This is a genomic window from Gemmatimonadetes bacterium SCN 70-22, from assembly GCA_001724275.1.
Taxonomy (GTDB): domain Bacteria; phylum Gemmatimonadota; class Gemmatimonadetes; order Gemmatimonadales; family Gemmatimonadaceae; genus SCN-70-22.
In genome coordinates, this window is the sequence record MEDZ01000026.1 from 1 (window position 1) to 46,212 (window position 46,212).

Here is a 46,212-nt window from a genome sequence, read left to right on the forward strand (position 1 = left end):
ACCCGAACACCGCGGCCGCCACCGGTTGGCCGACCCCGCCAGCCGCTCCACCTCCGCCTCCACGGAAACCCCCGCCGGGCGCCCCCATGCCGCCGCCACCCCCGAAGCGTCCAATGACGTCAGGATGGTCACCGCGAGGATCCCGCACCCCTCCCCCGCCCCCGCCACCGCCGAACGCATCATCTCCACCCCCCCCGAGGCGTGGACGGTCAGGAGCGACGCCCCCAACCGCGACGCCGAGCGCGCCGCCCCGCGCACCGTGTTGGGGATGTCGTGCAGCTTGAGGTCCAGGAACACCTCGTGCCCGAGCTCGCGAAGCGCGCGCACCACGTCGGGCCCCGCGGCGGTGAACAGCTCGCTCCCCACCTTGTAGAAATTGCAGCTGTCGCCCAGGCGTCCCACGATCGCCAGCGCCTCCGCGGCACTGGCGACGTCGAGGGCAACGATCGGGGTTGCGTTCATGCCGGCCACTCCACGCTTCCGGTTACCTCCGCCAACGATCGCACCCCCTCGCGGCGGCACCATGCCTCCAGCCCGCGCACCATGCGCACCGGCTGCCGGGGGTCCCGCAGCCCGGCGGTCCCCATCGCGACCGCCGTCGCCCCCGCCATCAGGTACTGCAGCGCATCCTCGGCGGTCGTGATCCCCCCCACCCCGATGATGGGCGCCTTCGTCGCCTTCCAGACCTTCCACGTCGCGAGGACCCCCACGGGGAGGAGTCCGGGACCGCTCACCCCCCCGGTCCCGAACCCGAGCGCCGGTCGCCGGCGCGCGACGTCGATCACGAGTCCGGGGAGGGTGTTCACGAGCGTCACGCCGGTGGCCCCGTGGTCGAGCGCCACGCGCGCCGCCGCGGTGATGTCCACCAGCGTGGGGGACAGCTTCACGAAGATCGGGGCCGCCGTCGCCGCGCGCGCGCGCCGCACGACCTCGGCCAGCGCCGACGGATCGGCCCCGAACTCCATCCCCCCGGCCTTCACGTTCGGACAGCTCACGTTCAGTTCGTAGCCGGCCTTGCCCGGGACATCGTCGAGCCGCTCGATGACGCGCGCGAAGTCGTCGACCGCATTCCCGACGACGTTGACCAGGACGCGCGCCCGCGTCAGCGACCGCTCGAGCCACGGCAGGTGAACGCGTCGCACCTCCTCCACCCCGGGATTCGCCAGGCCGATGGCGTTGATCATGCCACCGGGAAACTCGGCCACCCGCGGCGCCGGGGCCCCCTTCCGTACGTCCAGGCTCACCGCCTTGGTCACGATGCCGCCGAGCGAGTCCAGCGGGGTGACCTCGGACAGCTCCTCGCCGTAGGCCGCCGTCCCCGCCGCCAGCAGGACGGGGTTCTGCAGCGCGATCCCCCCCAGGGTAACGCTCAGCGAGGAGCGGTCGCCGGCACTCATCGCGACGCGCCCCCGGCGCGACGCGTCGCGTAGCGCTCCAGGTAGTCCATGGCCGCATCGGCGATGGCGCTGGCCAGCTGGCGCTGACCGGAGTCGCCCGACATGTAGGCCGCCTCCGACGCATTGGTCCCGAAGCCGATCTCCACCAGGACCGAGGGCATGAAGGCGCCGACCAGGACCACGAAGCCGGCTTGCTTCACCCCACGGTCGGTCCCCGGATGCACCCGCCGCAATGCCCCTTGCACCGTCTCGGCGAGGTCGCTCGACTCGCGCAGGAACTCGTTCTGCTTCATGTCGTTCAGGATGAAGCTCAGCGCGTCGCCGTCGCCGGCCTCCGCCTCGACCTCGTACTTCCTCGCCTCGTTCTCCAGGTCGGCTACCCGGCGCTCGTCGTCGGTCTTGGCCTCGGACAGGAAGTAGGTCTCGAAGCCGCGTGCCCCGCCCGGGTTGCGCCACCGAGGGTTGGCCGCGTTGACGTGGATCGATATGAAGAGCTCCCCTCCGGCGCGGTTGGCGATGCGACCCCGGTCGGAGAGCGCGATGAGCGTGTCGGCATTGCGCGTCATCACGACTTCCGCCCCCCGGCGGCGGAGCTCATCACGAAGGTGTCGTGCGACCGAGAGGGTGATGTCCGCCTCGTACACCGGGCGCCGGGAGCCAAGGGGGCCTCGCATGCCGCGATCACGCCCCCCATGCCCGGCGTCCACGACGACCACGGGACGACGCGCTCGCGCGGCACGCGCCGGTGATGGCGATGCGATCGGGCGTTGCGAGGCCGGGGCGCTGGCCGGCGGCGGCGCCTTGGCCGCGACACGCCCGTTGCCCTCGTCGCGCGCCCGCGCGCCGGCGACCGGCGTGAAGCGACGGATCTCGGCCAGCGCCGGGTCGTAGAGGAAGCCCGTGGCGACGCGCGGCAGGAGGTCGGTGAGGAGCGAGAGGGGAAGGTACAGCCGCCCCTCGAGCACGGCGGGGGGCGACCCGAGGGGATGCGTGACGCCGCGCACCCTCGCGAAGGCGAGTCCCGGCGTCAGCTGGATCTCGACACCGCCCAGCACCAATCGGTAGCGCTCGGCGGAATCGCGCAGGAGGACCGCGCCTAACGGCGAGAGCGCCTCGTCGCCGCGCACCATCGCCCCGAGGCGGGTCGAGACGACGGGGATGCTTCCCGTACGCTCTCCCGCGCGCACCGTGATGACGGCCGGAAGGGCGGGCGCCTGCTGCAGCAGGGCGACGGCGGCGAGGAGCGCGATCATCGGCGGCGCATCGCGCGGGCGATCTCGCGGTCGGCGTCGCGCTTCCGCGAGTCTTCTCGCTTGTCGTGCAGCTTCTTCCCCTTGCCGAGGGCGATGCGAACCTTGGCGCGCCCGCGCACGAAGTAGAGCTCCAGCGGGACCAGGGTGAGCCCCTCGCGCTCGACCGCGCCGATGAGGCGGCGGATCTCGCGCTTGTGCAGGAGGAGCTTTCGCAGCCGCGTGGGGTCGTGGTTGACGTACCCCCCGCGCTCATACGGCGAGATGTTGACGTTGAGGAGGTAGACCTCGCCGTCGCGCACGATCCCGTACGCGTCGGAGATGTTGGCCTTCCCGTTCCGCAGCGACTTGACCTCTGTCCCGGTCAGCACCAACCCCGCCTCCCACGTCTCGAGGATGTGGTAGTTGTGGCGTGCGTCGCGGTTTCGCGCGACGACGACGAGGTCGGGCGCTTCGGTCTTCTCGGCCATCTCGCGTGTGGAATGCTCCGGTCCTTTCACCCGTCGCCCGAACGCCGGGTTCCCTGCGGGCCGTCAGGGCCAACGACACAAGCTAATCGGTGAGCGCCCGTCGCGCGGCCCGAGTCGCGATGTAAGACGATACGGCGCGTTGACTTGGACCCCTGACGCCGATAGCTTCCCCCTCCCGCGCAGCAGAAGCGATGCGAACTGCGACGGGACATGCGTTCGTGGCGGAACTGGTAGACGCGCCGGTCTCAGAAGCCGGTGGGTAACACCCATGGGAGTTCGAGTCTCCCCGAGCGCACCTGCACACAACGAGATCGGCGCGGCTCCCTGCGGGGCCGCGCCGATCTGCGTACTGGAGGGAGAGACCGAGCCGACTCAGCGCCCGAGCGCGGACGGGGGGACATCCTCGGGAAGCGAGGGGGTGCCGACCGCCTTTCTGAGCTCCGCGTTGGCCTCACCGACGAAGCGCGCCATGATGTCTCCGGCCCTGGCGATGATGTCGTCGCTGGCACGGGGCGCACCGGCGATGATCAGGAGTGCGCGGCCGAGTCGCGCCCCTGCCCCTTCACTCGGCGTGCGCGCGGCGAGCACTTCGCGGTAGGTGGTGAGGCGATCGTTGAACTGCCGCTCTGCGACCCTGAGCATCGCCGGCGCGATGTTTCGGTCGGCCTGCAGCGCGGCGGCAAGCTCTCGGGCAACGAGCGAGCCGGTGCGGTCGTCGAGGGCGTCACGCTGGGCGACGACGAGCCCCAGCGCGCGCCGGGCGTAGCGCAGCTCCCAGGCCGCACGGTCTTCGTCCCCACCACAGACGGAATGCGCCATCCACGCCACGTCGTCGGCGTCGGGCTCGGCCATGAGCGCCGCGATGTACGCGGCCAGCCCGCGCTTCAGGCGCCGCTCGCTCCGCCACTCGTCGAAAAGGCGCGGCGACATCGCGGCGCTCCCGGTCGCTAGTCCTGCAGGACCGGGAGGCCGACGCGCGCCCTGACCTCGGATTCGTCGAGGAGCAGGTCGGACAGGCGGACGCTCTCGAGCGCGTCGTCGATGCGCTGCTGCAGCATCATCCAGACGGGACGGATGCTGCAGTTCTGCGACTCGGAACAGCGTTCCTCGGCCACGGGATGCGAGACGCAGTGGAGGTCGAAGGTGCCGTGCTCCGATGCCGAGATGACCTCGCGGACCGTGACTTCTTCGGGGTCGCGGGCAAGCACATACCCCCCCTTGGCGCCCCGGGTGCTGCTGACGATCCCCGCACGACGCAACCGAAGCAGGATCTGCTCGACGTAGTCGGCAGGGAGGCGCTCACGCGCCGCGAGGTCGCGACCAGTGACGGGGCCTTCGCCAAGACGTCGCGAGAGGTGTAGGGCACAGATGAGGCCGTATTCCGCCCAGGTGGTGATGCGCATGGGCGAAATATAGAAGCTGAGCGGACGGGAAAACGAGACGACGAGAAAAAAACTCCCCGTTTCCCGCACCGCTCGGGGGCGGGGCGTTGCGGCGGCTTGACGCCTATCCCGATGCCGCGGGGCCGTGGTCGCCGCCGGGGACCCCGATCTCGGTCATCTTCCTCAGGTCCAGCACCTCGTCGACCTCCTGCGGCGGGAGGATCTCCTCGCGCCTGACCAGGTCGCGAATGAGGACCCCCTCCTTGACCGAGCGCTTGCTCAAGTCGGCGGCGGCGGCGTAGCCGATCCGCGGGGCAAGGGCGGTGGCCAGGGCAGCGGAGCGCTCCACCCAGTACGCGCACATCTCGCGGCGCGCCTCGATCCCCTTCACGCACCGCTCGGCCAGGACCCTGGCCGCATTCGTGAGGATCTGCTGGGAGAGCAGGACGTTGTGCGCGATGACGGGCATCATGACGTTCAGCTCGAGTTGCCCGTGCTCCGCGGCGATGGCAACGGTGGTGTCGCACCCCATTACCTGGAAGCAGACCTGGTTCACCATCTCCGGGATCGATGGGTTCACCTTTCCCGGCATGATCGACGAGCCGGGCTGCACCGCTGGGAGCACGATCTCGTCGATCCCGGTGCGCGGCCCCATCACCATGAGGCGCAGGTCGCTGGCGATCTTGGAGAGGTCGATGGCGAGGACGCGCAGGGACGCCGAGACGGCAGCCACGTCGCCCATGCTCTGCATGAGCTGGATTCGGTCGCGCCCCTCGCGCAACTCGAGCCCGGTGATCTCCCGGAGGTGACGCACCATCAGCGCGGGATACTGCGACTCGACGGTCACCCCCGTTCCCACGGCGCTTCCGCCGATGCCCAGGTCGCGCAGGTACTCCGCCGCCTCCACCACGCGGCGGACGCCGCGGTCAATGGAGCCGGCGTAGGCGGCGAATTCCTGGCCAAGGCGAATGGGCATCGCATCCTGCAAGTGCGTGCGCCCCGCCTTGACGATGTCGTCGAACTCGCGCCCCTTTTCGGCCAGCGCATCACGGAGCCCGTGGAACGCCGCGACCAGCGGTGCCAGTTGCGACAGGGCCGCCAGGCGGATGTTGGTCGGAATGGTGTCGTTGGTACTCTGCGCCATGTTGACGTGGTCGTTGGGGTGTACGGGCGCGTACTCGCCGCGCCGCCCCCCGAGCAACTCGTTGGCCCGATTGGCCAGGACCTCGTTGGCGTTCATGTTGTGGCTCGTCCCCGCCCCGGCCTGATAGGGATCGACGACGAAATCGCCGCGGTGCTCACCGGCCAGCACCTCGTCGGCGGCGGCGATGATGGCCTCGGCGCGACGGGGGTCGAGGCGCCCCGTTTCCATGTGGGTCAGCGCGGCCGCCTTCTTGATCCACACCTGCGCCACGACGAACGGCTCGAGGGGACGGAGCCCGCTGATGGGGAAGTTCTGCACCGCGCGCAGCGTCTGGATGCCGTAGAGCGCGTCGGAGGGGACTTCCAGGGTGCCTAACGGATCCTTCTCGGTTCTGGTCGGGGACATGCGACCCTCATGGCGGAGGGTGAATGGCGGCGAGGCGGCGACCGGTGGCGGGCGCCGCCCCGCGAGCCCTTATGGTGTCGGCGTCGGGACGACGAAGGTCGAGATGATCTCCATGGCCCCGTCGGTGACCGGGATGATGGACGTACGGAGGCGGGTGAGGACCACCGCGCGGTCGACATTGCTGGTTGCCGACCACGCCTGGTGCTGTCGCAACGGAATGGAATCGACGCCGTCGTCGGTGTAGGCGCAGCGAATCTCCTGCGTCTTGGCCCCCGTTCCCGACGGCGTGTACTGCAGCGAGACGATCAGGGCGCTGTTGCCGTCGGTCGCCGCCGTCCACTTGAGGGGAATCGATGTCGTGGAGGGGGTGATCGGGTCGATGAGGGTGAACGGCTCGGCGCTGCGCCCGCGGATCTCCGAGGCGGGGAAGCCACCAGCCACGCCGGGGACGGTGATGACGACCGAGTCACCGGGGGTGAAGGGGATCGTCGTCCCCGTTCCGAGCGCGTAGGTGAGCGCGCCGCCCGACGTCACGCGCGGGATGGGGGTCGTCGCAGCACCGATCCTGGCCGAGATGCTCTCGCCGGCGTCGAGAAAGGTCACGCCGGAAAAGTTGCTGCTGCTGGGCGGTACGTAGTCACCGACCGCGAAGCACGAGTCGGTGCGGATCCGCGCGTCGGGAATCGAGGTGATGGAGCCGCGAAAGAAGGTGGCGTTCGGGGCCAGGCGATACTCGCCGGCCGTGTTCTTGAGGGCCGCGATGTTGATGAAGCCCCAGCGTTGCTGGGAGGGGGAGAAGCCGACGGAGGTGTCGCACGCCGTGACGAGGGCGACCCCGGCCACGAGGACGCCGAGGGTACGCGAGACGTAGCGGGACGGACGGGAGATGGGCATCAGGGAGACGGTGGTGGTGGCGGGCGTCAGCGACGCGTGGAATCGTGCTGAGGTGTGACACCCGGGGCGTCGGGAGTTCCCGACACTCTCGCCGAGAAAAGGGGGACGAGGGCGAGCGCCGCCGCGCCGAGCATCCCGGCGCCGAGGAGGGCCACACTGACGGCGTGGAGGCGTCCGAAGGCGACCCGGCGGGCATCGGTGATGGCCACGCCCTCGAGGTCGGGGCCGAGGGCGGCGCGGAGGCGCTGGATGCGCGGCGCCACGCCGAGCTGCGCGCCTAACGAGCTGGCCAGGAGGACGAGGGCCGCCAGGCGGCGCCACCCGGCGCTCGTGGGGAGCATGCAGGCACCGACCACCGCGCCGCTCCAGAAGAGGACCGGGAGGACGCGGCCCACCAGCAGCCCGGCGAGGGCGCGCGACGGGAGGACGGCAAAGGCGGCGGGGGCGACGACGACCGCGAAGAGGAGCGCGGCGCCCAGCCAGAACCAGGGGAGGAACGCGAGGCGAGGCACGGGCGCGCCGGGTCAGCGCCGCAGCGGGCGCGCCAGCCCGGTGAGGAACGGGTTCGAGGCGGCCTCCGCACCGATGCTGGTCTCGGGGCCATGCCCCGGGTAGACGACCGTCTCGGCCGGGAGGGTGAGCAGGCGCTCCAGCGTGCGCTGGAAGGCGACGCCGTCGGACAGGGGGAGGTCGGTGCGCCCGACCGAGCCGGCGAAGAGGACATCGCCACCGAAGGCGACGCCGTGCCCGTGGATGACGACGTGTCCGGGGGCATGCCCCGGCATGTGCCAGACGTCGAAGCGCAGCGAACCTAACGACAGCTGGTCGCCCTCGTGCAGCTCGCGGTCGGGGACGGGGCCCAGCTCGAAGGGGAGACCGTACATCGCCGCCGCCCGGGGGGCGTACGCGTAGACCGGGCGGTCGTCCGGGTGCATGTAGATGGGGACGTCCCAGGCCCGGGTGACGGCGGCGATCCCCCCGATGTGATCGAGGTGGGCGTGCGTGAGCCAGATGGCCTCGAGGGTGAGTCCCGCGGCGCGGATCGCGTCGACCAGCAGGTCGCCCTCGTCGCCGGGGTCGACCAGGACGGCCCGCTGCGACGCCTCGTCGGAGACGAGGTAGCAATTCTCCTGGAAGGCCCCGACGACGAACGCCCGAATCCTCACGCGCTCGCCTCCCCTGCCGGGGCCAGCGCCCCCGCCGCGTCCTTGAGGTGCGTGAGGTACTTCTCGGCCGCCACCGCGGCGGTGGTCGCGTCTCCCACCGCCGTGGTGACCTGCCTCGTCAGCTGCACGCGCACGTCGCCGGCGGCGAACAGCCCCGGAATCGTGGTCTGCATGTGCCAGTCGGTGATGACGTACCCGGTGGCATCGTGGTCCACGTGGTCCGCGATGATCGTGGTGTTCGGCTTGAACCCGATGAAGACGAACATCCCGGTCACGGGGAGCGTGCGCGCCTCGCCGCTCACCACGTCGCGGATCGAGAGATGACTGACCAGCCCCTTGTCGTCGGCGTGCACCTCGTCCACCACCGTGTTCCAGACGACCTCGATCTTCGGGTTCTCGAAGACGCGCTTCTGCACGATCTTCGAGGCGCGGAACGCATCGCGCCGGTGGACCAGGTAGACCTTCTCGGCGAAGCGCGTCAGATAGTCGGCCTCCTCGCACGCCGCGTCGCCACCTCCGACCACCGCGATCGTGTGTCCCTTGAAGAAGGCGCCGTCACAGACCGCGCAATACGACACTCCCTTTCCGGCGTACTCGTTCTCGCCCGGGATGCCGAGCTTGATCGGGGTGCCGCCGGCTGTGACGATCACGGCCGGCGAGCGGTACACCTCGCCGTCGTCGCAGGTGGTCTCGAATGTCCCGTCGTCGAGGCGCTTGATGCGCTCGACGTTGCGCGTGTGGAACTCGGCGCCGAACTTCGCCGCGTGCGCGGCAAACTTCTGCGCCAGGTCCCACCCCTCGACGTGCTCGAACCCGGGGTAGTCCTCGATCATCTCCGTGTTGAGGAGCTCCCCTCCCGGTGCGCCACGCTCGAGGATCACCGTCTTGAGCATCGAGCGCCCGGCGTACAGCCCGGCCGTCATGCCGGCTGGTCCTGCCCCGACGATCACGACTTCGTAGTTGTGCGTGCCCACGTGCATCTCCCGGTGAGTAAGGCGCGGACGGTGCCGCGCCGGCTGCCGTAATCTCGCGCCGGGGCGCGCGTGGTGGAACCGGCGCGCCCCGCGCCGCTCCCCCACATGTCCGGGAGCTACGCCGGGCGTTCCCTTCGCCAGCGCCGGCGCGACCGGTCAGCGGCGGACGTGCCGTCCCCCATCGACGACCAGGACCTCGCCCGTGACGAAGGTGGCATCGAGGAAGTATTCGAGGGCGTGCACGACGTCCTCCGGTCCCCCCAGCCGGCGCAGCGGCGTGGTGGAGGCCAACCGTTCGGCCGAGGCATCTTCCCACCCCTCGGGGAGGAGCACGACACCGGGGGCGATCGCGTTGACGCGGATGTTGGGGGCGAGCGCCCGCGCGAGGGCGCGCGTCATCTGCACCACGGCCGCCTTCGACATCCCGTGCGGGATGTAGCCGCGCCACGTCTCGAAGGCGGCGAGGTCGGCGATGTTCACGATGAGGCCCCCCTCCCGCATGACGGCGGCGGCCGCCTGCGCGGCCAGGAAGGGGGCACGCACGTTCAGCGAGAAGATCTCGTCCCACTGCGCGGCGGTGACGCTCCCGACCGGGGTGCGCAGCATGTTGGCCGCCGAATTGACGAGCACGTCCAGGCGCCCGCAGCTCGCGACGACGTCGCGCACCAGCGCCTCGGGGGCGTCCGCGGTGGCGAGGTCGGCGACGAAGGCGCGCGCCGTCCCGCCGGCGCGCTCGATCTCGCGCACGAGGGCATCGGCCTCGGCGGTCGACCGGCGATGGTGGATGGCGACGTGGTAGCCACGCCGGGCGAGGGCGCGCGTGAACGCCGCGCCGAGCCGGCGCGCGCCACCGGTCACCAGCGCCACGCGCTCGCCCGTCGCGGCGCCCTTCCCGTCAGGCAACGACGACACCGGCACGCCGGGCCTCGACGCGCGCGTCCTGTCGCTCCAGCCACGCGAGCGGGACGGGGAGGGCGCCGATCGCGCGCGACCCCGTCGTGGCGCCATGCGAGTCCGAGCCGCCGGACGGGACGAGGTCCAGGTGGTCGGCCACGGCGAGGAGGCGCTTGCGGTCTTCCGCCGAGTGGCTGGGATGGAGGACCTCCACCCCGTCGAGCCCCATCGCCTTGAGGGCGGTGAGACGGGTCAACGATCCTTCGCCCCCCGGATGAGCGAGGACGGCGATCCCGCCGCACGCGTGGACCATCCCGATGGCGTCGCGCAGCGAGAGGCGACGCTTGTCGAGATAGGCTGGACGCCCGACGGCGAGGTAGCGGTCGAAGGCATCGCGGCTGTCGCGGGCATAGCCGTTCTCGACGAGGGCACGGGCGACGTGCGGGCGCCCGATCGCCCCGCCCGCGGCGGCATCGAGGACGTCCTGGAAGGTGATCTTCACGCCGATGGCGTTCAGGCGCTCGACCATCCGGGCGCCACGGTCGCGGCGGGCCTCGCGGTAGGCGAGGAGGTCGTGGTCCATCGCCTCGATATCCGCCAGATGCAAGCCGAGGAGGTGTGTCTCGTCGTTCCCCTGGTAGGCGGACAGCTCGACGCCGGCGATGATGCGCAGGGGGGACCCCTGCGCCGCCTGACGAGCGAGGGGAATGCCAGCCACCGTATCGTGGTCCGTCAGGGCAATGGCGCGGACCCCGGCCGCCAGCGCGGCCGCCACCACCTCGGGCGGCGCCAGCGAGCCGTCGGAAGCGGTGGAGTGCATGTGCAGGTCGACGCGCGGCGCCTGAAGGTCACCGGGCGCGGGCGTCGCCGCAGGGAGGGTCACGTCGTGTAGCCCGCCTCGGGCGACATGACCCCGGGTTGCGACTCCCTGAAGAGCCGCGCGAGGTCGGCCTCGGGCATCTCGGCGAGCGACTGCTCGCGCGAGCGCACCCCGTGCGGCGAGTAGCGGGTCACGCGGACCTCGCGGTCGGCGCCGGTGCCGGCAACGAAGAGGAGGGCGAACTCGTCGCGATCGTACTGCGTCACGTAGCCGGACGGAAAGACCCGCCACGACCTGCCATCGATGGTGATGCTGCGCGTCGGCATGTCCTAGAGCTCCAGTTGATGCAGGAGGAGTTCACGCTCTCCCCCGCGTGTCCCGATGATCGCCCGCGCCTGCTCGAGGAGGGCGGGATCCTTCGCCTCGATGTACTGCACGACCTCTCCCGGCGCGTCCGACCGCTCGAACACCCAGTAGTACACACCGATGGCCTTGAGCGCGCCCTCGCGCGCGCGGGCGCGCGCCAGGAACTCGGCGCGCGCCGCCTCGGGAACGGTGGACCACAGCTCGGCCAGGGCGCGTGCCATGCTCAGAACCCGGTTTCGGGAATCGTCTCCAGCTGCTTCTTGACGAAGGCCATGAACTGGTCGGCGTCGGAGCCATCGACGATCCGGTGGTCGAACGACAGCGCGAAGTAGGCGCAGGTACGGATCGCGATGGTGTCCTCGCCGTCGGGCCCCGTGACCACCTTGGGGCGCTTCTCGATGCTCCCGAGGCAGAGGATGGCGACGGTGGGCTGCGGGATCACCGGGGTCCCCATCACGGAGCCGAAGACGCCGGGGTTCGTGATGGTGAAGGTGGCGTCCTGCACCTCGTCCGGCTTCAGCTTCTTGGCGCGCGCGCGGGTGGCCAGGTCGTTGATGTTGCGGGTGAGCCCAACGAGCGACAGCGAGTCGGCCTGCTTGACGACGGGGACGATGAGCCCCCAATCGAGCGCGACCGCGATGCCGACGTTGTACTGCTTGCGGAAGACGATGTCGGTGCCGCGCACCGCGGCGTTGATCACCGGGAACTTCCGCAGCCCCTGCACCACCGCCTGGGTGATGAACGGGAGGAAGGTGAGCTTCTCGCCGTACTGGGCCTCGAACTCCGCGCGCATGCGGTGGCGCAGCCGCGCCACCCGGGTCAGGTCGACCTCGAAGACGCTGGTGACGTGGGCCGAGGTGTGCTTCGAGTAAACCATGTGTCCGGCGGTGAGGCGCCGGATCTTGGACATGGGTTCGACGACATCTCCCGGCCAGGGGGTCACGACGGGGGGCTCGAAGCCGAAGCCGGCCGGGGCATACATCGACGCCATCGGCGCGGGGGCGATGCCGGACGGCGCCGCCGCAGGGGCGGTCGTCGCGCTCCCCGACTCGATGGCGTGCAGGATGTCCTTCTTCGTCACGCGGCCGGCTATCCCGCTCCCCTGCAGCCCGGCCAGCTGAATGCCGTGCTCCGCGGCGATCTTGCGGACGAGGGGTGAGGACTTGGTGCGAAGGCGCTCCTCGAACGACCCCGGCGCGGCGGCGGGCGCAGCCACTGGCGCGGCGGAGGGCGCCACCGGCGCCGGCGATGGAGCAGCTGCCGGCGTCGCCGTCGCGGCGACCGGCGAAGGCGATGCCGCCGGCGCGCTGGGGGGGGCGGCCGAGAGCGCCGCCGCAGCACTCGCATCGGACTCGAGGCGCGCGACCACCGTCTGGACGGGGACGGTCTGTCCGTCCGTCACGAGGATCTCGACGAGGACGCCGGCCGCCGGCGCCGGGATCTCGGCGTCGACCTTGTCGGTCGAGATCTCGAAGAGCGGCTCATCGCGCTTCACGCTATCGCCGATCTTCTTGAGCCAGCGGGACATCGTCCCCTCGGCGATCGATTCGCCCATCTGGGGCATCACCACGTCGATGCGAGCCAAAGGACCTCCCTTTCGTTTATTTATTTGTCCGCGGCGCCGTTGCGCCATCTCAGATGCGCAGCGCTTTCGCGCCGACGGTGGTTCCCGGCGCCTCCGCGCCGTCCTGCTCACGAAGCGGCTTGGGGCCGCTACACGTTCAACGCTTCCCGGTGAGGCGCCGGAGGACGAGCGCCGGCAGCGTAATCGCGCCGATTACCCCGCCGATGCCCACGTACACGTACCAATCGCACAGGGGGAGCCCCTCGCACGACGGCGCCTTGCGCAGTCCCGCCACGATGCGGCCAAGGAGGACCGCCACCATGCCGCCGCTGAAGAAGCCGATCACAAAGGTAAAGCACCCCAGCCCAAACTTCCGCCCAAAGGCGATCGCCTCATCGTTCGCCTGCGGCGTGTCGGCTCCGCCTCCACCCCCACGCGGTCGCCCCGGCCCCCCCTCTCCCGACTCCGCTCTCCCATCCGCCATCAGTACCTCGCTACCCAGCGCGCGGCGCGGACCACGTCGCTCACCTGGGGGAGGACATAGTCCTCCAGCGCGGGAGCGTACGGGAGCGGAACGTCGTGGGCCGTCACGCGCATCACCGGGGCGTCGAGCCAGGCGAAGCACGTCTCGTTGATGCGCGCCGTGATCTCGCCGGCGATCCCTCCGGTGCGCGTGTCCTCGTGGACCACGAGCACGCGATTGGTCTTCCTCACCGTCGCGACGATCGCGTCGTCGTCGAGCGGGGCGAGCGATCGGAGGTCGATCACCTCGACGGACAGCCCGTCCTCTCGCTCGAGCTGCTCGGCGGCTTCGAGCGCCTTGTGGACCGTCGCGGCATAGGTGATGATCGACAGATCGGTCCCTTCGCGGGCCACTCGCGCCCTGCCGATCGGGACGGCGCCATCTCCTGCCGGGAGTCGCCCCTTGATGCGCCGATAGAGATACTTGTGCTCGAAGAAGAGGACGCAGTCGTCGTCGCGGATGGCGGACTTCATCAGGCCGTAGGCATCCTCGGCGGTGGCCGGATAGACCACCTTGAGCCCTGGCGTGTGGATGAAGCCGGCCTCGGGATTCTGCGAGTGGAAGGGGCCACCACGCACGTATCCACCGGAGGGGCCGCGGACCACCATCGGACAGGGGAGGAAGGCGCGATACCGTGCCGTCGCCACGTAGTTGGTGAGCATGTCGTAGGCGTTGGCGATGAAGTCGATGAACTGCATCTCCACGACCGGACGCATCCCCATGTGGGCGGCGCCGGCGGCGGCGCCCACGATCCCGATCTCCGAGATGGGCGAGTCGATGACCCGCCCCTCCCCGAAGCGGTCGAGCAGCCCGTCGGTGACCTTGAACGCCCCCCCGAAGGCGCCGATGTCCTCGCCGATGCAGAACACGGCCGGGTCACGCTCCATTTCGTCGGCGAGCGCCTGGCGGATCGCCTCGAGGTAGGTGATCTCCGACATCAGCCCCTCCCCTCCCCCGACGCCCCGTTCCACGTCCCCCAGCCCTCGGCGCGCTCGTGCTCGTCCACGGCCGCACGCGCTCCCTCGCGGAACCAGAGCGGAGGCGCCGACGGCGGCTCGGCGTAGACGCCCACGAGTGCGTCGAGCGGCTCGGGGAGCGGCGATGCCTCGGCCACGTCTGTCGCCTCGTCCACCACCGTCCGCACGCGGGCATCGGTGGCGGCGATCTCGTCGTCGCTGAATCCCAACGAGTCGCGCATCACCTGGAGGTAGCGGTCGATCGGGTCGTTGTTGGCGGCCCACCACTCCGCTTCCCCGGCCGGGACGTACGACTGGTTGTCGTGCTCGGCGTGTCCCTTGCGGCGGTAGGTGATCAGTTCCACCAGCGTCACCCCCTCCCCGCGGCGCGCGCGGTCGACCGCGCGCTTCGTCGCATCATAGACGGCGAGGACGTCGTTCCCGTCGGCCTGCTCGCTGTGGATCCCGTACCCGGGGGCCTTGTCGATCATCTGTCGGGCGGCGGTCTGCTTCTCGGTCGGCGTGGAGTACGCGTACTGGTTGCTCTCGACGACGACCACGAGCGGGCACCGCTGCACGGCGGCGAGGTTGATCCCCTCGTGAAATGCCCCGGTGGAGGTGGCGCCGTCGCCGACGTACACCAGCCCCACGCGATCCTCGCCCCGCATCTTGAACGAGAGCGTGACCCCGGCCATCACGGGCACCATGTCCCCGAGCGGCGAGATCTGGCCGATGAAGCCGCGCTCCAGGTCGCCGAAGTGGATGTTGAGCTCGCGCCCGCGTGTCGGCGAGTCGCCCCTGGCCATGTACTGGCGCAGGATCTCGACCGGAGTGGCCCCCTTCACCAGCATCGACCCCATGTTCCGGATCAGGGGGGACATGATGTCCCGGCGCTCGAGGGCGAAGGTGCTCCCGACCGCGTCGGCCTCCTGCCCTAACGAGCGGAAGAGCCCGCCGACGACCTTGGTCTGCCGGTAGAGGGCGACGAGCCGCTCCTCGAGCGTGCGCGTGAGGCGCATCCAGTAATACAGCTCGAGCTTCTGCTCGCGCGTGAGCGCGTCGGACGGGCGCACCCCGCCGCCGGCGGCCGCGGGAGCCACCGTGCGGATCGCCCGTCCCCCTCCCCCGTGCTTTCCCGTTCCCTGCCGAGCGCCCTCAGTCTGTCGTCCCGCCATTCAGTACGACCCCTCGAGCACGTGGCGCGGATCGTCCTGGCGGTGCAGCTGCAGGAAGAACTTCTTCACGTTGCGATCGAGGCGGCTCTCGCCGATCTGGTCCGTCTCGACCTCGACGAACGTGTAGTGCCCCCCCTCGGACCTGGCCGAGAGCCTCATGCGGGCCGTGACCTCGGGGGTGCCCACGACGCCCTGGAAGCCTCGCGAGCGCGGCGCGCTGGCGGTCGTGGCCAGCCCCAGGCCGGCGAAGAAGGCATCGGCCGACTCCATCACCTCGGCCGGGGTAAGGTGCGTGCGGAAGAAATGACGCATCGGTTACTTGTTGCACTCCTGTCCGGGAGGCGCCTCGGCCAGGACCTGCTGCATCCAATCGTTGGCGCGCTGCAGGCGCTGGGTGGAATCGCGCCGGAACTGGAAGCCGATGGCCCACGTCCCGGCATTGACGAACATCAGCGAGGAGTAATAGGTACCGAGCTCCTTGCCGGGCGTGAGCCCGTTGTCGGTGCTCTTGCGATCCTCGTTGGTGGCGAAGATGCGTCCCTCGCCTCCCTCGATCGGCTCCCCGGTCTTGGCATCACGCACGACGATCGTGAACTGCACCTGCTCCAGCGCGCACGGCGGCGTCGGATCGAACGAGATGGCCACCGAGTAGTCCTCGGTGTAGAGGCGGACCTGTGGCCGCTCGCCCGTGGGGCCGCAGGCCGCCACGCCCATCGCGATGATGCCCGCCGCCAGTGCGAGCCGGAGTCGCCGGATCATGACGCGTAGTACTCGAGACCGAGGTGGGTGATCTGCTCCTCACCCATGAGGTGGCGGAGCGTGTTCTTGAGCTTCGTCTGCTGGATGAACAGGTCGTGCTCCGGTTGGAGTCCCGGGGCCGCCATCGGGCTCTTGTAGTAGAACGACAGCCACTCCTGGATGCCCTTCATCCCCGCACGGTGCGCGAAGTCGGAGAGGAGGGCCAGGTCGAGCACGAGCGGCGCCGCGAGGATCGAGTCGCGACAGAGGAAGTTCACCTTGATCTGCATCGGGTAGCCCATCCACCCGACGATGTCGATGTTGTCCCAACCTTCCTTGTTGTCGCCGCGCGGCGGGTAGTAGTTGATCCGCACCACGTGCGAGAAGTCCTTGTACAGCTCGGGGTACGTCTCCGGCTGCAGGATGGTGTGCAGCACCGAGAGCTTCGACTCCTCCTTGGTCTTGAACGACGCGGGGTCGTCGAGCACCTCGCCGTCGCGGTTGCCGAGGATGTTCGTGGAGTACCACCCGGCCAGCCCCAGCATGCGCGCCTTGATGCCGGGGGCGATGACGGTCTTCATCCACGTCTGCCCCGTCTTGAAGTCCTTCCCCGAGATCGGGATCCCCCGCTTGTTGGCGAGGTCGATCAGGGCCGGCGTGTCGACCGCCAGGTTCGGCGCGCCATTGCAGTACGGCACGTCCTCCATGAGGCAGGCCCACGCGTAGAGCATCGACGGCGCGATCGCCTCGTCGTTGCTCTCCATCGCGCGCTCGAACTGTTCGATGGTCGCGTGCTGCGGCCCTGGCTTGATGAACACCTCGGTGGAGGCGCACCAGACGGCGACGACGCGATCCAGGCCGTGCTTCGCCTTGAAGTCGCGGATGTCCTGGCGCAGCTGCTCGGCCAGGTCACGCTTGGTCTTCCCCGTCTTGACGTTGGTGGTGTTGGTCAGCCGGGTGACGTAGCGCGACTCGAAGACGGCCGGCATCGGGACGATCGTCGAGAGGAAGTCCTTGAGCGGCTCGAGGTCCTTGTCGTCGAGCACGCCGGCCTTCTTGGCCGCCGTGTAGGCGTCGTCGGCGATGGGGTCCCAGGCGCCGAACACGATGTCGGAGAGTGGCGTGAGGGGGACGAAGTCCTTGATGAGCGGCGCGCGGTTCTCCGTGCGCTTGCCGAGGCGTACGGTCGCCATCTGGGTGAGCGAGCCGATGGGCTGGCTCAGCCCGCGGCGAACGCTTTCGACCCCGGCCATGAAGGTGGTGGCGACCGCCCCCAGCCCCGGCGTGAGGATGCCGAGCTTGCCGGTGGCGGGGCGAATGTTGACGCGCGGTGAGGATGCGGACGAACCCTGCACGGACGTTTCTCCTGAAAGGACGAATTCAGCGTGCGCCCTGCCCCGCGGGGGCGGGGCGGTGCACGTCGGCGCCGTCGGACGGCGCCGCGGGGGCGGACGTGGACGCATCGGCGTCGAGAGCCGGCGCCTTGGTCACGCGGTAAACAAAGATGATGCGTTGCACCGCCGTGATCCACGCGGTGACCGAGAGGAGCACGCAGATGACGATGAGGACCCATCCGCCGAGGGCGAGCCCGAAGAAGGCCTGCGGAGCCGAGAGGAGGGTGACCCGCTCGGGGCGCTGGAGGATCCCCACCTTGGCGTCGATGCCGAGGCTTTCGGCGCGCGCACGGGTGTAGGAGGTGAGGAAGGTCCCGATGATCCCCATCAGCAGGACGCCCACCATCGGCGTCCCCATGACATGCGGGATGCTCTGGTGGACGTCGTTGCGGGCGAAGAAGATCGTGAGCCCCCCGAGGACGGCCCCGTCGGCGACTCGGTCGAGCGTGGAGTCGTAGAAGGCACCGAAGACGGTGGAGCGTCCGGTGCGACGGGCCACGGTTCCGTCCAGGACGTCGAACAGCGCCGTGAGCCCCAGCACCCAGCCGGCCACGGAGATATGCCCCATGGCGTAGATCACCCCGGCCGTCATGGAGCAGATCGTCCCAACCGTGGTGATCGCGTTGGGGTTGATGCGTCGACGCACCATCCAGTCCGCCACCGGGGCGATCACCCGGAGGTAACCGCGAATGATCGCTTCCCAGAGACTCTTCATGCGGAACGGTTGCGAAAAGCCGTCGGTGTGGTCACGGGAAGATGGGGGCGCCTGACGCAAGGGGCCTCAGGTGCACACTCGATGCACATGAAGCCCCTGAAAGTACGCTTGCCCGCAAGCACTTACAACCCTGTCACTACGGCACTTGCCACTCGAATACCCCGTTGAGGACCACACCGTCACGGGTGTACGAGCGCGAGCCATCGGCGAGCGTCGCACGGAGGCGCACCGTGCTCCCCGCAGGGACTCCACGCACCGGGACCAGCTCGGTGCTGCCAGCGGCGACCGACCTGAGGGTGAGCTCCGTCCCGGCATACGTCACGTAGACGGTCACGGCCTGCGAGGCATTGTTCGTGACCTTCAGGGAGACTTCGACGGCGGCGGCCGGGGCGGTCTCGACCGTGACCTGCCGCGAGCACGCAGCCATCGAGAGCATTGCCACGAGGAGGAATCTGCGCATGAGCTTCCGGGGTATGAGGGTGATGACGCACGATCTTGTCGGCGGAGACCCTTGCGGGCGAAGGTGCTCCCACACGAGCGTTCGCGCAACTCTTCACGCCACACACGCGATGCCCGTACATCCCGTTCCGTCGAACCGAGGGGCGAAGGCGCCGTTCCAGGGCCGGTCGTTCCACCGGCTGGTCGCCGGAGCCTTCCCCCCCCTCGCCCTGCTCCTGGCCTCGACCGCGTGCCGACTTCCGGGCCAGGGACCTTCGATCCCCCCACTCCCCCGCGTGAGCGCCGAGGCCGCGGCCGCGCGCCGGGTCGACGTCGCGGAGCTGCAGGGGAGACTCGAGCGCGTCCTGCGGCAAGCGATGCGCGATTCGGCGTTCCCGGGGGCCATCGCCCTCGTGGGGAGCCACGACGGGATTCTGGCGCAGGCGAGCGTCGGGCACCTCGACGCTGCCGACCCCACGGTCCCGAACGAGCGGACGCTCTGGGACCTGGCCTCGCTCACCAAAGTGGTGGGGATGACGTCGGGAGTGATGCGCCTGGTGCAGGAGGGGAAGATCGACCTCGACGCCCCGGTGCAGCGCTACCTCCCCGAGTGGACCGGACGATGGAAGGACCAGGTGACGGTGCGGCACCTCCTGACGCACTCGTCGGGTCTCCCATCGTGGCGCCCCCTGTACAAGGAGGCCAACTCGGCGGCCGAGGCGATGCAGTTGGTGTTCGCGACCCCGCTCGACACGCTCCCCGGGGTGCGCATGGTCTACAGCGATCTCGGCGCGATCCTGCTGGGGCAGATCGTGACGCGGGTGAGCGGCACCTCGTTCGACGCGTACGTCACGCGAGAGGTCTTCCGCCCGCTCGGGATGCGTGAGACGCGCTGGCTTCCTCCCCGGTCGCTGGTGAAGCGGATCGCACCGACCGAGGTCGACCCTTGGCGCCAGCGCCACCTGCGCGGCGAGGTGCACGACGAGAATGCGTTCGCGCTCGGCGGGATCTCGGCACACGCGGGGCTCTTCTCCACGGCGGCCGATCTTTCGCGCCTCGCGCGCATGTACCTGGGGCACGGGCGCCTGGACGGGGTCCAGGTGCTGGATTCGGCGACCATCGAGCGGTTCACGGCGCGGCCGAACTCGTCGCTGTCTCACCGGGCGCTGGGATGGGAGAAGCCGAGCGGATCGAACTCGGCCGGGCACCGCATGTCTGCGGCCGCGTTCGGGCACACCGGCTTCACCGGGACGTCCTTCTGGGTCGATCCGGGGAACGACGTCTTCGTGATCCTGCTGACCAACCGGGTGAACCCGACCCGGCAGAACACGAAGATCGGTCAGGTCCGGGTCGCCGTGGCGGACGCGGTGCTCGGGACGCTGGAGGGGTGCGCCGAAGGAGCGACCGTTCTTGAATGCCCCGGGGGCGCACGTTAGATTCACGAGCAGTCCAGTCGCAATTTGCGATCCGTCGCAATGGAGGAAAACGTGAGCACCAATCTGGAACCGGAACTGCTGGTCACTGTCACCCCGGGCGCCATCGTCGAGGTGAAGCGCTTCATGGAGGCCGAAGGGGTGGCCGCGGAGGTCGGGGGCCTGCGCGTGTCGGTGCAGCCCGGCGGCTGCAGCGGCTTCAAGTACGGGCTGCTCATCGAGGACCAGCCCGCCGACGACGATTACATCCTGCCGCAGGATGGGTTCCGGATGTTCGTGGACCCGTTCTCGGCGCAGTACATCAACCAGGTCATCATCGATTATGTCTCGTCGATGCAGGGGTCCGGGTTTACATTCAAGAATCCCAACGCCACCGGCGGCTGCGGGTGCGGTAGCTCCTTCTCTGCCTAACGAACCATGACTCCAACGGCTCCAGGCGTGGTCACCACGCCGGGCGCCGCCGCGACGGACGAGGCCCGCGATTTGTTGTCGACGAATCGCGGGCCTTCGCATGTGCACGCCGGCGACGCCCACGCGCGTGAGCGCATTCCCACCATCGTCGTCGACGAGCACGAGGATATCGCCCGCCTCGTCGCCGCGCGCATCGCCGCCATCATGCGCGACCGGGCGGCCAGCGGGCGCGCGTGCGTCCTCGGGCTGGCGACCGGGTCGACCCCGATCGGCGTGTACCGTGAGCTCATCCGGATGCACCGCGAGGAGGGGCTCTCGTTCCGGCACGTGGTGACGTTCAACCTGGACGAGTACTACCCCATGCAGCCGGACAACGTGCATTCGTACGTCCGATACATGTGGGAGAACCTGTTCGCGCACATCGACATCGACCGGGCCAACGTCCACATCCCGCGGGGCGACATTCCGCGCGGCGAGGTGGAGGCACACGTGCGCGCCTACGAGGACGCGATCCGGGCCGCCGGCGGGATCGACTTCCAGATCCTCGGGATCGGGAAGACCGGGCACATCGGCTTCAACGAGCCCGGTTCGGGGGCCGAAAGCCGGACCCGCCTCGTGACGCTGGACATGATCACGCGCCGCGACGCGGCGGCCGATTTCTTCGGTGAGGAGAACGTCCCCCGCGAGGCGCTGACGATGGGGGTGGCGACGATCCTCGCGGCGCGCGAGATCGCGATCCTGGCCACCGGCGAGCACAAGTCGGCGATCGTGCGGCGCGCGGTGGAGGGGGAGATCGCCATCGACGTGGCGGCGACGTTCCTCCAGCGGCACCCGGCCACGACCTTCTTCGTGGATCGCGCCGCAGCGGCCGACCTGACGCGTATCGCGACGCCATGGCTCCTCGACGAGGTCACGTGGACGGAGCAGCTCACGATCCGCGCGGTGGTCTGGCTCTCGCTCAAGACCGAGAAGGCGATCCTCAAGCTCACGCAGCACGACTACGCCGAGCACCATCTATCGTCGCTCGTGGCCCGGTTCGGGAGCGCCGGCGAGGTGAACGGGCACGTCTTCAACGCGTTGGGCGCCAAGATCAAGGGACGCTCGAAGCTCCCGCAGGGCAAGCGCGTCATCTGCTTCTCGCCGCACCCGGACGATGACGTGATCTCGATGGGGGGAATCCTGCGCAAGCTCGTCCTCAACGAGAACGACATCACGGTGGCGTACATGACGAGCGGGAACATCGCCGTCTTCGACCACGACGTGCGCCGCTACGTGGACTTCCTGGTGCGACTGGCCCACGACCGTTCGCTCGACGTGGCGGCCATCGAGGCGATGCGCGATCGCGTGTACGGCTTCCTCGCCGCCAAGCACCCGGGCGACGTCGACACCGCCGAGGTCCAGGACATCAAGCGGATCATCCGCGAATCCGAGGCCATCTCGGGCATCGAGACCATGGGCCTGACGAGTGCGGCGGCGCGCTTCCTGAACCTTCCCTTCTACCAGACGGGGAAGGTGCGCAAGGACCCCATCGGCCCGGCCGATATCGCGATCGTGCGGGCGCTGATCGAGGAGAAGCGGCCGGACATGATCTTCGTTGCCGGCGACCTGTCCGATCCGCACGGGACGCACCGCATGTGCAAGGAGGCGATCGAGGCGGCGCTGCACGCGCTGCGCGGCACGACGACGCCCATCCCCGAAGTCTGGCTGTACCGCGGGGCGTGGCAGGAGTGGCCGATCACCCAGGCCACCTGGCTCGTCCCGATCTCGCAGGACGAGCTGAAGCTCAAGATCCAGGCGATCTTCAAGCACCAGTCGCAGAAGGACTCGGCGCCGTTCCCCGGCCAGGACGACCGCGAGTTCTGGCAGCGGGTGGAGGCCCGGAACAAGGACACCGCCGCGCTGCTCGACCGCCTCGGCCTGGCGGAGTACTTCGCCATGGAGGCGTATGTCGTCATGTAAGGGACGCGGCTGATGGGGAGCTTCACGCTACTCGACATCGCCGTCCTCGTGCTGTACATGGGCGGGACGACGGCGCTCGGGATCTGGCTGGGGCGGGGGCAGAAGAGCGCGCGCGACTACTTCGTCGCCTCGCGTGCCATTCCCTGGTGGGCGATCCTGTTCTCCGTCGTCGCGACCGAGACCAGCGCGCTGACCTTCATCTCGATCCCCGGGCTGGCGTACCTCGGCGACTTCTCGTTTCTCCAGGTGGTGCTCGGCTACATCGTCGGGCGCATCGTCGTGTCGTACGTCCTCCTCCCCCGCTATTTCCAGGGGGAGCTGGTGACCGCGTACGCGCTGCTGGAGCGCCGGTTCGGGCTCACGACGCGCCGATTCGCGTCCATCACCTTCATGGTGACGCGGGCCTTCGGCGACTCGGTGCGCGTCTTCGCGACGGCGATCCCCGTCGCGCTCATCCTCGGGCCGTCCGTCCCGGCCGAGTACGTGATGCCGCTCTCGATCCTCATCCTCGGGGCGTTCACCGTCGTGTACACCTACGAGGGGGGGATGCGAGCCGTCGTCTGGACCGACGTGGTGCAGACCGTGGTGTACCTGCTGGGGGGGATCGGGGCGGTCTGGCTGATCGGGAGCGGCGTGGAGGGAGGATGGTCGGCCGTGCTCGACCGGGCCGCGGGCGCAGGGAAGCTGCGCATCTTCGACTTCTCGACCGACGTGAGCAAGCCGCACACCGTGTGGGCGGGAGTCATCGGCGGCGGGTTCCTCTCCATGGCGTCGCACGGCGCCGACCAGCTGATCGTGCAGCGCCTGCTCGCGGCGGCGTCGCTGCGCGACGCGCGGCGGTCACTGATCGGAAGCGGGTTCGCCGTGCTGGCGCAGTTCACGCTGTTCCTCTTCATCGGCATCGGGCTCTACTCGTACTACCAGGCCCGCACCTTCCCGAAGCCCGACGAGATATTCCCGACGTTCATCATCGAGGTGATGCCGCCGGGGATGACGGGGCTGGTGGTGGCCGCCATTCTCGCGGCGGCCATGAGCACGGTCTCGGGTTCGCTCAACTCGTTGTCGGCGGCGACGACGCACGACATCTACCTCCCGCTCACCGGGAAGCGGGCCGACGATCCGGCCGTCTTCCGGGCCGGCCGGATCTTCACGCTGCTCTGGGCGGTGATCCTCATCGGGGGGGCCCTCCTCTACAAGAACCAGGGGACGCCGGTGGTGGTGGTGGCGCTCTCCATCGCGTCGTTCACGTACGGCGGCTTGTTAGGCGCCTTCGCGCTGGGACTCGGATGGCGGCGCGCCAACCAGCGCGACGCGATCACGGGGATGGCCGTCGGGATCGCGACGATGACGTTCGTGGTCTTCGCCAAGCAGCTCTCGTCCGCTTATCCTTCGCTCGCGTCATCACTCGGCCCGCTGGCCCGGATCGCCTGGCCCTGGTACGTCCTCATCGGCACCACCATCACGTTCATCACCGGCATGCTGTCGTCACTCACCCATCCCGCGCCCGCCACCGTTCCCGGCAGGGACAAGGCATGAGCATCACCATCGTCGCCGGAGTCGATGGTGGCGGCTCGCGCACGCGCGTGGTGATCGCCGACGAGAGCGGGAGGGAGCTGGCCACGGCGGAGGGCGGGCCAAGCGCGGTCCGCCCCGGCGAGGCCGAGCGCTCGGCCGAGGTCATCGCCGCCGCGGTGCGGGAGGCGCTGGCGTCCTGTCGGATGGCCGACGTCGTCCCCAAGGTCCTGGTGGCCGGGGTGGCGGGCGCGGGACGCGACTCGGAGCGCGACGCCCTGTGGCAGGCGCTGCTGGCACGCGAGGTGGCCGAGGATGTCTCGGTCCAGCCCGACGCGATGATCGCGCTCGAGGATGCCTTCGGCGACGGCCCGGGGCTCATGGTGATCAGCGGCACCGGATCGGTAGGCTTCGGCCGCGGGCCGGCCGGGGCCTTTGCCCGCGTGGGCGGCTGGGGACCGGCATGCGGCGACGAGGGAAGCGGCGCATGGATCGGCCGCCGGGCGCTCAGCATCGTGACGGCGTCACACGACGGGCGCGAGCCGGAAACGCAGCTCTCCGGCGCGATCCTGACGGCGGCCGAGGTGAACGAGGTGCCGGAGCTGGTGGCGTGGGCTGCGGGCGCGACCCCGGCCACGCTCGCGACGCTGGCACCGGTGGTGCTGAGCGTTGCGCACGGAGGCGACCTCCGGGCCAACTCGCTCGTGACGCTGGCGGTGGAGGAACTGGTGCTGCACGCGCGCACGCTCGCGCGCCAGCTGTTCGGTGACGAGCGGGCCGCCGTCCCTCTCGCGTTAGGCGGCGGACTGCTGGCGAAGGGATCGCTGTTGCGCAAGCGGATGGTCCACCGTCTCAAGTCGGCCGTCCCTGGCGCCCAGCTGCGCGAGGAAGAGGTCGTCCCGGTACGGGGGGCGGTGCGCGCGGCGCTCCGCCTCCTCGGGGCCACCGCGGCCTAGCCGACGCAAGCGGGCATCTCGTCCCCTTTCCCGACATCATGGAACTGATCCAGACGTTCATCGACTACGTGCTCCACCTGGACGCCCACCTCACCGTGCTGGTGAACTGGGCCGGCGTCTGGACGTACGTAGTGCTGGCGCTCATCATCTTTGCCGAGACGGGATTGGTCGTGACCCCGTTTCTCCCGGGAGACTCCTTGTTGTTCGCCGTGGGCGCGCTGGCGGCGGCGACCGGGTCGCTCAACATCGTGCTCCTGTTCGTGCTCCTCACCACGTGCGCCATCGTCGGCGACGCGGTGAACTACTGGATCGGGAGCAAGTTCGGCGCGCAGGCAGCGGCCGGGCGCCTCCCCCTGGTGAAGAAGGAGCACATCCAGCGCACGCACGAGTTCTACGAGCGCCACGGCGGGAAGACGATCATCCTGGCCCGGTTCGTCCCGATCATTCGGACGTTCGCCCCCTTCGTGGCCGGGGCGGGGACGATGACCTACCAGCGCTTCGCGCTGTACAACGTGACCGGCGGGGTGGCGTGGGTCGGCGCGATGCTCTTTGCCGGCTACTTCTTCGGCAACATCCCCTTCGTGAAGGACAACTTCTCGGCGGTCGTGCTGGCGATCATCCTGCTGTCCATCGCCCCGGGCGTCATCGCGGTATGGCAGGAGCGCCGGCGGGTGCTCGCCGAGCGCGGGATGCGGTAGCGTCGCCCACGCGGGGCGACGGAGGTCGGCCGCCGCCGCCCCCGCCGCCCCCGCCGCCCCCGTCGCTCATGGAGCGCCACGCTCCGTCACGGGCTCTCGTCGCGCCCTCCGGCATCGAGCCCCTCGACCGCCGGGACCATCGACGCGTTCCAGACCCCCTCGGACTTCGCCACGAAGGCGGTGGCGCTGAGGTCGCCGCACACGTTCACCGTCGTGCGCGACATGTCCAGGATGCGGTCCACCCCGAGGATGAGGGCGATCCCCTCGCCCGGGACGCCGAACATCGTGAGGATGCCGACGAGGAGGGGGATGGACCCTCCCGGGACGCCGGCCGCGCCGACCGCGGTGATGACCGACATCACCATCACCACGATCATCTGCCCCAGCGAGAGGTCGACGCCGAAGACCTGGCAGAGGAAGATGACCGTGATCCCCTCGAAGAGCGCCGTCCCGTTCATGCACATCGTGGAGCCTAACGGGAGGACGAAGCCGGCGATGTGCGACGGGATGCCCAGGTTCTGCTCGGCGGTGGCGAGCGCCGTGGGGAGGGTGGCGCTGCTGCTGGACGTGGAGAACGCCGTGACCAGCGCCGAGCGGATGCGCGAGAAGAAGAGCATCGGCGACATCCCCACCAGGAAGCGGATGATGGCCGAGACATTGATCACGACATGGAGCAGGAGCGCCCCGAGCACGACGATCACGTAGGAGGCGAGCGGCTTCAACAGGTGGAAGCCGAACCGCGAGGTGACGCCGAAGATGAGCCCGGTGACGCCGTAGGGGGCCAGCCGCATCGCGATCTCCACGATCTTGATGACGATCGCCTCCAGCCCGTCGAGGAAGGCAATCATCGGCTTGGCCTTCTCCTCCTTGATGAGGGTGAGGGCGGCCCCGAACATGATCCCGAAGAAGATGATCCCGAGCATGTCGAGATCGACGGCCGACTTGAGCGGGTTGCGGGTGACGATGTTGACCAGCGTCTCGATCCCGAAGGTCGAATTGGCGGCCGCCTCCACCTTCGAGGTTGCATCCGTGGCGTAGGTCTGGATCAACTCGGCGCGGATGGTGGGATCCAGGCTGGCCCCGGGGCGCACGAGCGAGACCAGGATGAGTCCGAGCGTGGCGGCGAGCGCCGTGGAGCCAAGAAAGTACCCGATCGCCTTCCCCCCCACGCGCCCGACCCGCCGGATGTCTCCCAGCCCCGCCACCCCCAGGGAGATGGAGGCGAAGACGAGCGGGATGACGATCATGAACAGCATCCGCAGGAAGATCTGCCCGATGGGGCCGGCCACGTAGTGGTTGACCCCTTCCACCAGCGGGTGCTTCCCCCCGAGGGTCTGGTTGGCCAGCACGCCTAACGTGGCACCGACCAGGAGGCCGAGCAGGATCTTGGTGTGGAGCTTCATCCCGGTGCCGGAATTGCCAATCGATTCGGACATGTGGGGCGAGAAGACGAGAAGACGAGAAGACGAGAGGACGAGGGGCGTCTGCGGAGGCGCTCATCCCTTACGCAGGCGACGCGGCCAGCGTGGGGATGTCGGCGAGAGGGGCGTCAGCTCACCCGGCGTGCCCCTCCCCTCCTGGCGGCGAGAGGACCGGGCGCTTGCCGGTGCGAAGGGCCGAGTGGCGATAGCCGTACACGAAGTAGAACACGAGACCGACCGCGAGCCAGATGCCGAAGCGGATCCAGGTCACGGTCGGAAGCTGGAGCATAAGGTACAAGCAGGCCGCGATGGAGATCAGGGGGGTGAAGGGGACGCCTGGGACCCGGAACGGGCGCACGCGGTCAGGGTCCGACTTGCGCAGGAAGATGACCCCCGCCGAGACGAGGACAAAGGCGAAGAGCGTCCCGATGTTCGTCAGGTCCACCACCTCGGCGATGTTGGCGAAGGCGGCAAAGGTCGCCACGAAGGTCCCGGTCAGGATCGTCCCGACGTACGGGGTGCGAAAGCGCGGGTGGACCTTCGCCATGACGGGGGGGAGGAGGCCGTCGCGGGCCATCGAGTAGAAGATGCGCGGCTGTCCGAGCTGGAAGACGAGGAGGACGCTTCCCATCGCGATGACCGCGCCTAACGCGATGACGAAGCGCGACGCCGCCAGGAGCGCGGGGGGGCCGTCGGCATATTGGAGCGCGGTAATCATCGGCTCTGCCGTCCCCAGCTGCTGCCAGGGGGCCATCCCCGTCATCACGAGCGAGAGGGCCACGTACAGCACGGTGCAGATCACCAGCGACATGATGATCCCGAAGGGCATGTCCTTCGCGGGATTCTGGGCCTCCTCGGCGGCGGTCGACACGGCGTCGAAGCCGATGTAGCTGAAGAAGATGATCGCCGCCGCGGCGCTGACCCCGGCGAAGCCGTTGGGAGCGAAGCCCCCCTGCCCCGGGTCGTTCCAGTTGGCCGGCTTGATGAGGAAGACGCCGATGGCAAGGAAGAAGATGATGATCCCGATCTTGAGGAGGACCATCGCATTGTTGGTGTTGGCGGACTCCCGGATGCCGATGACGAGGACGACGGTGATCACGAAGACCACCAGCGCCGCCGGGAGGTTCATGATGACCGGGAGCCCGAGCAGGTGCGGGGCACTGCTCCATGCCGAGCCGAGGTACTGCATGACCGGGTCGGTCGACCCCGCGCTGACCGCGTTGAAGGCATCGTGGGCGGAGCGGTAGTCGGTGGCGAGCCAGGCCGGGAGGTGGAGGCCGAAGTGCGATATGAGCTCGCGGAAGTGCCCCGACCAGCCGATCGCGACCCCGATGTTGCCCACGGCGTACTCGACGATGAGGTCCCAGCCGATGATCCAGGCGACGAACTCGCCGATGGCGGCGTAGGCATACGTGTAGGCCGAGCCGGAGATCGGGACCATCGCGGCAAACTCGGCGTAGCAGAGGGCGGCAAAGCCGCAGGCGACGGCGGTGAGGAGGAACGAGAAGACGATGGCCGGGCCTGCGCCGGGGCGGGCGGGGTCGCCGACGATCGCCGTCCCCGTGGTCGCGAAGATCCCGGCCCCGATGGTCGCCCCGACGCCTAACGCGGTGAGGTGCCACTTGGTGAGGGTTCGCTTGAGCCCGCCGCCCAGCGAGGCCTCGGCCTCGCAGTCGGCCACCGACTTGCGCGCAAAGATGGAGGAGTTCGACATCAGGGCTGGATGAGGGAGCGGAAACGCAGACCGCGGGGCCCGGGCGAACCCTTCCGCCGGGCCCCGCGGCTGGGCCGGCGACTACGCCTTGGCCGGCACACCGGCCCCGGCGGAGGCCTCGATGCGCATCCCGTAGAACGAGCGATAGACGAAGTAGGCGCTGATCACGAAGAACACGAGGGCCAGCGCGTGGGTGAGCCCGGTCCCGCTCTTGTTGGTCATGCTCACCGCGAGCTCCACCGCCAGGAGGCCGAAGAGCGTCGTGAACTTGATGACCGGGTTGAGGGCCACCGAGGAAGTGTCCTTGAACGGATCGCCGACGGTGTCGCCCACCACCGTCGCCGCATGCAGGTCGGTTCCCTTCGCCTTCAGCTCGGTCTCCACGATCTTCTTGGCGTTGTCCCAGGCGCCGCCGGCATTGGCCATGAAGACCGCCTGGTAGAGCCCGAAGAGGGCGATGGACACAAGGTAGCCGATGAAGAAGTACGGCTCCACGAAGGCAAAGGCCAGGGTGGAGAAGAAGACGGTGAGGAAGATGTTGAGCATCCCCTTTTGCGCGTACAGGGTGCAGATCTCCACCACCTTCTTGGAATCGGCCACCGACGCCTTGGTCGTCCCCTCGAGCTTGATGTTGTCCTTGATGAACTCCACCGCGCGATAGGCGCCGGTCGTCACCGCTTGCATCGATGCGCCGGTGAACCAGTAGATCACGGCGCCACCGGTGACGAGCCCGAGCAGGAACGGCGGGTGGAGGAGGGAAAGGTACTGCAGGAACTCGGGCTTGAGTCCCTCGGTGAGCGAGACGACGATGGAGAAGATCATCGTCGTCGCGCCGACGACTGCCGTGCCGATGAGCACGGGCTTGGCGGTCGCCTTGAAGGTATTCCCCGCCCCATCGTTCTCCTCGAGGAACTCCTTCGCCTCCTCGAACTGCGGCTTGAAGCCGAAGTCGCGCTGCACTTCGGCCTCGATCCCCGGCAGCTGTTCGATGGTGGAGAGCTCGAAGACGGACTGCGCGTTGTCGGTCACGGGGCCGTACGAGTCCACGGCGATGGTCACCGGCCCCATGCCGAGGAAGCCGAAGGCCACGAGGCCGAAGGCGAAGACCGCGGGGGCCATCATCATCCCGGCGGGGAACATGATGCTGACGTAGTACCCGATGGCCATGAGCGACATGATCGCCATGCCTAACCAGTACGCCGAGAAGTTCCCGGCGATGAGCCCGGAGAGGATGTTGAGCGATGGGCCGCCCTCGCGTGAGGCCGTCACGACTTCGCGCACGTGCCGCGACTCCGTGGAGGTGAAGATCTTGACGAACTCGGGGATGATGGCGCCGGCCAGCGTTCCGCAGGTGATGATCGTGGCCAGTTTCCACCACATCGTCCCGTCGCCGATGGATGGGATGAGGAGATACGATGCCGCGTACGTGATGATCACCGAGATGATCGACGTGAGCCACACCAGGCGGGTGAGCGGCGCCTCGAAGTTCATCTTGTGCGCGTCGCCATACTGCGACTTGGCCACCGCCTCGTTGATGAAGTAGGAGAGCCCGGACGCCACGACCATCATGACGCGCATCATGAAGATCCAGACGAGGAGCTGCACCTGCACCGCCGGCTCCCGCACCGCCAGCAGGATGAAGGAGATCAGGGCCACGCCGGTCACACCGTACGTCTCGAAGCCGTCGGCCGACGGGCCGACGGAATCGCCGGCGTTGTCACCGGTGCAGTCGGCGATCACGCCGGGGTTGCGGGCGTCGTCTTCCTTGATCTTGAAGACGATCTTCATCAGGTCGGCGCCGATGTCGGCGATCTTGGTGAAGATGCCGCCGGCGATGCGGAGCGCCGCCGCCCCCAGCGACTCGCCGATGGCGAAGCCGATGAAGCACGGGCCGGCGTAGTCCCCGGGGATGAAGAGCAGGATGAGGAGCATCAGGAGCAACTCGACCGAGATGAGCATCATCCCGATCGACATCCCGGCCTTGAGCGGGATGGCGTAGCACGGATACGGCTTCCCCTTGAGCGCGGCGAAGGCGGTACGCGAATTGGCGAAGGTGTTCACGCGAATGCCGAACCAGGCCACGCCGTAGCTCCCGGCGATGCCGACGAGCGAGAAGACGAGGATGATGAGCACCCGGTCCCACGGGAAGCCGATCAGCGCCTTGAAGTACAGCAGGATGACGGCGCCGATGAAGAGCCAGAGCAGCAGGATGAACTTTCCCTGCGTGACGAGGTAGGTCTTGCAGGTCTCGTAGATGAGTTCCGAGACCTCGAGCATCGACTTGTGGACCGGCATGCCTTGCAGCTGTCGGTATATCGACAGCCCGAAGAGGAGGCCGAGGACGCACACCACGATCCCGCTCAGCAGGAGCGTGGTCCCGTTGATCCCGCCCAGGAAGGTCGAGGTCGAGAGGTCGGGGACGACGAGGTTGGCCTCACCTCCGGGGCGATGCCCGGCCTCCCCCTGCACCGCCCCCGCCGCGGCCGCCTGGGCATCGGGGGGCTGTGCGGCCGCCACCACCGGCTCGGGGCCGGGTCCCTGCGCCCCCAGCGACGACACGGGCGCGGTCCACAACAGCGCCCCCGCCGTCGCCAGGGCGAGTGTGCGCGCCACGCGCCCCACCGTGTGCCGAACTCTCTCCCGCACGTTCGTCATGCCGAACTCTCCGTCTAGGGTCGGGTTGACCACCACATGCCCTTCCGGGCGGCGGCCCATGCCGGCCGCCCGCCGTGCACCAACATGCGCGCGCCCATCAGCCGCCCGCCAGCGGCGCGCCACGCCACGCCCGCCAGAGGTAGAAGACGGGAATGCCTAACAAGACGATCGCCAGCCCGGCCATCGCCTGCGCCCGCGTCTTGTCCGCGAGGAGCAGGATCACCGCCAGCGCCCCGGCCAGGACGACGTACAGCCCCGGCAGCACCGGGTAGCCGATGGCCCGGTACGGACGCGGCGTCCCGGGCCGCGTCCGGCGGAGGATGAAGAGCCCGATCGTCGTCAGGCAGTAGAACACCAGGGCCGCGAAGATGACGTAATCGACGAGCTGGCCGTACGTCCCCGTCAGGCACAGGGCCGAGATCCAGAGCGACTGGACGACGAGGGCGAACCCGGGGACGCCGCGGGCGTTGAGCCGCCCCGCGCGCGCGAAGAAGACGCCGTCTCGGGCCATCGCCCAGCAGACCCGCGCCCCCGCGAGGATGAGCCCATTGTTGCAGCCGAAGGTCGAGATGAGGATGGCGATCGCCATCAGCGTCGTCCCGCCGGTCCCGAACACGGTCTCCATCATCGCCGTGGCCACCCGGTCCTGCGTGGCGTGCTGGATCCCGCGCGCGACGGCCGTCGCTCCCGTGGGGTCTCCCGCCAGCGGCAAGACGTTGAGGTACGCCACGTTGGACATGATGTAGAGGACGCTCACCATCCCCGTCCCCAGCAGGAGGGCCAGCGGGAGGTTGCGCTGCGGGTGCTGCACCTCGGAGGCAGCAAACGTCACGTTGTTCCACGCATCGCTGGAGAAGAGCGAGCCGACCATGGCGGCGCCGAACGCGAGGACGAGCGCCGATCCCGCGGGAGGGGTGCCGGTAAAGTTGCCGCCGAAGTTCGCGGCGACCGCCTCGGCGCTTCTCCCGAAGGACAATCCCACGATGACGATGAAGGCGAGCGCCGCCGTCTTCACGACGGTCAGCGTGGTCTGCAGCGCCTTCCCTTCCCGCACGCCGCGCAGGTTGATCGCCGTCAGGACCCAGACACTGGCGAGCGCCGCCACGCGCTGCGGCGAGAGCCCGACCTCGAAGGCCTTGCCGGGCGCATCACAGCCGAGCGCCGCGACACAGATCTCGCCGTGCGGGAACCAGGCGAACTGCTCGGCGCCGATCGAGGGGAAGAGGACCCCGAGGAATCGTCCGAACGCCACGGCGACCGCGGCCGCCGTCCCCGTCTGGATCACAAGAAAAAGGGTCCAGCCATAGAGAAACCCCATGAGTGGACCCATCGATTCGCGCAGGAAGACGTATTGCCCGCCGGCCCTGGGGAACATTGCCGCCAGTTCCCCATAGGCGAGCGCCCCGAGCACGGTGACGACTCCTGTGGCGATCCACGTCAGGAGGAGCCAGAGCGGCGAGCCGACCGTTCGCGCGATGTCGGCCGACACGATGAAGATGCCGGAGCCGATCATCGACCCGGCCACGAGCATGGTGGCATCGGTCAGCGTCAGTGCGCGGACAAAATCCGATCCCGTGCGTGCGTCGTGCGATGCGGCCACGCCTCTCCTGCGATGTCGCGTGTGTCGTGACGGTGGCACCGGGCGCAGGACGGGGTCCGGCCGAGTGCGGCAGAAAACCGCGCAATTATACGGGTGCCCCGAGATGGCGGCCAGAGCGTCATTCGCTAAGGATGACGCCGGCTGACGTCAGGACCGCGGCGCTTCGGCGGTGACGACGGCGGTGTCGAGGACCGGGCGCCCGTCCGGGCGCGTGGCGGGGCGGAAGCGGATCTCGCTCAGCATCTCGCGGATGCGCTTGTTGTAGCCGCCGTCGCTGGAGGGATTGAAGGCGAGGAGGCGTGCGTTCCCCGTCGTATCGACCTCGAAGTAGGCAACGAGCTTGTACGGACGGACCTTGCTGGGGACGGGGAGCGGAAGGATCGGGAGCGAGATGACGGAGGGAGGATAGTTCGCGTCTCCTCCTCCACCCGTGCCGGGGCCGACCCCCGATCCACGTCCGGTCCCGACCCCGGAGCCCACGCCCCCACCGCTCCCCGGGCCACTCCCTCCGCTCCCGTCCTTGCCCGAGCCGCCGCCTGCCCCGCTCACGACACTGACGTCCTTCACGTCCTTGCTCGCGGCCGCAGCCGCCGGGTCGGTCGCTGGGGGGACGACGGGAGGAGGAGGCGGCGGCTTGACGACCTCCGGCTTCGGCACCTCGACCGGCTTGGGCGGGGTGACTTCCGGCTTGGCGGCGGGTTGCTCGGCCGGCGGCGGCGCCACCTGCACGTAGCGCAGACGCTCGCGCAGGATGCGCCCCCCCATCCCTCCCGAGCCCCCTCCTCCCCCACCCGCAGCCCCAGGCCCGCCTGCTCCCTGCTTCGGGACGTAGTCCAGCGTGGTCGCGACGAAGACGGGAGGAGCGACGATGAGGAAGAGAAGGAGCGCGTGGATCAGGACGGAAACGACGGTCCCCTCGCGGCGCGACTCCGCACGCGAGGGAATGCCGATGGGCGGACGCAGCGGCGGCCGCTTGGGCCGGGGGGAGCGCGGATCTGGGGTGGCCAGCGTCACGAGTGGGAGGCGCAGTGAGGGAGGCGACTGGAAGTTATACGATCCTGTCGCGCGAAGGGTTCACCGACGTCACGTACCGTCGCCCAACGCGAACGGCGGGCCCCCGAGGGAGCCCGCCGTCCGCATACATCCAGCGCCGGTGCCGCTTGGTGCGGCGCCGGTGCCGCCTATTGCGACGCCGGTGCCGCTTCCTTCGGCGTGACGCCGATGACCTTGACGCCGGCCCCGCGCGCCTGGTCCATGGCGAAGATGACCTGCTGGTACTTCACCGTCGGATCGCCCTTCACGAACATGATCTTGTCCGGGCGGGGATCGTAGATCTCCTTGAGGCGCCGCAGGAGGCCGTCCTTGGCGACCGGCTCCTTGTTGATGGCGAACTGGTCGCCGGGGAGAACCTCGAGGACGATCTGGTTCGACACGGCATTGGCCGCCGCGACCTGGGGTTGCGGGTCGGGGAGCTGCAGGTCCATTGCCTTGCGCGCCATCGGCTGCATGACCATGAAGATGATCAGGAGCACGAGGAGCACGTCGATCATGGGGACGACGTTGGGCTCGTTGTTGAGTCCGCCGCCCTTACCCCCTACTGACATTCCCATGGGCAGAGTCCTCTACTTCTTGGTCTCGTCGGGGCGGTCCCCGGCGACGGTGGATTCCGTGCCCGGCACCTGGTCCGTGACGGCGCCGACGACACGCACGCCATTGCGCGAGGCAATGTCCATGGCATCGAGCACCTTCTCGTACGGCAGGTCCTTGTCGGCCTTGATGTACAGGATCTTGTCGATGGTGCGCGCGTCGTAGATCGACTTGAGCGTCTCGGCCAGCTTGTCGTTCTGGAGCGCGCGCTTGTTGAGGTAGTACTGTCCTTCCTTGTCGATGCCGAGGACCTGGTCCGAGTCCTCCTCGGGGTGGGTCTTCAGGTTGATCCCCGAGGGGGGGACCGCCTGGAACCCCGCCGCCAGCGCCGGTGTCACGACCATGAAGATGATCAGGAGCACCAGCATGACGTCGATCATCGGCACGACGTTCGGTTCGGACTTGACGCTTTCGGCGCCACTTCCAACTGACATGCCCATTACGAGTTCCTCCTAAACGTGGAGTGCGGGAAACCGCTCGATCGCGGGGATCAGGTCAGCGGACCGCCGCTCTGGGCCTGGGTGTTGAACTCGCGGGTGAAGCGCGACCGGCCGAACTCGCCCGAGACGCCCTTGATGAGGTAGTCGATCATCTCCTTCGAGGTGTAGGTCATCTCGGCGGAGAGGTTGTCGATCTTGGTCGTGAAGTAGTTGTAGAACCACACGGCCGGGATGGCGACGATGAGGCCGAAGCCCGTGGCGATGAGCGCCTCGGCGATACCGGCGGCGATGGCGGTGATGCCGCCCGACCCCGACTTGGCCATGCCTTCGAAGGCGTTGATGATGCCGAACACCGTCCCGAGGAGGCCGACGAACGGCGCCGTCGAACCCACCGTGGCGAGGACGGCGAGGCCGCGCTTGAGCGACACCATCTCCATCAGCATCTCGCGCTCGACCGCGCGCTCGGCCGTGTTGATGTCGGACACCGTGACCGAGCCGTCCATGATGAGCGGCTTGACTTCGGCCAGCGCGCCACCGAGGACACGGGCGACGTGCGACTTCTTGTAGCTCTCGGCGAGCTTGATCGCCTCGCCGAGGTTGTCCTCCTCGAGGAACTGCGAGAACTCCGGCGCGAACTTGATGGTCTCGCTCTGCGCGCGGCGCAGCTGCCAGACCTTCGAGATGCCGACCGACAGCGACCACACCGACATGAACGCCAGCACGGCCCACAGGAACTTACCAAAGACTGGCGTTGACGCCCAGATTTCCGCGAAATCCAGATTCATAACCGAGTTTCTCCAGACAAGTGGTTAGGGGTCGAACCGATTACTTCGAAATCGCGAACGAGAACGGCTGCTGCACGAGCTGACGCACCTTGCGGCCGCCGACTTCGGCAGGGATGAAGCGCATGCCGGGCAGCGCATTCTTCACCGCGTTCCCGAACAGTTCGTGCGTGGTCTTGAGCACCTTGTACGAGGACATCTCGGCGCGCCCCGTCGTGTCGACGACGAATTGCGCGAGCACCTCGCCCTCGACGCCCGCCTGACGGAGGATGTCGGGATAGCGCGGTGAGGACCCGCCGGGGAGCGCCTGCACCGGCTTCTCCACCTGGAACTCGAAGAACGGCTGGTCCTGATTGGCGACGAGCTGCGGCTTCCCGCCTTCGACGCCCTTCGAGGTTCCACCCGCGACACCCTTGCCCGAGAAGTCCGCCTCGTCAGTGACCTTCTTGGAAAGGTCGATGTCGGGGAGGACGTCCGGGATCTCGACGGGAGCCGTCAGGATCTGGAACCCCTTGGGCGGCGGCGGAGCCGCAACCACGTCCGGAGGGGGCGGCGGAGGCGGTTCGTTCTTCGGTGGAGGTGGCTCATCCTTCTTCATCTCCACGAACTCGACCTTCTCCTGCTTCGGCTTCTCGAACTCCTGCGCCGCATGCCCGCCTGCATAGACCACCAGGGTGATCATGCCGGCATGCAGCACAAAGGAGAAGAAGATGCCCGCAGGGCTCCGCTGCTTCTTGCGCTTGGACTCGACCAGGTTGTTGAACATAACCCTCGACCGTCGGGACACGTTGGCAGAACAGCGTCTGTGGTGGACGCGTCGATTCTACGGTCCGTGCGTGATCACGGAATAGCGTCTCGATTAAGAATCGATGAAGCGCGAATTAGGATTCGGTTCGCCCCCGAGGTCGCCGCTCCATCCGACCTCAGCCTTGCATTGATATGCGACCGCCACGCCTCAGCTTACCGACCGAACCGTTGGCAATTCCTCATCCGCCGACTCGGTCGCGGACACGCCCTCGGCCACGGGAAGCACCACCGTGAAGGTCGTCCCCCGATTCAGGCGTGACTGCACCAGCAGCTGCCCGCCGTGCGCCTGAGCGATCCACTGCGAGATGGCGAGTCCGAGGCCGAAGCCGCTGCGTCCGGACGAGCGCGACCGGACCTGGTCGGCCCGCCAGAATCGCTCGAAGATGAAGGGGAGATCGGCGGCGGCGATCCCGATCCCCGAGTCCTTGACGCTGAAGTGCACCTGGGCATCGTGACGGGAGAGATTCAGCTCCACCTTCCCGCCGCGTGGCGTGTACTTGATGGCGTTCGTGACGAGGTTCAGGAAGAGCTGGCGCAGGCGCGTCCGGTCGCCCATCACCACGAGGGGCTCCACGGTCGGCATCGCGACCTGGAGGCCGGCGTCCTCGCCGAGGATGATCGCCGTCTCCATGACCTCCCGTACGAGGGGCTCCATCGCGACCGGCTCCCGGTGCAGGTCGAAACGCCCCTCATCGGCGCGGGCGAGCGTCAGGAGCGAGTCCACCAGGTCGGCCATCCGCGTCGTCTGCTCCAGCGCCTCCTCCAGCGCCACCAGCTGTTCGGTCGAGTGGGATTGCGCCTGCATCGCGCGCTCCACGTCGGCCCGCATCACCGCCAGCGGCGTCTTGAGCTCGTGCGAGGCGTCGGCGGTGAAGCGGCGGAGCGCCCCGAACGAGCTCTCCAATCGCCCGATCATGGCGTTGAGCGTCGTCGTCAGGCGGGCCAGCTCGTCGCCGCTCGACTCGACCGCCAACCGGCGATGCAGCGACCGCCCGTCGGTGATGTCCTCGACTTCGGTGGTGATCCGGTCGATCGGAGCGATAGCCCGCCCGGCGATCATCCACGCGCCGCCCGCCGAGAGAACGACTACGATGGGAAATATAAGTAGAACGCTGCCAAGGACTTCGCGCGCAGAACTATCGTACTCCTTGAGGTTAACTCCGGCGATCACGCGCCGGCGACCGAAGATCGGATCGCTGCTCCGACGCTCTACCAGGATCAGGTCGCCGACCCGGAGTTGCACCCGCACCGCCCGCGACGACCCCTCGACCTGGGCCAGCGAGTTCTCGAATCGCTCGATGTCGCGCTGGGCGAGGTCGCGCTGCGCGAGACTCCCCGGGAGAAAGTAGAGGTCGTTGACCGCCCTCGACGTGTAGAGCCGCCGCCCGCTCTCGTCGTCGAACACGATGAGGTAGCCCGGAATCTCGACCAGGAGGCGGGCCACATCCTTATTGAGGACCGAGCCGACCAGAGAGTCGGAGACGATGATCTGCTCCGCCCCGGCTCGCTGGGTCGCTCGCAGGATGGCGACGGCGAGGTCCCCATGGGCGATCGCCTGCTGCGCCGCTTCGCGCATGACCCCCGCCCGGCGGGCGAAGAAGATCGCGCCCGCGAACAGGACCATCGAGGTCAGCATGACCGCGGTGTAGCGAAGGGTCAGCTTGGAGCGGAGGGAGGACACGCTCGAACCAGAAGACGAGAGGACGAGAGGACGAGAAGACGGGAGAGGCCTAGCTCTTCACCACGTAGCCGACGCCGCGTACCGTCGTGATCAGCTTCTTGTCGTGGCCGGCGTCGATCTTCTTGCGCAGGTGGTTGATCACGACGTCCACGATGTTGGTCCCGGGGTCGAAGTGATACCCCCAGGCGTACTCGGTGATCAGCGTCCGGCTCATGACCCGGCCGGCATGCCGCATCAGGTACTCCAGGACCGCGAATTCCTTGGGAGTCAGGTCGACCACTCGGCCGGCGCGATGCACCTCGCGGGTGTCGCGGTTGAGCTCGAGATCGGCGACGCGGAGCAGCGGCGAGGCCATCGCCCTCGGGCGACGGGCCAGGACTTCGACGCGGGCCAGGAGCTCCTCGAAGGCGAAGGGCTTCGTGACGTAGTCGTCGGCCCCGGCGCGAAGCGTCTTGACCTTGGTGTCGACCGCGTCCTGCGCCGTGAGGATAAGGACCGGCTTCTCGAAGCCGCGCGAACGCAGGCTTTGCAGGACATCGAGCCCGGACTTCCCCGGAAGTCGCATGTCGAGGATCACGACGTCGAACGACTCGGTCGCCGCAACCCGCTCACCCTCCTCGCCATCGGTGACGAGTGTCACCCCCCATCGCTGTTCCTCCAGCCCGCGCTTGATGAACGCGCCCACGGTGGGATCGTCCTCGATGACAAGAACTTTCATGTGCTATTCTGCAGTTCGCTCGCGCGCTCGAAGCCGTATTCCCGGATCTTCCGGTAAAGTGTCTTGGAGGATATGCCGAGGATGGCTGCGGCGCGACCCTGATGCCAGTTCACCCGGTCGAGCACGAGGCGAATGTGGTCGCGTTCCAGCTCGGCGAGGGGGCGAAGGGCGCTGGCGCCGGCGGCGGACGGCGCGCGGTCGCCGAGTGGCAGCGTGAGAGGGAGGTCGCGCACGTCGATCGTGTCGCTGCGGGCGAGGAGGACGGCCCGTTCCATCACGTTTCGCAGCTCCCGCACGTTCCCCGGCCAGTCGTAGGAGTGGAGTAGCTCCACCGCGCCGTCGCTGAGGCGCAGGGTCCGTCCTCCAGCCAGTCGCTCGAGGAACCGCTCGGCGAGGAGGGGGATGTCGCTTCGGCGTTCGCGGAGCGGGGGGAGGTCGAGCCGCACCGTGTTGATGCGGTAGAACAGGTCATCGCGGAAGTCGCCGGCGGCGACCAGGGCGTCGATGTCCCGGTTGGTCGCGGTGATGATCCTGGCGTTGAGCGTGACTCTCTGCGTCCCCCCGACCCGGAAGAAGGTCCCCTGCTCCAGGACACGGAGGATCGCCCCCTGTTGCCGCCCGTCGAGGGCGGCGATTTCGTCCATGAACAGCGTCCCGCCCGAGGCGAGCTCGAGGAGCCCCGCCCGTCGTCCATCACGCCCATGGAGGGAGACGCTCTCCACCCCGAACAGCTCTCCCTCCACGGAGGCGCCGCCGATGGCGCCGCAGTGGATGTCGAGCAGCGGGCCGCGGCCGCGCTCGGAGAGCCGGTGTATGGCACGCGCGACCAGCTCCTTCCCCGTCCCCGATTCTCCGGTGATGAGGACGGGGGCCAGGCTCCGCGCCACGCGCGGAACCATGTCCAGGACCTCCCGGAAGGCCGCATGGCGGGTGACGAGCTCGGGGAGGGGATCGACCGACGCCAGTCGCTTCTCGAGGCGCGCGTTCTCGCGCGCCAGTTCGCGTCGCTCCCAGGCGCGCCGGACGAGCACGTCGATCTCGGCCATGCGATAGGGCTTGGTGAGGTAGTCGTACGCGCCGAGGCGCATGGCGCCGATCGCCGTCTCCACCGTCCCGTTGCCGGTGATGATGATGACCTCGGGCGGTGAGGGCTCGTCGCGGAGGAGGCGAAGGACCTCGAGGCCGTCGAGACCGGGCATGACGATGTCGAGGAGCGCAACGTCGAAGGACTCGGTGCGCAAGGTGGCGAGCGCCGACTCGCCGTCGCGCACGACGGTCACCTCGTGCCCCCGGGACGCGAGGAACTGCTCGAGCAGGGAGCCGAGGTGCAGCTCGTCCTCGGCGACGAGGACCTTGATGTGTGGCGTGTCTGTCACGCCGGAACGACCCCCGGGAGGAGGATCCGGAAGGTGCTCCCTGCCCCGACCGCGCTGTCCACCTCGATGCGCCCTCCGTGCTCCGTGATGATCCCGTAGCAGATGGAGAGGCCAAGCCCCGTCCCCCGCCCGGGCGCCTTGGTGGAGAAGAACGGCTCGAAGATGCGCGGGAGGTCGGCGCGGGCAATTCCCGCTCCCTCGTCGATGACCTCGGCAATCACCCCCTCGGCGCGCGAGAGCCCCCCCCGGGTGCGGATGGTGATGGTCCCCTCGTCCGGCATGGCGTCGGCGGCGTTGATCAGCAGCGCCATCAGCACCTGGACCAGCTGCTCCGCGTTGCCCTCGACGGCGGGAAGGTCCGCGGCGAGGAGCGTCTGCAGCTGCAATCGGCGGAAGCGGGCGTGGTGCCTGACGAGGAAGACTGCCTGCTCCACCACCTCGTTGATGCCGACGGGGACCTTCTCGGCGGACCGCGGGCGCGAGAAGTCGAGGAGGCCATCGACGATCCGCTTGCAGCGTTGCACCTCGCCGTCGATGATGCGGAGAAACTCGCCCGCCTGCGGCGGGACGTCGACCCCCTGTGACCGCAGGTCGTCGAGGCGGAAGCCGAGGCTCTCGGCGCAGGCGGAGATGGTGGCCAGCGGGTTGTTCACTTCGTGCATGACCCCGGCGGCGAGCTGGCCGATGGCGGCCAGCTTCTCCGACTGGGCGAACCGGTCCTGCGCCTGTGTCCAGTCGGTGACGTCCTCGCCGATGGTGATGACGTGGGTGATGGCCGCGTCGCCGAGTCGCATGGGGAGCTTGGTGATGCGGTAGCTGCGCGCCTCGCCGCTGGCCCGTGACTCGATGGTGAATTGCTGCATGCGCCCGGTCCGGAAGACCTCGTCGAACTCCTTGCGCAATGCCTCCGCCGGGGCGCGATGGAGAATCTCGAAGATCGTCCGCCCCAGCGCCTGCTCGCGCGAGATCCCCTGCATCCCGGTTTCGCGCTTGCGGTTCCAGGCCTGGACGCGATACTCGCGATCGATCACGTAGAGCCCCACCGGGAGCGAGTCGACGATTTGCTCGGTGAAGCGCTTCTCGTCGTCGAGCTGACGGGTGCGGCGCTCGATCTCGCCCTCGAGGTGGCGCAGCTGGTCGGCGCGCGAGAGCTCGAGGGCGAGGATGTTGGCCACGGTACCGAAGGCGAGAAGGGGCTCGCTCCCCAGCGGCTGCGCCAGCCGCAACGCGATCGCCCCGAGGCGCCGGCTCCCCGCCACGAGGCGGTGAACGGCCAGGGTCGCGCCGCTCCCCTCGCCTCCCTCGAGGAGAGCCGCCACCTCGTCGGCGGTGATCGTGGACTCGCCGGCGCGGAGGGAGCAGACGAGTCCCTTGGCGCTGTAGAGCCAGAGACCCGCTTCGCGGACCCCGAACGCGGCGACGAGGTGTTCGAGGACGTCGTTGGTCTTGGCCACGACGTCATGGCCCGACGCGAGCCGCACGGCGATGTCCGAGACGATGGCGAGCGGGTGCACCGCGGTATTGAGCGGACGGGGAGCCATTCGGAGAGGGGACGGAGTGCGGGGGCGAGGGTGAACCCGCGGCCAATCCCGGGTATCCCTCCTTCGGACAGAATGACCGATTCCATGCACCTTCGGTAACGATATGCTGCGGAGCCGCCGCCGGGGGGGCCAGGGAGCGCGGGGAGGCGGACTCAGCGAATCCCCGTCAGCTGGATCCCCCTCGTGAAGAACCGTTGCGAGGCCAGGAATGCCACGAGGACGGGGACCAATGCCGTGACGGCTGCCGCCATCTGATAGGGCCAGTTGGCATAGTAGAGCCCATGGAACGAGGCGATCCCGACCTCGACCGTGCGCATCTCCATCGACTGGGTCACGACGAGCGGCCACAGGAACGACTTCCAGGCGTCGATGAAGGCGAAGAGGGCCAGGGTGGCGAGGGCCGGGCGCGCCAGCGGGAGGGCGATGCGCCAGAAGATCGTCCACTCCGAGGCGCCGTCGATGCGGGCGGCGTCCTCGGTGTCGCGCGGAAGGGTGAGGAAGAACTGCCGCATCATGAAGACGCCCCAGACCGAGACGAGCTCGGTGGAGACGAGCCCGGCGATGGTATCCACGCCGCCTAACGCGTCGATGAGGAGGAAGCGCGGGATCAGGAGGACGATGCCGGGGATCATGAGGGCCCCGAGGTACGCGGCGAAGGCGGCGCCACGCCCGGCAAAGCGGAAACGGGCGAAGGCATAGCCGCCCAGCGCCCCCGTGAAGGTCTGCCCCACCACCATGCAGGCGGCGAGGATCCCGCTGTTGATGAAGAAGCGCCCGAAGGGGAGCTGGGTGAGGGCGTTCGGGAAGTTGGCCCACTGCGGCGACGCCGGCACGAGCGGCGGCGGGAACTGGAAGACCTCGAACTCCTCCATCAGGGCGGTGGAGAGCATCCAGAGGAAGGGGATGAGCATCACCAGCGCCAGCAGGATGGCCGCGGCATAGCCGGCCACGACGCGCCGGCGCGTCAGGCGCTCACGCGACATCGTCCACCTTCCGGTTGATGACGCGCCACTGGAGGAGGGTCAGCCCCAGCAGGATCGCGAAGAGGACCCAGCTCATCGCGGAGGCGTAGCCCATGCGGCGGAACTCCCACGCATTCTGGTAGATGCGATAGACCAGGACGTCGGTGGCGTGCACGGGGCCTCCCTCGGTCATGACGTAGACGAGAGTGAAGACCTGGAATGACCAGATGATCCCGGTGACGAAGAGGTAGATGGTGACGGGGCGCAGGAGGGGAAAGGTGATGTGACGGAAGCGGGCCCACGGCGTGGCCCCGTCGAGGGTGGCCGCTTCGTGCAGGTGCGGCGGGATCCCCTGCAGCCCCGCGAGGTAGATGACCATCTGGTAGCCGAGCTGCACCCAGGCCGAGACGATCATGACGGCGATCAGCGCCGTCTTCGGGTTGCCGAGCCAGTCGACGCCCGGCAGCCGCACGGCGCGCAGCAGGTAGTTGAGAAGGCCGTAGTCGACGTTGAAGATCCACTGCCAGACGACGGCGATGGCGACGAAGGAGACGACGGTCGGAAGGAAGACGATCGCGCGCAACGCCTTCATCCCGCGCAGCGGCTGGTCGAGGATGAGCGCCGCTCCGAGGGCGAGCGCCATGCTGACGGGGACGTACACGGAGTAGAGGGCGGTGTTGGCCAGCGCCTTCCAGAAGAGCGGGTCGCGCCCCAGCTCGAGGTAGTTCCCCACCCCGACGAACGGGCGGTCGATCCCCAGCAGGTCCCAGTCATGCAACGACACGTAGAGTGTGAAGGCGAGCGGGCCGGCGGTGAAGATCAGCAGGTGCAATGCGCTGGGAGCGAGGAACCCCCACGCGGTGAGCGTCTCGCGGCGGTCGGCCGGACGGCGGCGCGCCGAGGCGGCCCAGCCTGCGGCGAAGAGCGCCGCGATGGCGACGGCGAGGATCAGCGTGAGGGCGAGCGCCGCCAGGGGCGCCGAGGGGAGCGGGAGGGCGAGCGCGTCGAAGCGCGTGACGGCCGTGGGGGGAGGGAGGTCGCGGGCGGCGAGCTCGATCCGCAGGCGGACGAGCACCGCCAGCGCCGACATGGTGACCGCGAGGACGGCGGCGGGGACGCTGAGGGTGGCGTAGATGGAGGACTTCGGATCGGCCGCCAACCGGCGGAGACCTCGTGTGGCGAGCGTGGCGCCGAGGATGGCGGCGAGCGCGAGGCCAGCGGCGGGAATGCGGAGGTTGCGCCACGGCTCGACCTGCAGGGCCATCACTCCGGTGATCTCCCACTGGTCGCGGTCCTTCACCGGGACGCTGATGGCCTGGCGCCACCAACCGCGGTGCACGATGACGCGGTCGCGTCCCTCGAGTGGTTGCGCCTGGCGGCCGAGGAAGCGTGTCAGCTCGCCGCGCGCGCGCCTGAGCGCCCCCTCGGCCACGAGCCGGCGCCGGGGCGACGGGCGGGCGAGCGAATCCTCGGCGAGCGCCCGGACGACCGTTCGCGCCTCGTGGGCGGCCAGCGCATACTCGACGTGGGCGCCGGCCCGGGCGACGACGAGGAAGGTGGCGATCGCCCACGCGATGCACACCCCGATCACGGTGCGCATCGCGATGCGGAGGGCGGTGGACGTGGCGCTCACCGCCGGAGGACCTCGTCGAGCCGGCGTGCCACGTCGCGCGCGACGTCGGCGACCGGTTCCCCGCGGATGACGACGCGATCGATGATGTCGGGGAGCTGCGCCTCCACCTCGCGGAAGCGCGTGATGCGCGCCCCCCACGGGGGGCGTCCGAAGGCGACCTGCGCCAGGAAGGCGCGTTCGAGCCCCAGCGTGTCGTGCGAGGCGAACTCCGCCTGCACCGCGGGCATGGTGGAGAGCTCGAGCCCGGCGGCGAGGCGGTGGCGTTGCGCCGCGGCGCCAGCCAGCGCGGCGGCCAGCTCGACGGCCAGCTTGCGATGGGTGGCGTTGCGCGGGACCGCCCACCCCGAGGCGAAGAGCGGCGTGGCCGGCGCCGCCCCCGGGGCATGCGGGAAGGAGACCACGCCTAACGACAACTGCCCCCGGGCCAGCTGGGCGCGGATGTTGGGGATGAGCCAATGCCCGCTGGGAAGGAGGGCGAGGCGTCCCGAGTAGAAGAGGCGCGTCTCGTTTCCCGAGACGGCGCGGAAGGCATTGGGGCGCGGCGCGACCTTGTGCTCGACGGCCAGCGACGTGAGAAAGCCGAGCGTGCGCACCGTGGCCGGCGCATCGAGCGCCCCGCTGGCTCGGCGCCCGTCGGGTTGGAGGATGTCGCCCCCGCCGCTCCACACCATCGCCTGCCACGTGTGAAAGCGCCGGTCCACGGCGGTCCCCCACTGCTCCGGCGTCCCGTCGCCATCGCGATCGATCGTCAGCGCCCGCGCCGTGCGCAGGAACTCGTCGAAGGTCCACCCGTCGCGAGGATAGGCGAGCCCCGCCGCATCGAACAGCCTCCGGTTGTAGTAGTAGACCACCGGGGAGAACCCTTTCGGGAAGGCGAGGACCGAATCGCCGCGCGAGAACATCGCCAGGACGCTGGGGAAGAATGCATCGAGCGCGAGCCCCGCGCGCGCGGCGAAGGGGGCCAGGTCGAGGAGGACCCCCGCCTGCGCGAACGACGGGACGTCGATGCCGTCGAGGAGGAGGACGTCGGGTGGGCTACCGGACGCGATCGCGGTGATGACCTTCTCGCGGTACTCGGCCTGGTTGCTCACCGGTTCGTTGACGACGCGGACCCCCGGGTGCTCGCGCTCGAACGCCTGCACGGCCGGGAGGTCGAGGACGTTCTCCTGTGGCGACTGCCACGACGTCATGCGGAGGACGATCTCGTCCTCGCCGCCACCGCATCCGGAGAGGAGCACCGCCACCCAGAGCCCGGCCACCCAGCGCGCTGCCACCCGGCGCGCTGCCACCCGGCGCGCTGCCACCCAGCGCGCTGCCACCCGGCGCGCTGCCACCCGGCGCGCTGCCACCCGGCGCGCTGCCACCCGGCGCGCTGCCACCCGGCGCGCCGCCGCGCCACGTGGCACGGGGCGCCGACCGGCCGCCTGGGCGCCACCCGGGCGGGAGTCCGCCAGGCGCAATCCGCGACGGGGAGCGCGCACGGCTTCGCTCACTCCACCCCCCGCCCCGCCAGGCGCCCCGCGCGGTCGTACACCAGCGACTCCGGGGCGCGCACGGAAATCCCCACCGTCGTCCCCACGGCGGGAGCGGGGCCGGCGGGG

45 protein-coding genes, 1 tRNA gene and 1 pseudogene are annotated in these 46,212 nt (G+C 69.1%); 7 read left to right on the forward strand and 40 right to left on the reverse strand.

Annotated elements, in window-relative coordinates:
* Positions 1 to 90: 90 nt before the first annotated feature.
* The 4 genes and pseudogenes from ABS52_13270 to ABS52_13285 all read right to left on the reverse strand — a co-directional run bounded on the left by ABS52_13270 (position 91) and on the right by ABS52_13285 (position 3,117).
* Positions 91 to 369 (reverse strand): annotated as a pseudogene (locus ABS52_13270) (orotidine 5'-phosphate decarboxylase).
* Between the two features lie 89 nt (positions 370 to 458).
* Positions 459 to 1,397, reverse strand: coding sequence for a dihydroorotate dehydrogenase B catalytic subunit (locus ABS52_13275; GenBank protein ODT02507.1), 939 nt, complete (start codon positions 1,395 to 1,397; stop codon positions 459 to 461).
* Positions 1,394 to 2,650, reverse strand: coding sequence for a hypothetical protein (locus ABS52_13280; GenBank protein ODT02508.1), 1,257 nt, complete (start codon positions 2,648 to 2,650; stop codon positions 1,394 to 1,396). The genes ABS52_13275 and ABS52_13280 overlap by 4 nt, the downstream gene beginning before the upstream one ends.
* Positions 2,647 to 3,117 (reverse strand): SsrA-binding protein, encoded by a 471-nt coding sequence (locus tag ABS52_13285; protein ODT02509.1) that lies wholly within the window; start codon positions 3,115 to 3,117, stop codon positions 2,647 to 2,649. The genes ABS52_13280 and ABS52_13285 overlap by 4 nt, the downstream gene beginning before the upstream one ends.
* Positions 3,118 to 3,329: 212 nt before the next feature.
* On the opposite strand from ABS52_13285, the gene ABS52_13290 reads away from it, so the two are divergent.
* Positions 3,330 to 3,415 (forward strand) — tRNA-Leu (locus ABS52_13290).
* 74 nt (positions 3,416 to 3,489) lie between these two features.
* On the opposite strand, the gene ABS52_13295 is transcribed toward ABS52_13290, so the two are convergent.
* From ABS52_13295 to ABS52_13390, 20 genes are all read right to left on the reverse strand, one after another.
* Positions 3,490 to 4,047, reverse strand: a complete 558-nt coding sequence (locus tag ABS52_13295) for a hypothetical protein (protein ID ODT02510.1) — start codon at positions 4,045 to 4,047, stop codon at positions 3,490 to 3,492.
* 17 nt (positions 4,048 to 4,064) lie between these two features.
* Positions 4,065 to 4,520, reverse strand: coding sequence for a hypothetical protein (locus tag ABS52_13300; protein ODT02511.1), 456 nt, complete (start codon positions 4,518 to 4,520; stop codon positions 4,065 to 4,067).
* A gap of 103 nt (positions 4,521 to 4,623) precedes the next feature.
* Complete coding sequence (gene aspA, locus ABS52_13305; GenBank protein ODT02512.1) at positions 4,624 to 6,048, reverse strand: aspartate ammonia-lyase; 1,425 nt, start codon at positions 6,046 to 6,048, stop codon at positions 4,624 to 4,626.
* A 69-nt stretch (positions 6,049 to 6,117) separates the two neighbouring features.
* Positions 6,118 to 6,942, reverse strand: coding sequence for a hypothetical protein (locus tag ABS52_13310; GenBank protein ODT02513.1), 825 nt, complete (start codon positions 6,940 to 6,942; stop codon positions 6,118 to 6,120).
* A 26-nt stretch (positions 6,943 to 6,968) separates the two neighbouring features.
* Positions 6,969 to 7,454: a hypothetical protein gene (locus tag ABS52_13315; protein ID ODT02514.1), complete on the reverse strand. Its 486-nt coding sequence runs from the start codon at positions 7,452 to 7,454 to the stop codon at positions 6,969 to 6,971.
* Positions 7,455 to 7,466: 12 nt separating this feature from the next.
* Positions 7,467 to 8,108, reverse strand: a complete 642-nt coding sequence (locus ABS52_13320) for a hydrolase (GenBank protein ID ODT02515.1) — start codon at positions 8,106 to 8,108, stop codon at positions 7,467 to 7,469.
* The gene (locus ABS52_13325) at positions 8,105 to 9,088 is read right to left on the reverse strand and encodes a thioredoxin-disulfide reductase (protein ODT02516.1); all 984 of its coding nucleotides are present in this window, start codon (positions 9,086 to 9,088) and stop codon (positions 8,105 to 8,107) included. The genes ABS52_13320 and ABS52_13325 overlap by 4 nt, the downstream gene beginning before the upstream one ends.
* A gap of 150 nt (positions 9,089 to 9,238) precedes the next feature.
* Positions 9,239 to 9,985 (reverse strand): hypothetical protein, encoded by a 747-nt coding sequence (locus ABS52_13330; GenBank protein ODT02544.1) that lies wholly within the window; start codon positions 9,983 to 9,985, stop codon positions 9,239 to 9,241.
* A complete protein-coding gene (locus ABS52_13335) occupies positions 9,978 to 10,796 on the reverse strand; it encodes a hypothetical protein (protein ODT02545.1) in 819 nt (272 codons plus the stop codon). The genes ABS52_13330 and ABS52_13335 overlap by 8 nt, the downstream gene beginning before the upstream one ends.
* Before the next feature lie 59 nt (positions 10,797 to 10,855).
* Positions 10,856 to 11,122, reverse strand: a complete 267-nt coding sequence (locus ABS52_13340; GenBank protein ID ODT02517.1) for a hypothetical protein — start codon at positions 11,120 to 11,122, stop codon at positions 10,856 to 10,858.
* A gap of 3 nt (positions 11,123 to 11,125) precedes the next feature.
* Positions 11,126 to 11,383, reverse strand: a complete 258-nt coding sequence (locus tag ABS52_13345) for a hypothetical protein (GenBank protein ODT02518.1) — start codon at positions 11,381 to 11,383, stop codon at positions 11,126 to 11,128.
* A gap of 2 nt (positions 11,384 to 11,385) precedes the next feature.
* Positions 11,386 to 12,795, reverse strand: a complete 1,410-nt coding sequence (locus tag ABS52_13350) for a 2-oxoglutarate dehydrogenase, E2 component, dihydrolipoamide succinyltransferase (GenBank protein ID ODT02519.1) — start codon at positions 12,793 to 12,795, stop codon at positions 11,386 to 11,388.
* Positions 12,796 to 12,883: 88 nt separating this feature from the next.
* Positions 12,884 to 13,072: a hypothetical protein gene (locus ABS52_13355; GenBank protein ODT02520.1), complete on the reverse strand. Its 189-nt coding sequence runs from the start codon at positions 13,070 to 13,072 to the stop codon at positions 12,884 to 12,886.
* Between the two features lie 137 nt (positions 13,073 to 13,209).
* Positions 13,210 to 14,187, reverse strand: coding sequence for a pyruvate dehydrogenase (locus ABS52_13360; protein ODT02546.1), 978 nt, complete (start codon positions 14,185 to 14,187; stop codon positions 13,210 to 13,212).
* Positions 14,187 to 15,380 (reverse strand): hypothetical protein, encoded by a 1,194-nt coding sequence (locus tag ABS52_13365; GenBank protein ODT02521.1) that lies wholly within the window; start codon positions 15,378 to 15,380, stop codon positions 14,187 to 14,189. Before ABS52_13365 ends, ABS52_13360 begins: the two co-directional genes overlap by 1 nt.
* Positions 15,381 to 15,692 (reverse strand): hypothetical protein, encoded by a 312-nt coding sequence (locus tag ABS52_13370; GenBank protein ODT02522.1) that lies wholly within the window; start codon positions 15,690 to 15,692, stop codon positions 15,381 to 15,383.
* 3 nt (positions 15,693 to 15,695) lie between these two features.
* Positions 15,696 to 16,139 carry a hypothetical protein gene (locus tag ABS52_13375; GenBank protein ID ODT02523.1) on the reverse strand — a complete coding sequence of 148 codons (444 nt, stop codon included), beginning with the start codon at positions 16,137 to 16,139 and terminating at the stop codon, positions 15,696 to 15,698.
* Complete coding sequence (locus ABS52_13380) at positions 16,136 to 17,473, reverse strand: inositol-3-phosphate synthase (GenBank protein ODT02524.1); 1,338 nt, start codon at positions 17,471 to 17,473, stop codon at positions 16,136 to 16,138. The genes ABS52_13375 and ABS52_13380 overlap by 4 nt, the downstream gene beginning before the upstream one ends.
* A 25-nt stretch (positions 17,474 to 17,498) precedes the next feature.
* The gene (locus tag ABS52_13385) at positions 17,499 to 18,227 is read right to left on the reverse strand and encodes a hypothetical protein (protein ID ODT02525.1); all 729 of its coding nucleotides are present in this window, start codon (positions 18,225 to 18,227) and stop codon (positions 17,499 to 17,501) included.
* 136 nt (positions 18,228 to 18,363) lie between these two features.
* Positions 18,364 to 18,687: a hypothetical protein gene (locus ABS52_13390; GenBank protein ODT02526.1), complete on the reverse strand. Its 324-nt coding sequence runs from the start codon at positions 18,685 to 18,687 to the stop codon at positions 18,364 to 18,366.
* Positions 18,688 to 18,901: 214 nt separating this feature from the next.
* Between ABS52_13390 and ABS52_13395 the strand changes: the two genes are divergently transcribed.
* From ABS52_13395 to ABS52_13420, 6 genes are all read left to right on the forward strand, one after another.
* Entirely contained in the window at positions 18,902 to 20,101 is a 1,200-nt protein-coding gene (locus ABS52_13395; GenBank protein ODT02547.1) for a hypothetical protein, read from the forward strand.
* 39 nt (positions 20,102 to 20,140) lie between these two features.
* A complete protein-coding gene (locus tag ABS52_13400) occupies positions 20,141 to 20,509 on the forward strand; it encodes a hypothetical protein (protein ODT02527.1) in 369 nt (122 codons plus the stop codon).
* A 102-nt stretch (positions 20,510 to 20,611) separates the two neighbouring features.
* The gene (locus ABS52_13405; GenBank protein ID ODT02548.1) at positions 20,612 to 22,468 is read left to right on the forward strand and encodes a glucosamine-6-phosphate deaminase; all 1,857 of its coding nucleotides are present in this window, start codon (positions 20,612 to 20,614) and stop codon (positions 22,466 to 22,468) included.
* A gap of 12 nt (positions 22,469 to 22,480) precedes the next feature.
* Entirely contained in the window at positions 22,481 to 24,004 is a 1,524-nt protein-coding gene (locus tag ABS52_13410) for a hypothetical protein (GenBank protein ODT02528.1), read from the forward strand.
* A complete protein-coding gene (locus tag ABS52_13415) occupies positions 24,001 to 24,936 on the forward strand; it encodes a hypothetical protein (GenBank protein ODT02529.1) in 936 nt (311 codons plus the stop codon). The genes ABS52_13410 and ABS52_13415 overlap by 4 nt, the downstream gene beginning before the upstream one ends.
* Positions 24,937 to 24,974: 38 nt before the next feature.
* On the forward strand, positions 24,975 to 25,634 hold the full coding sequence (locus tag ABS52_13420; protein ODT02530.1) for a hypothetical protein: 660 nt from the start codon (positions 24,975 to 24,977) through the stop codon (positions 25,632 to 25,634).
* Positions 25,635 to 25,720: 86 nt separating this feature from the next.
* Here ABS52_13420 and ABS52_13425 read toward each other — a convergent pair whose 3' ends face one another.
* The 16 genes from ABS52_13425 to ABS52_13500 all read right to left on the reverse strand — a co-directional run bounded on the left by ABS52_13425 (position 25,721) and on the right by ABS52_13500 (position 45,870).
* Positions 25,721 to 27,037, reverse strand: coding sequence for a hypothetical protein (locus ABS52_13425; protein ODT02549.1), 1,317 nt, complete (start codon positions 27,035 to 27,037; stop codon positions 25,721 to 25,723).
* Between the two features lie 151 nt (positions 27,038 to 27,188).
* Positions 27,189 to 28,769 carry a hypothetical protein gene (locus ABS52_13430; GenBank protein ODT02531.1) on the reverse strand — a complete coding sequence of 527 codons (1,581 nt, stop codon included), beginning with the start codon at positions 28,767 to 28,769 and terminating at the stop codon, positions 27,189 to 27,191.
* Between the two features lie 81 nt (positions 28,770 to 28,850).
* On the reverse strand, positions 28,851 to 31,238 hold the full coding sequence (locus ABS52_13435) for a sodium-translocating pyrophosphatase (GenBank protein ODT02550.1): 2,388 nt from the start codon (positions 31,236 to 31,238) through the stop codon (positions 28,851 to 28,853).
* Between the two features lie 283 nt (positions 31,239 to 31,521).
* On the reverse strand, positions 31,522 to 33,024 hold the full coding sequence (locus tag ABS52_13440) for a hypothetical protein (protein ODT02532.1): 1,503 nt from the start codon (positions 33,022 to 33,024) through the stop codon (positions 31,522 to 31,524).
* 147 nt (positions 33,025 to 33,171) lie between these two features.
* Positions 33,172 to 34,038, reverse strand: coding sequence for a hypothetical protein (locus ABS52_13445; GenBank protein ODT02533.1), 867 nt, complete (start codon positions 34,036 to 34,038; stop codon positions 33,172 to 33,174).
* A gap of 167 nt (positions 34,039 to 34,205) precedes the next feature.
* Positions 34,206 to 34,634, reverse strand: coding sequence for a hypothetical protein (locus ABS52_13450; GenBank protein ODT02534.1), 429 nt, complete (start codon positions 34,632 to 34,634; stop codon positions 34,206 to 34,208).
* Between the two features lie 12 nt (positions 34,635 to 34,646).
* On the reverse strand, positions 34,647 to 35,111 hold the full coding sequence (locus ABS52_13455; GenBank protein ID ODT02535.1) for a hypothetical protein: 465 nt from the start codon (positions 35,109 to 35,111) through the stop codon (positions 34,647 to 34,649).
* 50 nt (positions 35,112 to 35,161) lie between these two features.
* Entirely contained in the window at positions 35,162 to 35,833 is a 672-nt protein-coding gene (locus tag ABS52_13460; GenBank protein ID ODT02536.1) for a hypothetical protein, read from the reverse strand.
* Between the two features lie 103 nt (positions 35,834 to 35,936).
* Positions 35,937 to 36,659 (reverse strand): hypothetical protein, encoded by a 723-nt coding sequence (locus ABS52_13465; GenBank protein ODT02537.1) that lies wholly within the window; start codon positions 36,657 to 36,659, stop codon positions 35,937 to 35,939.
* A gap of 189 nt (positions 36,660 to 36,848) precedes the next feature.
* Positions 36,849 to 38,381 carry a hypothetical protein gene (locus ABS52_13470; protein ODT02538.1) on the reverse strand — a complete coding sequence of 511 codons (1,533 nt, stop codon included), beginning with the start codon at positions 38,379 to 38,381 and terminating at the stop codon, positions 36,849 to 36,851.
* Between the two features lie 49 nt (positions 38,382 to 38,430).
* A complete protein-coding gene (locus ABS52_13475; protein ODT02539.1) occupies positions 38,431 to 39,099 on the reverse strand; it encodes a DNA-binding response regulator in 669 nt (222 codons plus the stop codon).
* Complete coding sequence (locus tag ABS52_13480; protein ID ODT02540.1) at positions 39,096 to 40,475, reverse strand: hypothetical protein; 1,380 nt, start codon at positions 40,473 to 40,475, stop codon at positions 39,096 to 39,098. Before ABS52_13480 ends, ABS52_13475 begins: the two co-directional genes overlap by 4 nt.
* Positions 40,472 to 42,016, reverse strand: a complete 1,545-nt coding sequence (locus tag ABS52_13485; GenBank protein ODT02541.1) for a hypothetical protein — start codon at positions 42,014 to 42,016, stop codon at positions 40,472 to 40,474. Before ABS52_13485 ends, ABS52_13480 begins: the two co-directional genes overlap by 4 nt.
* 152 nt (positions 42,017 to 42,168) lie before the next feature.
* Positions 42,169 to 42,999, reverse strand: coding sequence for a hypothetical protein (locus ABS52_13490; protein ODT02542.1), 831 nt, complete (start codon positions 42,997 to 42,999; stop codon positions 42,169 to 42,171).
* Positions 42,989 to 43,810 carry a hypothetical protein gene (locus tag ABS52_13495; protein ID ODT02551.1) on the reverse strand — a complete coding sequence of 274 codons (822 nt, stop codon included), beginning with the start codon at positions 43,808 to 43,810 and terminating at the stop codon, positions 42,989 to 42,991. Before ABS52_13495 ends, ABS52_13490 begins: the two co-directional genes overlap by 11 nt.
* A 797-nt stretch (positions 43,811 to 44,607) precedes the next feature.
* On the reverse strand, positions 44,608 to 45,870 hold the full coding sequence (locus tag ABS52_13500) for a hypothetical protein (GenBank protein ID ODT02543.1): 1,263 nt from the start codon (positions 45,868 to 45,870) through the stop codon (positions 44,608 to 44,610).
* Positions 45,871 to 46,212 lie beyond the last annotated feature (342 nt).

Excerpts from the sequence above, each read along its gene's own strand:
- ABS52_13430 (ODT02531.1), bottom strand. The coding sequence starts at position 28,769 with ATGTCGAACTCCTCCATCTTTGCGCGCAAGTCGGTGGCCGACTGCGAG.
- ABS52_13390 (ODT02526.1), bottom strand. The coding sequence starts at position 18,687 with ATGCGCAGATTCCTCCTCGTGGCAATGCTCTCGATGGCTGCGTGCTCG.
- ABS52_13325 (ODT02516.1), bottom strand. The coding sequence starts at position 9,088 with ATGCACGTGGGCACGCACAACTACGAAGTCGTGATCGTCGGGGCAGGA.
- ABS52_13410 (ODT02528.1), top strand. The coding sequence starts at position 22,481 with ATGGGGAGCTTCACGCTACTCGACATCGCCGTCCTCGTGCTGTACATG.
- ABS52_13350 (ODT02519.1), bottom strand. The coding sequence starts at position 12,795 with ATGGCGCAACGGCGCCGCGGACAAATAAATAAACGAAAGGGAGGTCCT.
- ABS52_13425 (ODT02549.1), bottom strand. The coding sequence starts at position 27,037 with ATGAAGCTCCACACCAAGATCCTGCTCGGCCTCCTGGTCGGTGCCACG.
- ABS52_13375 (ODT02523.1), bottom strand. The coding sequence starts at position 16,139 with ATGATCCGGCGACTCCGGCTCGCACTGGCGGCGGGCATCATCGCGATG.
- ABS52_13455 (ODT02535.1), bottom strand. The coding sequence starts at position 35,111 with ATGGGCATGTCAGTTGGAAGTGGCGCCGAAAGCGTCAAGTCCGAACCG.
- ABS52_13490 (ODT02542.1), bottom strand. The coding sequence starts at position 42,999 with ATGTCGCGTGAGCGCCTGACGCGCCGGCGCGTCGTGGCCGGCTATGCC.
- ABS52_13295 (ODT02510.1), bottom strand. The coding sequence starts at position 4,047 with ATGTCGCCGCGCCTTTTCGACGAGTGGCGGAGCGAGCGGCGCCTGAAG.
- ABS52_13285 (ODT02509.1), bottom strand. The coding sequence starts at position 3,117 with ATGGCCGAGAAGACCGAAGCGCCCGACCTCGTCGTCGTCGCGCGAAAC.
- ABS52_13280 (ODT02508.1), bottom strand. The coding sequence starts at position 2,650 with ATGATCGCGCTCCTCGCCGCCGTCGCCCTGCTGCAGCAGGCGCCCGCC.
- aspA (ODT02512.1), bottom strand. The coding sequence starts at position 6,048 with ATGTCCCCGACCAGAACCGAGAAGGATCCGTTAGGCACCCTGGAAGTC.
- ABS52_13485 (ODT02541.1), bottom strand. The coding sequence starts at position 42,016 with ATGGCTCCCCGTCCGCTCAATACCGCGGTGCACCCGCTCGCCATCGTC.
- ABS52_13450 (ODT02534.1), bottom strand. The coding sequence starts at position 34,634 with ATGGGAATGTCAGTAGGGGGTAAGGGCGGCGGACTCAACAACGAGCCC.
- ABS52_13275 (ODT02507.1), bottom strand. The coding sequence starts at position 1,397 with ATGAGTGCCGGCGACCGCTCCTCGCTGAGCGTTACCCTGGGGGGGATC.
- ABS52_13360 (ODT02546.1), bottom strand. The coding sequence starts at position 14,187 with ATGTCGGAGATCACCTACCTCGAGGCGATCCGCCAGGCGCTCGCCGAC.
- ABS52_13340 (ODT02517.1), bottom strand. The coding sequence starts at position 11,122 with ATGCCGACGCGCAGCATCACCATCGATGGCAGGTCGTGGCGGGTCTTT.
- ABS52_13420 (ODT02530.1), top strand. The coding sequence starts at position 24,975 with ATGGAACTGATCCAGACGTTCATCGACTACGTGCTCCACCTGGACGCC.
- ABS52_13345 (ODT02518.1), bottom strand. The coding sequence starts at position 11,383 with ATGGCACGCGCCCTGGCCGAGCTGTGGTCCACCGTTCCCGAGGCGGCG.
- ABS52_13335 (ODT02545.1), bottom strand. The coding sequence starts at position 10,796 with ATGCACTCCACCGCTTCCGACGGCTCGCTGGCGCCGCCCGAGGTGGTG.
- ABS52_13370 (ODT02522.1), bottom strand. The coding sequence starts at position 15,692 with ATGCGTCATTTCTTCCGCACGCACCTTACCCCGGCCGAGGTGATGGAG.
- ABS52_13385 (ODT02525.1), bottom strand. The coding sequence starts at position 18,227 with ATGAAGAGTCTCTGGGAAGCGATCATTCGCGGTTACCTCCGGGTGATC.
- ABS52_13300 (ODT02511.1), bottom strand. The coding sequence starts at position 4,520 with ATGCGCATCACCACCTGGGCGGAATACGGCCTCATCTGTGCCCTACAC.
- ABS52_13415 (ODT02529.1), top strand. The coding sequence starts at position 24,001 with ATGAGCATCACCATCGTCGCCGGAGTCGATGGTGGCGGCTCGCGCACG.
- ABS52_13310 (ODT02513.1), bottom strand. The coding sequence starts at position 6,942 with ATGCCCATCTCCCGTCCGTCCCGCTACGTCTCGCGTACCCTCGGCGTC.
- ABS52_13365 (ODT02521.1), bottom strand. The coding sequence starts at position 15,380 with ATGGCGGGACGACAGACTGAGGGCGCTCGGCAGGGAACGGGAAAGCAC.
- ABS52_13400 (ODT02527.1), top strand. The coding sequence starts at position 20,141 with ATGGAGGAAAACGTGAGCACCAATCTGGAACCGGAACTGCTGGTCACT.
- ABS52_13465 (ODT02537.1), bottom strand. The coding sequence starts at position 36,659 with ATGTTCAACAACCTGGTCGAGTCCAAGCGCAAGAAGCAGCGGAGCCCT.
- ABS52_13475 (ODT02539.1), bottom strand. The coding sequence starts at position 39,099 with ATGAAAGTTCTTGTCATCGAGGACGATCCCACCGTGGGCGCGTTCATC.